At 59.8% G+C, this 57,671-nt stretch carries 42 protein-coding genes (1 of these 42 only partly in view); 14 read left to right on the plus strand and 28 right to left on the minus strand.

Translation table 11 applies throughout. The features are described 5' to 3' along the window. Together Enr8_RS20325 and Enr8_RS20330 are read left to right on the plus strand one after the other, a co-directional pair. Window positions 1–137: the 3' portion of a DUF1559 domain-containing protein gene (locus tag Enr8_RS20325; protein WP_146435172.1), read on the plus strand. 865 nt of this gene lie to the left of the window's left edge; 137 of the gene's 1,002 nt are visible here — the last part of the coding sequence; its start codon lies off the left edge, out of view; it ends in the stop codon at window positions 135–137. Window positions 138–157: 20 nt separating this feature from the next. Continuing rightward, on the plus strand, window positions 158–553 hold the full coding sequence (locus tag Enr8_RS20330) for a carboxypeptidase-like regulatory domain-containing protein (RefSeq protein ID WP_146435175.1): 396 nt from the start codon (window positions 158–160) through the stop codon (window positions 551–553). Between the two features lie 35 nt (window positions 554–588). On the opposite strand, the gene Enr8_RS20335 is transcribed toward Enr8_RS20330, so the two are convergent. Next, window positions 589–2,388 (minus strand): outer membrane protein assembly factor BamB family protein, encoded by a 1,800-nt coding sequence (locus Enr8_RS20335; RefSeq protein ID WP_146435179.1) that lies wholly within the window; start codon window positions 2,386–2,388, stop codon window positions 589–591. Window positions 2,389–2,593: 205 nt separating this feature from the next. Between Enr8_RS20335 and Enr8_RS20340 the strand changes: the two genes are divergently transcribed. The 3 genes from Enr8_RS20340 to Enr8_RS20350 all read left to right on the plus strand — a co-directional run bounded on the left by Enr8_RS20340 (window position 2,594) and on the right by Enr8_RS20350 (window position 5,982). Beyond that, the gene (locus Enr8_RS20340) at window positions 2,594–2,953 is read left to right on the plus strand and encodes a MarR family winged helix-turn-helix transcriptional regulator (protein WP_246120176.1); all 360 of its coding nucleotides are present in this window, start codon (window positions 2,594–2,596) and stop codon (window positions 2,951–2,953) included. A gap of 234 nt (window positions 2,954–3,187) precedes the next feature. Further along, complete coding sequence (locus Enr8_RS20345) at window positions 3,188–3,700, plus strand: MarR family winged helix-turn-helix transcriptional regulator (protein ID WP_186767762.1); 513 nt, start codon at window positions 3,188–3,190, stop codon at window positions 3,698–3,700. Window positions 3,701–3,780: 80 nt separating this feature from the next. After that, entirely contained in the window at window positions 3,781–5,982 is a 2,202-nt protein-coding gene (locus Enr8_RS20350) for an HAD-IIB family hydrolase (protein ID WP_146435189.1), read from the plus strand. A 159-nt stretch (window positions 5,983–6,141) separates the two neighbouring features. Here the strand turns inward: Enr8_RS20350 and Enr8_RS20355 are convergent, their stop codons facing one another. Both Enr8_RS20355 and Enr8_RS20360 read right to left on the minus strand, forming a co-directional pair. Beyond that, window positions 6,142–10,779, minus strand: a complete 4,638-nt coding sequence (locus tag Enr8_RS20355; RefSeq protein ID WP_146435192.1) for a S8 family serine peptidase — start codon at window positions 10,777–10,779, stop codon at window positions 6,142–6,144. Window positions 10,780–11,063: 284 nt separating this feature from the next. Further along, window positions 11,064–11,786 (minus strand): alpha/beta hydrolase family esterase, encoded by a 723-nt coding sequence (locus Enr8_RS20360; RefSeq protein ID WP_146435195.1) that lies wholly within the window; start codon window positions 11,784–11,786, stop codon window positions 11,064–11,066. A 217-nt stretch (window positions 11,787–12,003) separates the two neighbouring features. Here Enr8_RS20360 and Enr8_RS20365 point away from each other — a divergent pair, with 217 nt between their 5' ends. Next, window positions 12,004–12,735: a class I SAM-dependent methyltransferase gene (locus tag Enr8_RS20365; RefSeq protein ID WP_146435198.1), complete on the plus strand. Its 732-nt coding sequence runs from the start codon at window positions 12,004–12,006 to the stop codon at window positions 12,733–12,735. 211 nt (window positions 12,736–12,946) lie between these two features. Here Enr8_RS20365 and Enr8_RS20370 read toward each other — a convergent pair whose 3' ends face one another. Both Enr8_RS20370 and Enr8_RS20375 read right to left on the minus strand, forming a co-directional pair. Then, complete coding sequence (locus tag Enr8_RS20370) at window positions 12,947–14,392, minus strand: DUF1501 domain-containing protein (RefSeq protein WP_146435201.1); 1,446 nt, start codon at window positions 14,390–14,392, stop codon at window positions 12,947–12,949. Between the two features lie 13 nt (window positions 14,393–14,405). Next, entirely contained in the window at window positions 14,406–17,351 is a 2,946-nt protein-coding gene (locus Enr8_RS20375) for a DUF1553 domain-containing protein (protein WP_246120177.1), read from the minus strand. A 244-nt stretch (window positions 17,352–17,595) separates the two neighbouring features. On the opposite strand from Enr8_RS20375, the gene Enr8_RS20380 reads away from it, so the two are divergent. Together Enr8_RS20380 and Enr8_RS20385 are read left to right on the plus strand one after the other, a co-directional pair. Then, the gene (locus Enr8_RS20380; protein ID WP_146435208.1) at window positions 17,596–18,135 is read left to right on the plus strand and encodes a sigma-70 family RNA polymerase sigma factor; all 540 of its coding nucleotides are present in this window, start codon (window positions 17,596–17,598) and stop codon (window positions 18,133–18,135) included. A 25-nt stretch (window positions 18,136–18,160) separates the two neighbouring features. Next, window positions 18,161–19,741: a LamG domain-containing protein gene (locus Enr8_RS20385; RefSeq protein ID WP_146435210.1), complete on the plus strand. Its 1,581-nt coding sequence runs from the start codon at window positions 18,161–18,163 to the stop codon at window positions 19,739–19,741. A gap of 36 nt (window positions 19,742–19,777) precedes the next feature. Here Enr8_RS20385 and Enr8_RS20390 read toward each other — a convergent pair whose 3' ends face one another. The 11 genes from Enr8_RS20390 to Enr8_RS20440 form a co-directional block, all read right to left on the minus strand. After that, window positions 19,778–20,179 carry a translation initiation factor gene (locus Enr8_RS20390; protein WP_146435213.1) on the minus strand — a complete coding sequence of 134 codons (402 nt, stop codon included), beginning with the start codon at window positions 20,177–20,179 and terminating at the stop codon, window positions 19,778–19,780. Window positions 20,180–20,270: 91 nt separating this feature from the next. Further along, window positions 20,271–21,092 carry a sialate O-acetylesterase gene (locus Enr8_RS20395; protein WP_146435216.1) on the minus strand — a complete coding sequence of 274 codons (822 nt, stop codon included), beginning with the start codon at window positions 21,090–21,092 and terminating at the stop codon, window positions 20,271–20,273. A gap of 490 nt (window positions 21,093–21,582) precedes the next feature. After that, window positions 21,583–21,951 carry a DUF1559 domain-containing protein gene (locus tag Enr8_RS20400; RefSeq protein ID WP_246120178.1) on the minus strand — a complete coding sequence of 123 codons (369 nt, stop codon included), beginning with the start codon at window positions 21,949–21,951 and terminating at the stop codon, window positions 21,583–21,585. A 12-nt stretch (window positions 21,952–21,963) separates the two neighbouring features. Then, window positions 21,964–22,848: an alpha/beta hydrolase gene (locus Enr8_RS20405; protein WP_146435219.1), complete on the minus strand. Its 885-nt coding sequence runs from the start codon at window positions 22,846–22,848 to the stop codon at window positions 21,964–21,966. Between the two features lie 66 nt (window positions 22,849–22,914). Then, window positions 22,915–24,432, minus strand: coding sequence for a sensor histidine kinase (locus tag Enr8_RS20410; protein ID WP_186767764.1), 1,518 nt, complete (start codon window positions 24,430–24,432; stop codon window positions 22,915–22,917). Further along, a complete protein-coding gene (locus tag Enr8_RS20415; RefSeq protein ID WP_246120179.1) occupies window positions 24,413–25,072 on the minus strand; it encodes a response regulator transcription factor in 660 nt (219 codons plus the stop codon). The genes Enr8_RS20410 and Enr8_RS20415 overlap by 20 nt, the downstream gene beginning before the upstream one ends. A 92-nt stretch (window positions 25,073–25,164) precedes the next feature. Further along, window positions 25,165–25,908, minus strand: a complete 744-nt coding sequence (locus tag Enr8_RS20420) for a hypothetical protein (protein ID WP_146435228.1) — start codon at window positions 25,906–25,908, stop codon at window positions 25,165–25,167. A gap of 138 nt (window positions 25,909–26,046) precedes the next feature. Beyond that, window positions 26,047–27,171, minus strand: a complete 1,125-nt coding sequence (locus Enr8_RS20425) for a hypothetical protein (protein ID WP_146435232.1) — start codon at window positions 27,169–27,171, stop codon at window positions 26,047–26,049. A gap of 162 nt (window positions 27,172–27,333) precedes the next feature. Then, window positions 27,334–28,515 (minus strand): elongation factor Tu, encoded by a 1,182-nt coding sequence (gene tuf, locus Enr8_RS20430; RefSeq protein WP_146435235.1) that lies wholly within the window; start codon window positions 28,513–28,515, stop codon window positions 27,334–27,336. Between the two features lie 333 nt (window positions 28,516–28,848). Next, window positions 28,849–29,526 (minus strand): YqjF family protein, encoded by a 678-nt coding sequence (locus Enr8_RS20435; protein WP_246120180.1) that lies wholly within the window; start codon window positions 29,524–29,526, stop codon window positions 28,849–28,851. Window positions 29,527–29,626: 100 nt separating this feature from the next. Then, window positions 29,627–32,332, minus strand: a complete 2,706-nt coding sequence (locus tag Enr8_RS20440; RefSeq protein WP_146435243.1) for an HAD-IC family P-type ATPase — start codon at window positions 32,330–32,332, stop codon at window positions 29,627–29,629. A gap of 296 nt (window positions 32,333–32,628) precedes the next feature. Between Enr8_RS20440 and Enr8_RS20445 the strand changes: the two genes are divergently transcribed. Further along, entirely contained in the window at window positions 32,629–33,864 is a 1,236-nt protein-coding gene (locus tag Enr8_RS20445) for an efflux RND transporter periplasmic adaptor subunit (RefSeq protein ID WP_186767765.1), read from the plus strand. Window positions 33,865–33,888: 24 nt separating this feature from the next. Beyond that, window positions 33,889–37,188, plus strand: coding sequence for an efflux RND transporter permease subunit (locus Enr8_RS20450; protein ID WP_146435248.1), 3,300 nt, complete (start codon window positions 33,889–33,891; stop codon window positions 37,186–37,188). A 10-nt stretch (window positions 37,189–37,198) separates the two neighbouring features. Here Enr8_RS20450 and Enr8_RS20455 read toward each other — a convergent pair whose 3' ends face one another. The 10 genes from Enr8_RS20455 to Enr8_RS20500 form a co-directional block, all read right to left on the minus strand. Further along, window positions 37,199–38,356 (minus strand): ARPP-2 domain-containing protein, encoded by a 1,158-nt coding sequence (locus tag Enr8_RS20455; RefSeq protein WP_146435250.1) that lies wholly within the window; start codon window positions 38,354–38,356, stop codon window positions 37,199–37,201. Next, window positions 38,353–39,843, minus strand: coding sequence for a hypothetical protein (locus tag Enr8_RS20460; RefSeq protein WP_146435253.1), 1,491 nt, complete (start codon window positions 39,841–39,843; stop codon window positions 38,353–38,355). The genes Enr8_RS20455 and Enr8_RS20460 overlap by 4 nt, the downstream gene beginning before the upstream one ends. 222 nt (window positions 39,844–40,065) lie before the next feature. Next, complete coding sequence (locus Enr8_RS20465; protein ID WP_146435255.1) at window positions 40,066–41,451, minus strand: DUF1501 domain-containing protein; 1,386 nt, start codon at window positions 41,449–41,451, stop codon at window positions 40,066–40,068. Between the two features lie 31 nt (window positions 41,452–41,482). After that, window positions 41,483–44,176 (minus strand): PSD1 and planctomycete cytochrome C domain-containing protein, encoded by a 2,694-nt coding sequence (locus tag Enr8_RS20470; protein ID WP_246120181.1) that lies wholly within the window; start codon window positions 44,174–44,176, stop codon window positions 41,483–41,485. A gap of 309 nt (window positions 44,177–44,485) precedes the next feature. Further along, a complete protein-coding gene (locus Enr8_RS20475; protein ID WP_146435260.1) occupies window positions 44,486–45,886 on the minus strand; it encodes a FecR domain-containing protein in 1,401 nt (466 codons plus the stop codon). After that, the gene (locus Enr8_RS20480; RefSeq protein WP_146435263.1) at window positions 45,883–46,401 is read right to left on the minus strand and encodes a sigma-70 family RNA polymerase sigma factor; all 519 of its coding nucleotides are present in this window, start codon (window positions 46,399–46,401) and stop codon (window positions 45,883–45,885) included. Before Enr8_RS20480 ends, Enr8_RS20475 begins: the two co-directional genes overlap by 4 nt. 324 nt (window positions 46,402–46,725) lie before the next feature. Beyond that, window positions 46,726–47,754, minus strand: a complete 1,029-nt coding sequence (locus Enr8_RS20485; RefSeq protein ID WP_146435265.1) for an NAD(+)/NADH kinase — start codon at window positions 47,752–47,754, stop codon at window positions 46,726–46,728. Between the two features lie 12 nt (window positions 47,755–47,766). Then, window positions 47,767–48,765 (minus strand): SPFH domain-containing protein, encoded by a 999-nt coding sequence (locus Enr8_RS20490; protein WP_146435267.1) that lies wholly within the window; start codon window positions 48,763–48,765, stop codon window positions 47,767–47,769. 219 nt (window positions 48,766–48,984) lie between these two features. Further along, complete coding sequence (locus tag Enr8_RS20495; RefSeq protein WP_146435269.1) at window positions 48,985–50,157, minus strand: Gfo/Idh/MocA family protein; 1,173 nt, start codon at window positions 50,155–50,157, stop codon at window positions 48,985–48,987. A gap of 20 nt (window positions 50,158–50,177) precedes the next feature. Beyond that, a complete protein-coding gene (locus Enr8_RS20500) occupies window positions 50,178–51,149 on the minus strand; it encodes a dihydrodipicolinate synthase family protein (protein WP_246120182.1) in 972 nt (323 codons plus the stop codon). 1,557 nt (window positions 51,150–52,706) lie between these two features. Between Enr8_RS20500 and Enr8_RS20505 the strand changes: the two genes are divergently transcribed. From Enr8_RS20505 to Enr8_RS20515, 3 genes are read left to right on the plus strand one after another with little or no spacing between them, the layout of a single operon-like run. Beyond that, on the plus strand, window positions 52,707–53,438 hold the full coding sequence (locus Enr8_RS20505) for an SDR family NAD(P)-dependent oxidoreductase (protein WP_246120183.1): 732 nt from the start codon (window positions 52,707–52,709) through the stop codon (window positions 53,436–53,438). Between the two features lie 49 nt (window positions 53,439–53,487). Next, a complete protein-coding gene (locus Enr8_RS20510; protein ID WP_146435271.1) occupies window positions 53,488–54,939 on the plus strand; it encodes an SDR family oxidoreductase in 1,452 nt (483 codons plus the stop codon). 60 nt (window positions 54,940–54,999) lie between these two features. Continuing rightward, the gene (locus Enr8_RS20515; protein WP_146435274.1) at window positions 55,000–56,241 is read left to right on the plus strand and encodes an NAD(P)/FAD-dependent oxidoreductase; all 1,242 of its coding nucleotides are present in this window, start codon (window positions 55,000–55,002) and stop codon (window positions 56,239–56,241) included. Window positions 56,242–56,315: 74 nt separating this feature from the next. On the opposite strand, the gene Enr8_RS20520 is transcribed toward Enr8_RS20515, so the two are convergent. After that, window positions 56,316–56,564 carry a hypothetical protein gene (locus Enr8_RS20520; RefSeq protein WP_146435276.1) on the minus strand — a complete coding sequence of 83 codons (249 nt, stop codon included), beginning with the start codon at window positions 56,562–56,564 and terminating at the stop codon, window positions 56,316–56,318. 18 nt (window positions 56,565–56,582) lie between these two features. On the opposite strand from Enr8_RS20520, the gene Enr8_RS20525 reads away from it, so the two are divergent. Continuing rightward, entirely contained in the window at window positions 56,583–56,915 is a 333-nt protein-coding gene (locus Enr8_RS20525) for a hypothetical protein (protein WP_146435278.1), read from the plus strand. 61 nt (window positions 56,916–56,976) lie between these two features. Here Enr8_RS20525 and Enr8_RS20530 read toward each other — a convergent pair whose 3' ends face one another. Continuing rightward, on the minus strand, window positions 56,977–57,585 hold the full coding sequence (locus Enr8_RS20530; protein WP_146435280.1) for a hypothetical protein: 609 nt from the start codon (window positions 57,583–57,585) through the stop codon (window positions 56,977–56,979). Between the last annotated feature and the right edge of the window lie 86 nt (window positions 57,586–57,671).

The raw sequence follows: 57,671 nt of genomic DNA on the forward strand, positions 1-57,671 counted from the left end.
TCCGTTCGCAGCATCCCGGCGGGGCCCAAATGGCTCGTGCCGATGGATCGGTGGCGTTCTACGCCGAAACGACCGGTCTGCAAACGTTGATGTCGCTGTTTGACCGTGCCGATGGCGCCGTTATCTACAACGACTAGCTAACGAATTGGAGAGTCAGATGAACTATCAAATCTGGTTAGTCGGATTATCGTGCGCCCTCTTGTTAGGTTGTGGAGCGAAGGGGCCAAAGTTGGCGCCGCTGGAGGGACTTGTGACCAATAACGGAACGCCGATGGCGGGCATGAACGTCACGTTTTCTCCACAAAAGGATGGCGCCGCATCGTGGGGAATCACCGACGCCGACGGAAAATTTAGCCTGAACTACATTGATGGTCGCCAAGGAGTCCTGCCCGGCGAGCATCTGGTTTCCATTTCTGGGGGCGATCCCCTCGCTGGCGATGGAACCTCCTCGCGAGCCTCTCGACGAGCGAAACGCCCCCGCGAATTCCGACAAGTGTTCGAGGTCGCCGCCGACCAAACGTTCGTCGAGATTGATCTAGCGGCGAAGAAATAATTCGCGTTGTTGAAGTTCGGCAACGAGGCTGGCGACTAATCGTCGGCCTCGTTTTTTTCTTGCCAATCCCGCAGCTGGAAACAGACCATCTCTTCGCCATTGCGAACGTAGAGCTTGCCAGCGGCGATGACTGGATGGTTCCACGTCTTGTTCTCGAAGACGCGGAACTTGGTGATCTCGTCATGCCCTTCCGGCGTAGCGTGAATCAGGGCCAGCTCGCCATCTTCGCTGACGATTACCAGCACCTTGGCCTCTTCGACCAACAGCGCCTGGCCGTGACCATAGCGGCCTCCTTTCCAGACGCGATCGCCGGTGGCGACGTCGACGCAGGTAAAGATCCGATCGTCAAAGCCGTAGAAGTGCCCATCCAGCTGAACGAAGTCGTTGAAGTAGGGCTTTAAGTTGCGAGACGTCCATTCTTCAGTCGCCGACCAGTTTTCGTCCGCGTGCCCCACGTCGATCTTGCGGGTGCCCATTCCTAGGCCGGTGCCGACGAAGACCGAGTCATCGACAATCTGCGGCTGCACGACGCGATTGCCGGGCTCAATGTCCCATTCGTTTTCCCACAGCACTTCCCCCGCCGGCGAAATCCCCTGTACGCCCCAGTCGGTCACCATCACGATCTGGTCGTCGCTGGCCAGGGTCGCCAGATGGGGCGAGCAATAGCTGTGTTTTCCTTTGCCTGCGGTCCATTGCTGCTGCCCGGTCTCGGCATCGTAGGCGACGACCGCTTTGCCGGCGCCCGCCTGATCGCCGGCGAAGGCGATCACCAAATTGCCGACGATCAAAGGGGACCCGGCGAATCCCCATTCGGGCGTCTTCGCATTGAGGTCCTCGACCAGGTCCCGTTTCCAGATTTCGGCTCCGTCGACCGCGTTGATGCAAGAGACGAAACCGGAACCTCCTTGCGAGTAGAGCTTGCCGTTGTGAAAGGTAGGCGTTGCCCGCGGTCCCGGCCCGGCGAGCGGTTCTTCGAAGCGGGTCTCGATCGCGTATTGCCAAACGGGATCGCCGGTCGCCGCGTCGTAACAGGTGACGAGCTCTTCTTCGCCCCGCTGCTCCTGGGTTAGGATTTGTCCTCCCACGACGCAGAACGACGACCAGCCGGGGCCGACTTTTTTCCGCCAGACCTCTTGCGGCGGCTGTTTGTCCCAATCGGTGGCGAAGGAGACGCCGCGAACGACGCCATCACGGTTGGGACCACGAAACCCAGGCCAGAACGAAGTCGCCGCGGCAAGCGCCTCGGCGTCGGGCGCGCTATTTGCGGCAGGCGTCTCCTGCATTTCGGCCAGCAGCGTCTCTTCGTTGGTCGGGCTCCAGCGAGTGGCGAAGTCGGCGGTGATCGTTCCCCGCACTCCTTCCATCCGCGCTGCCAGAGCGAAGACGGTCGCCGTCACCATCACGGCGACCAGCGCCGCACGTTGGACGGGCCAACCAAGCGGCATCGCCAACAGGGCGACCAGCCCGCCGGCGACGATCGTCCAGGGAAAGATCACCACGCCCAAGACCATGGCGTTCATCGTGGGGTGGGCGCCGAAGATGCCGATCAAGACTAGGGCCGTCACCAGCGCGATCGCCACCAGGCGTTCCTTCCAAGGGATGCGCGAAAATGCGACCAACCACAGCGCTGTCAGCCCCATTGCGATGAGCGCTCCCCACATCAGCGACATAAAATGGAACAGGGTGCTGGGAGCGATTTGTCCCGGAATGGTAATCGTCGCCAACAGCAGCGCGGCGATCACGATCAGCGGCCACGTGCGCGGACGGGGGGACGGCGCCGCCGCTGCGGTAGCGGAATCGTCGATTTCCGGGGGATTTGTCGAGTTATCACTCATTTTAACGCTCCTGATATCGCCGCCATGGGGTGAATTCGCTATCGATAAGGTTGCGAAACGCAGCTATGCGGAAATTTATAGACCGGTACACAATTTGTCAATCAAGCGCCAATCAAGTTTTCGAGAAGCGATTTTGAAATCAGAAGAAGTAGCCGAGAAAATCGGGCGTTTTGGCAAAGCATTTTCTCAATGGCTGGAAATGGAAATGGCCGCCGCCGGCACGACTGCGTCCCGAGCACGACTGCTGTACGCGCTGAAGTGCGGCGGCACCAGCAAGATGAGCGACTTGAGTCATCGCCTGCAGGTAACGCCCCGCAATATCACGAAGCTGGTCGACGCCTTGCAAAGCGAAGGACTGGTCGAGCGAAACCCGCATCCCGAAGATCGCCGGGCGACCTTAATTTCGCTGACTGATCGCGGCATGTTGACGGTGAAAGAGACGATTCTGAAGAACGACGTTGTCCTCGAATTGTTTGAAGAACTGCCGGATGGCGATCGGGTCGAATTGGGGCGAATTCTGGAGCAATTGCTGGCCGGACTGACGCGACGAGGGTTCTCGGCATAGGGTGCGAATGGCGCAGCTGGCGCGATAAGTCTTTCGCACTCACAATAGTCGATAACCGTTAAATGTGTCTTAACGGGGGTGATATGGCCGTTTGTGTGAGAATTTTCGCCAAAGCTTGACACGAACTCTTTCGTGCACGAAAGTAATGCAAGCACCACTACGTTCGATCTGGGGGCTTGCATGGGAGTTGATGACCCATTGGAGGAACAGATCGCGTTCGCTTTACGGCGAATCATGCGATCGATCGACCTCGAGTCGCGACAATTGTTGCACGAGGTGGGGCTGACTTTCCCGCAACTCGCCGCCCTTCAGGCGATTGGCCGCCTTCAACCGACCACCGTCGGCAAGGTCGCCAGCTCTATTCATCTTGGTCACGCCACGCTCTCGGGCATTCTGGACCGCTTAGCCAAACGAGGTTTGATTGTTCGGCAGCGGAGCGATAGTGACCGTCGCCACATTCGCGTTCAACTGACCGAAACAGGTCAGGCGTTGTTGCAAAAAGCGCCTGCTCTGCTCCATCGTCCCTTCCAGCGCCAACTTGATCGGTTGGAGGTTTGGGAACGGATGCAAGTCGCCGCGACGCTTGAGCGCGTCGCGTCGATGATGGAGAACTCCGGTGGTTGGACTGCCAGCGTGGTCGACATGCAATCAGTCGACGAGGCGGTCGACGAGAGATACGCAAGCGAAAGTGAATCGACACGCCGCTTGCAAAGTAATGAAAGGACTTCGTCGAGGACGGCGAAATGATCCTTCACCCACCCAACGAATCGCGCGTTCGCATTATCGCCTTGATCCGCAAACGCGCGCCACACAGAGGGAGTTAGTAGATGTATATCCAGCTCATTAGTCTTCATGGGCTTATTCGCGGCGCCAACGTAGAAATGGGACGCGATGCGGACACCGGAGGCCAAGTAAGATACGTGCTGGAATTGGCGACCAACCTGGCAAAGATGCCGGGAATTGACGGGGTCGATCTCTTTACCCGCCGAATCAAAGACAAACGAGTTTCCAAGGATTACTCGGAACCGATCGAAGAACTGGGCCCCAATTGCCGCTTGGTTCGTCTGCCTTGCGGCCCCGGCCGTTATCATCGCAAAGAGAAACTTTGGCCCTACGTCGATGAGTTCGTCGACGCGATGATCACCTTCACGCGGAGAGAAGGGAAGACGCCGGCGCTGGTCCACGGACATTACGCCGACGCCGGTTACATCGCCAAGGAAGTCGCTTCGGTCTTCGACGTTCCCTTCGTCTTCACCGGTCACTCGCTGGGCAAGCCCAAGCTAGAGTACCTGACCTCGGAAGGTTGGACTCGCGAAGAGGTCGACAAAGAGTTGGCGATGGAGCATCGCATTCAAGTCGAGCAAGACTGTCTCTCGGTCGCCGATCTGGTGATCACCAGCACCCGGCATGAGCGCGACCAGCAGTACGCCGGCTACTTCAAAGAAGAGGACCTCAACTTCAAGGTGATCCCGCCGGGCACCGACCTGGAACGCTTCTTCCCCTATTACGACTACGAACTGAGCAGCAACTCGATTGATGAGCAGTTCAAGCAGGCCCGGATGCGGATGACGCGTGAGTTGGGGCGGTTCCACTTCGCCTCGGACCGGCCGTTGATTCTCGCTCTGTGCCGGCCGGATCGCCGCAAGAACATCAACGCGCTGATTCGCGCCTATGGCGAGAGCAAAGAGCTGCAAGCGATCGCCAACCTGGCGGTCTTCGCCGGCATTCGCGAAGACATCGAGTCGATGCCGGAGAACGAGCAAAAGGTTTTGAATGACATGTTGCTGGCGATGGATCGTTACGATCTGTACGGCAAGATGGCGATTCCGAAGAACCACAGCTCCGAGTTCGACGTGCCGGAACTGTATCGGCTTGCTGCGTCAAGCCGCGGCATCTTCGTCAACAGCGCCTTCATCGAACTGTTTGGTCTCACGTCGATCGAATCGTCTGCGACCGGTTTGCCGTTTGTCGCCACGAAGGAAGGCGGCCCGCAAGATATCGCCGAAAACTGCAAGAGCGGTTATGCCGTCGACGTGACCGACTCGAAGGCGCTGACCGGCGCGATGCTGAAGCTGCTGACCGATCACGATCAGTGGGACGAGTTCTCGGCCAACGGCGTTAACCTGGTCCGCGAACTTTACTCGTGGGAAACGCACTGCGAGCACTATGTCGAAGCGATTCAAGAGATCATTTCGGCGCCATCGCGAACCCCTTCGGCAGTCGGCAAGCCTGCGGTCGGCCCGCGCATGGTCAATGTTGAGCGGCTCTTGATCACCGATATCGACAACACGCTGTTGGGAGATGACGAAGCGCTGGCTCAGCTGAAGCAGGTGCTAAAGGACAATAAGTCGCGGATCGGTTTCGGCGTCGCCTCGGGACGGGCTTTGGAACTGGTCGATGAGGTCTTAGAGAAGCATGGCATCCACGATATCGATGTGATCATCAGCTCGGTTGGCGCCGAGATCTACTACGGCCCTGATCGGGTGCCGGTCAAAGGTTGGGGCGCCCACCTTCGCTCGCGCTGGAAGCCGGAACGCGTTCACGCTGCCCTCGACGGTCTGCCGTTCCTGCATTTGCAGCCTGAGTCGCATGCTCAGCGAGAGTTCAAGATCAGCTACTCGCTCGATGATTCGCTACCGCCGAAAGAGGCGCTGCCGCTGATTCGCGACGCCTTGTCGCAAACCGGCGTCGCCCACTCTTTGATCTTCTCGCACGGACGTTTTCTCGACATCCTGCCGCATCGCGCCTCGAAGGGAAAAGCGATTCGCTATCTCTCCTCGAAGTGGAATATTCCGCTGACGAATATCGCGACCGCGGGCGACTCGGGGAACGACCTCGACATGCTGACGGGCGAAACCGCCGGCATCGTGGTCGGCAACTACGATCCGGAACTGGAGAAGCTGAAAGAGAGCAAGTCGTCGCGCGTCTACTTCGCCGAAGCTCATTGTGCCGGCGGAATCCTAGAAGGCTTGGAGCATTACGGTTTCATTGGGTCGCCGCGGGCTCACTTGCGGGCGGTTGGCGCTTAGCAGTCCGTTGATTTTCTCGACGGACTGCGTGATCGCATGGATGCGATCCCAAAATAGCGACGTAAGTCGTTATTTTGCGAGCCGCGAAGAGCTACGCTCTGAGCCTGGCGAGGTTGGAAAATGCCACGATGGCATTTTTCAACAGGCAGTTAGTTCAACTTATAGATCCGGCAACTCAAAGTCATCCTCCTGATCCAAGGACGAGAGGAGATCATCCGCTTCGGCGGAGTAGCTCTCCTCGGTTAGGCTCAGATCCTGGGCGATTTGATCCCCCCAGGCGTCCATCGCTTCGACGATCGACGGCATCGAGAGTTGCTCGTTTTCCCCCAGCTGCGAAGCCGCGATATCGGCCAGGGCGTTATTTTTTTGCGTGAGGGCGCCCCCCAGCGAGCGTTTAGGACTCGCTGGTTTTGCGTCGCTGGCGCGTGAACTGGCCAGCTCGTCGATTTCGCCCCCAAACCGCAGGGCGACTTCGGCGGCGATGGCGGCGACTTGAGCCTGAATCGACATCGCTGGCGACGAAGGTTGCAACGTGGGTGAAAGGGGATTCGCATCCAGCGTCGTCGTGACCGAACCGGCCTGCAGCGACTGGGCGATTGCGGCGACGGAGCTAACGATTGAGTCGTTGCTGGGCGCCGCTTGACTGGCGATCGCGCGACTAGGGGTCGAAACGCGGAACGCCTGCGAGACGGTGGTTTGACCATTAGTCGCGGCGACGGTGACGATCACATTGCCTGTAAAGTCGGCGGGGCGATCGACGATGAGCTGGCCATTTTCGATCTTGGCCGAGACGCCTGCGGTCGACTCGACGGCGTTGACCAGCTTGCCGGGGTCGTTGTAGTAGGCCACGTCGAGCGTCGCGAATTTCTCACCGCCGCCAAGATCTCCGGTCCATTTGTAGACGACCGCCTGACTCCCTTCTTTCGTGATGTAGTACCACTGGTAGTTGGCGTCATGGATGAACTTTTCCTGCATGCCAAACGCGTTGTAGGCGTAGTTGGTCCGCGTCAGAAAGAGGTCGTGGACGAAGTTCGCCCGCTGGTCGACCGAGTAGGCGGCCGGGTCAGAGACGGCGGTCGCCGCAACCGACAACGTCGCCCCATCGCCGCCCGAGAGATACGGTTCTAAGTCGAGTACGTAACGCGTCTGGTCGCCGGAAAACTGGCCGTTTGGAATCGGCGCCAGCTCTAGCTTTTGCGACTCGAAGACGACGTCAATCGTGCGAACTTCCGTTCCCTTGGCTCCAATCGCGGTGACCGTCAGCGAAACCCGGCCGGCGAATCCCTCGCGCGGCGTAACCATCAACTTACCGGTATTGGGATCAATCGAAACGTCGACGTCGGCCGCAGGCGCCGTATCGGCGACCTGGTAGAACAGTCGGGGATCTTTGTAGTAGGCCACGTCGAACGTCGCGACGACCTCGCTTCTTACGAAGCTACCTTTCCAGGCGTGCAGCAATGCATGTTCCCCGTCGGTCGTCACAAAGAACCAGGCGCCGCTGGATGACTTCAGGTATTTTTCTCCTTGCCGCTGGGCGTTGTAGGAGAAGTTGGTCCGTTCGAGCCAATCGTCCTGGATAATGCCGAATTGGTTGTCGCCGGTCGAGGTCTTGCCGCTGGGAGTCGCGACCTCAAAGCGAGTCGCCCCCTTGGCGAAATCGTATTGCGAAAGATCAATCTCCAGCGACTCGCCCGCTTCGCCGCTGAACTCCGCCGGCAGCGGATCAAGCACAATCGGAGCGGCGACGTCGATCGAAAACGATTGCGTCGCCGTGGAAGCGCCGTCGGAGACCGAGACCGTGACCAGCACGTTGCCTACGGCAGCGGAGGTCGAATCAAAGCGGAGTACGCCGTCGACAAATTTCACGTCGGCCAGATTGCCGGCCGCGTCGATCGCCGTCACGACGTAGGTCAGTTCGTCTCCGTCGCTGTTACCGATCGCCAGCGGAATCTCTAGCGATTCTCCCTGCTCCAGCGATTGATCATTGATCGAACCTAACTCGACCGCCTCGTTGGTGACCGTGACGACAAAGTCTTCCCAGACCGTTTCATCGCCGCGCATCGCACTGACGCGAACCGTAAATTGTCCCGTAAAACCTTCCGGCGTGGTGACCGTCAGTCGCTCGGTTTCGGCGTTCCATGAGACTTCGGCCGCCGCGCTGCCCAGCACTTCGGCCGAGACGCTCGCTTCGCCGTTGGTCTCGACATCGACGTCAAACGAGGATTGCGTATGGTGAACGGTCACGTCGGCGAGCGGATCAATCTCCAGCGGGTCGATTTCGACCGTCTTCGCCACCGTGAAGTGGAGGCCAAACGAGTTGAGCGTACCGACGTCCGAGGCGAACGAATCGCTGACCCGCAGCTTCCACGTGCCGGCGGTCGACATCCCTTCCAACTGCGTAAGATCGCCGGTCGGACGGAAACGACCGGTGAATGGCGCCTTGGCGGTTCCGATCAAGTCGGTGGCGTCGTCATCCAGGATCGTTCCTTTGAACCCATCCCCTGATCCGCCAACCGCCGAGAAGAGCTTGATTTGCGTCCCGTTGGGGGCGATCAGCACCACGGTCAGGTCAGAGTCCCAGGTATGGTCGATGTCGAGCCAGATATCGGCATCGGCGATCTGCAGGTCATCGGAGATCGTCAGCGGAATGTCCATCGAGCCGTAGGTCGGCAATGTGATGGGACCGGTTCTTTCGTAGACGGCGACGTCGGAAAGGTCGATTGAGAAGTGGCCAGAGAGAGCCCCGCCGGCGTTACCATATAGATCCGCAATCGCACCGTCGGCAATCTGGTACGAGACCGTACCATTGTCATACGGCAACTGCAGCCAGAATCGGGCGGTCCGGTCGTTGATCAGGTCGACCTTGGTTACGCTGCCGCTGGAGAGCTGCAAATCGGCGGCGGACAATGTCGCCGGATCGATCGCTTCGCTGAACGTTACTTCGAGATACTTGGGAATGTCATGCAGCGTAGCGCCATCGTCGATGTTCGTACCAACGACCGACAGGTCCGCCGCATCGTAGAAGAACTGGCGGACGAACGCCGAGAGCGCCAGCCCGTCGCCGCTGCGCTGGACCGATCCGGTCAGCAGCTCCATGCGTTGCGCTCCTTGCGCGGTAATCGGAGACTGCGAGAAATGGAACGTGACGGTGTCGCCGTCCACAATCGTCATGCTGTCGGCGGCCTGGCCGTTGACCAGGAAGTCGGAAGGGGACAGGGTCGCCGGATCGAACGAACCGCTGAAGTCGAGCGTGAAGTCGGAAAGGGGAGAATCAACCGATGCGTTTTCTGCGATCGAGGCGTCGTTTACCGTGAAATTCAGTTCCTGCAGCGTCCCCAGCGCGTTCAGGCGTCCGCCGGTCGAAACCTTCCCCTGCAGCCCGGCGACGTTATCGGCGCCATCCAAAATCGCCGCTTTGATCTGATCCATCGTCGCCGAAGGATTGGCGGAGTAGGCCAGCGCGATAACGCCCGAGACGTGCGGCGCGGCCATGCTGGTGCCGCTGAGCGAAAGGTAGCGGCCGCGGGTAATCGTGCTGACGATGCTCACGCCGGGAGCGGCGATGTCGACGGTTTGGCCTCCGTAGTTGCTGAAGTTGGCGAGCTGGTCGTTGTGGTCGGTCGCAGCGACCGAAATGACGTTGTCCAGTCCGTAATTGGCGGGATACTGCGGCGTGACGTCGTTGTTGGCGCCGTTGTTGCCGGCAGCCGCGACGAACAAGATATCCTCGTCGCCGCTCGCTTTGATGGCGCTATACAGGGCCGAACTATACTCGCCCCCTCCCCAGCTGTTGTTGGTGGCGACCACATTGACGCCATACAGCTTTTTCATCATCGTCGCGTAGTTGAGCGCCCGAACGGCGTCGGCGGTGCTGCCCGAGCCTGATGCGCTCAGAAACTTCAGCGCCATGATCGAAGCGGACGACGCGACGCCGACCACTCCTTGTCCATTGTCCCCTTCAGCGGCGATCGTGCCGGCGACATGCGTACCATGCATGTTGTCGTCCATCGGATCGCCGTCATTGTTCAAAAAGTCATAGCCATAGACGTCGTCAACGAAGCCGTTGCCGTCATTGTCGATTCCGTCGCCGGCGATTTCGCCGGGGTTGACCCACATGCTGTGGATCAGGTCGGGGTGCGAATAATCGACGCCGGTATCGACTACCGCGACGACGACGTTCGGATTGCCGGTAGTTACTTCCCAGGCTTCCGGGGCGTCGATGTCCGCATCGACCGTACCGCCGGTTTGGCCCTGGTTATCGAGTCCCCACAGCGAATCGGCTTGCGTATCGCTGGTCGCCAGGTGCGTCGGCAGCAGCGCGTTCGGTTCAAACGTCTCGACGATCGATTGTCCAGCCAACCAATCGGTGACGGCGCTGAGCTCGGCGTCAAAGGTGCGAATCAACAGTTGTCCGCTCAGCCCAAGTCCGCCAATGACTTCAAATTGCAGCGAGTTGCCGTTCAGTAGCGAGGCGACTTCCGACAGCGAATTGATCGAAGCCGACAGCGACGCGTCTAACTGGATGATCCACTCGTCGTTGTAGACGTCGAGCGTCGTATTTTCCCACACCACCTGCGACGTCGACTCGGCGAAGGTGGCGTTGCCGGCGTCGATCTGCGAATGAGTGGAGGTCGAAAGTTGTTCAAACCAGACCGGTGACAGAAAGTTGGCCGTGTCGCTGGCGAACACTTCGCGCACTTCTAGCCGCTCGATCTGCCCGTAGGTCTTGGCGGACGGACTGCTTTTGCCGGGGCGAGGCCGAATTGGCGTCAGCGCGTATCTTCGAAAGAGAGACATACCAGTTTGGGGCGGGAAAAATTCGCGGGAAGTCGGAGGGATGCGCCTTTATCAAGGCGCAGTTGGCCATCGTCTGGCGACGAAGGTGACCGCGAAAAGATAGGTCGACCGTTACGATTGGTCGAACCGCGAAACGAATATCCGCGGCTAGTTCGGGTCCGATTTTGCGTTCGATAACGGTTGTGACGACCGACCTAACCAATGCGAGCGGTCGTTGCGTTTTTTCGTCTTTACGCAAGTTTTTCGCGACAGACGGCGCGAGCCGCTTGGAACGGGTCGCCTTGTCAAGGAGCCAGGAGAAAGTGGTCGAGCTTCCCGTTCTGCCGAGTCGACCATTGATGCCCGAGGCCGCTCTCGAGCACAAACTCTACCTGATGACCGGCCGACTTCAATTCGGCGACGTCAACGCGAACGGCGTCCGCCGCCGAATCGGCGTCTCCCACGATCATCAGGATTGGCGCTCGGGCGGTGAGCTTTAGACCCGCGGGGCTTGCGCCAGAGTGGGCGACGACGCCATCGATATCTTCGCACGCTTCGCAAGCGAGCAGCGCGAACGTCGCGCCGTTGGACATCCCGACCAGGCAGACGCGTTCCACCTTGAGTTGGCTCTTGAGCCTGTCGACCAGACGCTGGACAAACGGCAAGTCGCGGTTATTCGCGCGGCTCTCGGCAAGGACATCGATCGTGTTCCACATGCCTAACCGGGTTTCGGGATAGACGACGTACGCCTGTCCGGTGGCGGCCAAGCGATCCAGACCCGAGTAGTCGGCCATCGCCTCTGGCGTATCGCCAATGCCATGGAGCGCAACAACCAACAGCGCTGGAGCGCTTGCGGCCCTGGCCGGTGCAACCAGACGATACCGCCGCACCTCTTCGCCGACCGTGATGGTCTCATCGGTTACTTTTTTGCTGGGATATCGACTCCAGAGCCAGAACCCACCGCCCGTTACCAATGTTGCCACAAGGAGATAAATCAGGCGACGACGGTGGCGATTCAAAGGAGGCATGGCGATGGAGATTGCAAAGTGGATGAGATGAAGGCGGCTGCGTGGTTTTGGTGTTTTCCAGCGATTAGTTAAGGTGCGTATTGTCGTGATGTAAAGGAAGAAGTTTGGGGTAAAGGTTTGACTTCTAGGGAGTAGGCAAGTAGCATCGCCTGGGTAGTTCTTTTGGCGGCGGCTGACGGATTGGCTGACCTTCTGCTCGCTTCTGTGGAATCATCTTATGTCGAACGAAACGGCAGTCACGAGCCCTGCCCCGGAGGATGTGACGGGAGAGATCAGTCGCATCCCTCACATTGAACCTCTCTTTGAAGATGTCGAGTTCGTCTCGGAATATAGTCGGCTGACCAAACGGTATGCCGGCGCCGACTACGAACCGATTTTGAAGTTCGCCCTCGCTGAACTGAAGCAGGTCGAACAACCACGCGTCTTGGAGCTGGGGCCTGGTCCCGGTTGGATTGGAATCTCGCTCGCCAAACGTCGCAAGGACATTCGCGTGACTGGCATCGATATTTCCAACACCTATGTCGATATCGCCAACGAAAATGCGGCCCACGAGGGAGTCGATGATCGCGTCGATTTCCGAAAGGGAGACGCTTGTAGTCTAGACGACTTTGCCGATGGCACGCTCGACGCGGTGATTTCGAATCAGAGTTTTCACTATTGGGAGCCGCCGACGGCGGTGTTACGTGAGGTCGCCCGCGTCCTGAAACCGAACGGAGTTTTCTGCATTGGCGATGATCGTCGTGATCTGACGTTCCTGGCCAGCTTCATCGTTTTGCTGACCAAGTGGTTTCTGACCGCCAGCGTCCGTGAGAGTTGGATGCGTTCGCTGCAGGGAAGTTTCACCGCGGCCGAAGTGAAGGAGATCATCGAGCGATCGGAATTGAAGCATGACGCCCAGATCAAGCTCTACCCACGCATGTTCTTCGTGCAGGGACGATTGAAGAAATAGTCCGTCCCTGTAGTCGCACTCGACGCCTCCTGCCGACGAGGAGGCGTTTTTTGTGCGCTTAGCAGTCCGTTGATTTTCTCGACGGACTGCGTGATCGCATGGATGCGATCCCAAAATAGCGACGTAAGTCGTTATTTTGCGAGCCGCGAAGAGCTACGCTCTGAGCCTGGCGAGGTTGGAAAATGCCACGAGGGCATTTTTCAACAGGCAATTAGACGAGCAAATCGGACAGCACGCGACCATGCACGTCGGTCAGCCGGCGATCGATCCCGTCGTTGCGAACCGTTAGGCGGCGATGGTCGATCCCCAACAGATGCAAGATCGTCGCATGGATGTCATAAACCTGCGTCGGGTTGTTGCGATCGATCGGCTTGTAGCCCCACTGGTCCGACGGACCGTAGCTGACGCCTCCGCGGATTCCGCCGCCGCATAGCCAATTGGTGAAGACGTAGGGGTTGTGATCGCGTCCTTTGCTTCCTTGCGTGCTTGGCATCCGTCCGAACTCGGTCGTCCAGAGCACGATGGTATCGTCCAGCAGTCCGCGTTGCTTGAGGTCTTGGATCAAAGCGGCGGCGCCGACCGCCATTCCCTGGGCGAGCGGCCCATGGTCGCGTTTGATATCTTCGTGGCTGTCCCAGTTGCGGCGCGGAAAGCCGTTGTCGTTGCCCGACCAAATTTGCACGAAGCGAACTCCACGTTCCAGCAGGCGCCGCGCGACCAGGCATTTGCGGCCAAAGTATTCGGCCTCTTCCGCCGGATTGATTTCGGTGGGGTACTCGGCGCCAGGGCGATCGAGCCCGTACATCTTGAGGATATGCGCCGGTTCGTCGGAGATATCGAGCGCCGCAGGAGCGCTGCTCTGCATCTTGGCGGCCAGTTCGTAAGAACGAATCCGCGCTTCCAGCCGAGAGTCGCCGCTGCGCTTTGACCGATGCTGCTGGTTCAACTTCGCCAGCAACTTCAGCCCGGCTGCATCGCCGGCGGCGGTCACATAGTCGGCGTGGGCATGCAAGTCCTCGATCGGATTGTCGCGCTGGGGGAAGATCGCGGCGCCTTGCGAACTGGCCGGCAAGAAGGCGGAGCCCCAGTTCTTCGGCCCGTTGCTGGCGAAGCCGCGATGATCAGGCAACACGACGAAGGTGGGAAGGTTGTCGTTGATCGAACCAAGGCCGTAGCTGATCCAGGCGCCCATCCCCGGAAACCCAGGACGATCAAACCCGGTCGCTTGCAGGTAGGTCGCTTGCGAGTGGACGCCGGTCTTGCCGATCATGTTGTGGACGAAGGCGATGTCGTCCACACATGCCCCCAGCGGAGCGACAACCTCGCTGATGTGTTTGCCCGACTGGCCATAGGGAGCGAACGAGAATGGCGATTTCATCCAGGGGCCAAGCCCATTTTGAAACGCCTCGACATGTTCCCCAAAGTCCGACTTCTCGCCATGATGTTTGGCGAGCATCGGCTTGTGATCCCATAGGTCGATGTGACTGGCGGCGCCCGCCATGAAAAGCTGCACAACCCGTTTGGCCTTGGGCGGATGGTGCAAGACCGAAACGGCGCCCGGCGTTTGGGCCAGCGACTCTTCTTGCAGCATCATCGCCAGGGCGAGACTGCCAAGACTGGCGGAGCCTTGTGCGAGAAAGTTGCGGCGACTGATCATGGGGCGGTTCCGGTTAGTCGACAAAGACGAATTGACTTAGGTTAAATAGCAGCCGACAGAGATTGACCAGGCCATGTCGCTCGGCGTAAGCGACCATCTCGGCCCGCTGCGCTTCGTCCGGCGATTGACCGGTGGCGAGCAGCACGCCGCGATCGACTTGCTCGGGCAGGGTGGGGCGCTCTTGTTGCAGTCGCTCGGCAAATCGCTCGGCCATCAGCAGGTTGAACGGATTGTTCAGCAAGGAGAGAGCCTGGAGCGACGTGAGCGTTTCGTTGCGGCGCGGCGTGCTTTGCGACGAGTCGGCGCAATCAAGCGTCGTCATCCAAGGGTCGGGCTGCGAGCGCACGATAAACCGATAAATGCTGCGGCGATGCGTGGCGGGATCGGACGGATCGAACTTGTGGTACTCGTAGTGGGGCGAGTGGGTCGTTTTCTCGAGCGCGAACAGGTAGAAACCAGGGCCGCCCATTTTGGCGTCGAGAACGCCGCTAACCGCAAGAATCGAGTCGCGGATCTCCTCCGCTTCGAGCCGGCGACGATTCATCCGCCAGAGATATTGATTGCCCGCGTCGAGCTTGGCCTGGGCAGGGTCATGTTCCGATGATTGCCGATAGACGCTGCTGGTCACGATCAGACGATGTAGCTTTTTCCAGGATTGCCCGTTGTCGCGAAACTCACACGCCAGCCAATCGAGCAGTTGCGGGTGGGTTGGTAAAGCGCCCATTCGACCAAAGTCGTTGGGGGTGGCGACGATGCCGTCGCCAAAGTGATACTGCCAGATCCGATTGACGATCGACCGCCAAACCAGCGGATGCTCGTCGGCGGTTAACCAGAGGGCGACTGCCGCCCGTCGCTCTCCTTCGCTCAGATCGCTAGGTAGCCGCCAGGGGGAGTTGGCGTCCAGCGGCAACACGCCGGGGGACATTTCCTTGCGAGGATTTTGCACGTCTCCCCGATGCAGCAAGCGAATCGTGCGCGGCTTCCCGCCGGTCGCCTTGAAGTTTCCCTGCGCGGGAAAGTTGGTCGCGGCGGCGTAGACCATGCGACTTGGCGGAAGCTTGGCGATGTCGCGATCGATCGCCGCCAGCGATTGTTGCAGCTGGGTGCGCTGTCGCTCTCGCTCGGGAGGGATCAGCTTGGAACGTTCGGCGGTTAGCGCTGCGATCTTGGTCGCTCGACGCGGATCGGTATCGCGAGCCCACAGGCCATCGGTCAAATTGGTGCGAGCCCAACGGACCGGCGCTTCGATCGAGTCAAGCGCGCGAACCTTGGCGCCAAGTGCGACGTTCTCGCCGGCGGGGTTGAGCGCTTCCAGCTCGGCCAGGGCGAAGATATAGTCCTTGCTGCGTTCGCCGAGTTGCGTGGCGGTCACGCGGAGGAAGCGAAACGGCTGGTTCAGGTTCTCAAGTGATACCGGCGCCAAGCCGGGGTTCGGATAGTCGGCATCGGTAAAGTCGGCGATGATGAGCCACTCGCCTGCGTTCTGTGCAGCCTGGACCTGAAAGCGAACCGGAAATCCAAACCCCGCGCCGATGCCGGCAAAGTCGTCATGGCAGGGATGTAGGATCAACTCCTTTATCGTTGTTGGCTGGCCAAGATCGACTTCCACCCACTTCGCATTGGTCCGGCTCGCGACAATCGCGCTGTGATAGCCGAACGCAGGCGCCTTATCGACCGCCCCGTTTGACTTCAATTCGGCCAGCGCCTTGTCGATCTCCGGCAAGCGAGGACCGGCCGCCTTGTTAATTTGTTGATCGAGTTCGGCGAGTTCCGATCGAAGCTCCGTCTTCCGTTTCTCCAGCTCTCGCTTGCGGTCTGTGACTTCCGGAGCTTGATCGTAGGGGCGTTCCGCACGATCAATTGCGGCGAAGGCGGCCTGCAGGCTGTAGTAGTTTTCCTGCGTGACCGGATCGAACTTGTGATTGTGGCAGCGTGCACACTGGACCGTCACGCTGCAGAAACTGTTGATGACGTTGGCGACGACATCGTCACGGTCGAGGTTGCGGGCAACCTTGCCATCGATCTTCGACTCAGGCACCTCAACATGGCCGATAAAGTCCCAGGGGCCGGCCGCTAAGAAACCGAGCCCGAGAACACCGTCCGGCTCGCCAGGGAAGAGGACGTCGCCGGCGACTTGCTCTTGAACGAAACGGGCGTAAGGTTTGTCCTGATTCAGCGAACGGATCACGTAGTCGCGATAAGGCCACGCGTTAGGACGCAACTTGTCTTTGTCATAGCCGCACGTGTCGGCATATTTGACGACGTCCAGCCAGTGCCGCGCCCAGCGCTGCCCGTAGTGATCGGATGCCAGCAGGCGATCGACTAGTTTCTCGTAGGCGTCGGGATCGTCGTCTTGCTCGAAGGCGGTGATCTCTTCGGGCGTTGGCGGTAGGCCGATCAAGTCGTAGGTAACGCGGCGGATCAAGGCGCCGCGATCCGCTTCGGGAGATGCATGCAGGCCACGCGATTTCCAGGCCTGGGCGATGAAATGATCAATCGGCGTGCGGGCCCAGTCGCCGCCAGTATTGGGAATGTCAGGGCGAACCACCGGCTGATACGACCACCAATCGAAGTCGGCCACTTCCGGTTCCTGCAAAACGAACCGATCCGGCCAGCGGGCGCCATCCTCGATCCACTTGGCGATTGTCTTTCGCTCGGCCGCATTCAGCGGATCGGCGTCTTTGGGCATGTCGGCGGCGCCGTTTTGGGGCGTGATCAATTCGATCAGGTGACTGTCGGCGGCGTCCCCCGGCTCGATGTATCCGTCGGCAAAGGCAGACTCGGCGGTGCTGAGCGAAAAATCTCCCTTCGGGTCGTCACCGCTGTGACAGCCAAGGCACTTTTTTTCCAAGATCGGGGCGACTTGCTGGGAAAAGAAATCGGCGGCATGCGTGGCGTCTGCGGCTAGCAAGAGAAACCAACCCGCAATCGCGACGCTGCGGACGATCGTAGCAGGCAATCGGAAATACATGGTGGGCAGTACCAGGCGGGAAAGGAGGTGATGAGGGGCGTTCACTAAGAATTGACCCGATCGACGCCCAATTGGTACCTAAAAAATGTCGTCAGACGTTTTTTGGGGGGTACTAAATCGCGGCTGGCCGCGCCATACCCTTAATAGCCAGTCCTCGACTTGCCGTCGTGCCGAGAGGAGAGCGAGTAGAATGAAGGATCCGCGATTCTGCGAGACGAAATAGCAAACCGCTGTGCCAGACAAGTCCCCCGCCAATTCGGCCGAATACGAAGCGTTTCTTCGTCTATTCACCCGCGATCAATTGCGGGTGTTAGCCTACATTCGCGCGCTAATCCATGATCATGCGGTCGCCAATGACGTCTTCCAGGAGACGAGTCTGGAACTGTGGCGAAGCTTCGCGACGTTTCGGCGAGATGAGGAGTTCGCTCGCTGGGCGCTCGGAATTGCCAGACACCAGGTGCTGAAATATTGGCGGACGCGCGATCGAGATCGGCATGTTTTTAGTGAGACGCTGCTGGCCGAACTTTCGACCGTCGCGATTGACAGGGTGGGCGAAATGGAGCCGCGGCAACAGGCGCTCGACCAATGTGTTGGCCAGCTTAGCGATCGTCAGCGAGAGCTCATTCGATTGTTTTACGGAGAGAATCAGTCGGCCGCCGCAATCGCCCAGGCTTGGGATCGTTCGGTCCATGCCGTTTACAAGTCGCTGAAGGTGATGCGCCGCGCGCTGTTGCAATGCGTCGAGTCAAAGCTGAGCGGCGAGACGGGCTGATGAGTCGCCAGACAGAAAGAACCACGTGACCAACGACCAGCAAATCTTGGAACTGACCGATCGACAGTTAAACGGCTCGGCAACCGCTGAAGACGTTGCTCAGCTAGAGCAATTGCTGTCCAACGATCCGGCCGCACAGGTCGCCTATCTGCGGTATGCGCTGCTGCATGGTCAATTGTCCCTCTCTTCGCCTGCTCTGGCGGCGACCGCCGAGAAAACCAAGGAGCCAATCTCGAGTGCGCCGAAAACGACGCGACGCGATTGGCGGTTGGTCTACCTCTCGATCGCGACGGCCGCTTCGGTGTTGTTAGCGGTGGGAATCGTCACGACGAAACTGGTTCGCTCAAACGTCGATCTTCCTCCGCCGACGCTCACGGACGCCCGAAGCGGCTACGACAATCGTCAGCCGCCGCTCGGAATGGTCGGCAAGTTGGGCGCCGACGAACTCGGCCCGATGACCTTGTCGGTAGACCAGGGCGAGACCGAGTTCGCGTCCAACGGCGGCGCTAGCGTCCGGGTGACCGGACCAGCGATGTTGGGAGTTCCTTCGCGCAGCGGCGGCGTCTTGTACAACGGCGTTGTGCACGCCAAGCCCGATGGTCCGGAGTCGCGGTTTTCGGTCACTGCCGCCAACCTGCGGGTGGTCGATTCCGGCGCCGAGTACCAGGTGGCGATGCTCGACGATCGGCATATTCGCGTCGAGGCGCTAAGCGGGCAGGTCGACGTGCAGGCGCGGATTCGGCGACCGCTTTACTATTGGAACTTTGATCAAAGCGGGCAGAACGCCGAGCAAGCGGTTCCTACGCCGATGACCTGGGGCAAGCGGACGACCCGGGCGACAGGCATCGTTGGCGATGGCGCCGCGGCGTTCGAGAACTCACCAGAATCTTACTTGCAGAGCGACGAAGGAACCGGCGGCGAAGTCGGTGAAGGAGGCATGGCTTGCAGCAGCGGCATCACGCTGGAAGCGCTGTTTATCTCCAACTGGTCCGGGAAGCAGTTTGACTACGACGAGATCTTTCGGAAAGAAGATGGCGTCTATCGCATCCTGCTTTCGTTTCAGAACGATGGAGACGTTGGCGATTACGACACGCCGGAAGTGACGCCGGGGCCGTGTCTATCGTTTGGTCTGTATATCGAGAACCAGGGGTATAGCGAGCTTGATATGCCGCTTGATGGTCGGGAAGGTCGACCGACGGTCGAGGAGCTAACCGATGGAAATCCTCATCATGTGGTCGCCACCTACGACAGCTTCAGCGGCAAGAAGTCGCTTTACATCGACGGGCGACTGCGGTTTGGGCATCAATTTCCGGTTGGCGGCTTGGTGCTGTGCGGCGGATCGGCGCCGGCGGTCATCGGCAACATGTGGCGGATGCAAGAGCCATTCGCCGGTGTGATTGATGAAGTGGCGCTGTATGACTTTCCGCTGACGCCACAGGAGATTGAAACGCATTTCGCCAACGCTTCGGCGGGCGTCTCTTATTTTGGCGTCGCGGCTGGACCAATCGATCCGGCCCGCTGGCGCTCCGTCACGTTGGTGACGGCCGGAATGCCGCAGGTGTTTGACAAGCAGACCGGCGAACCGGTCGACGTGTTGATTCCGTAGACTAGCAGTCTGTTGTTTTTTCAACAGGCAGCTAGATTAACTTTTGACCTTATAGCCGATCGCCGTCAGCGTTTGCCGAACCCTTGCCGCGTGATCCCCTTGGATCTCCAGCAGGTTTTCCTTCGGTTTCACGGTACCGCCGCTGCCGCAGTCGGCTTGCAGACGTTTCAGCAGCGCGGGCAGATCGTTGGCGCCGTCGGTCAGCCCGGTGATGACGGTCGCTTTGCGGCCCCCTTTGCGTTTTTCGATCTTGATGACGGCCGTTTGCTTGTCAGGCGGCAAGCGGGCCGCTTCGCGGGCCTCTTCTACGGCTGCCGCTTCACGGCGAGCGGCGCTGGCCGCTTTTTCGGCCGGCGTGCAAACACACTCCGATTCCAATTGACCACAGTCGTCGCACTTCGGCGGAATATCGAATTGGGTTCCTGCGAACAGACGCATCTGCACCAACCTAAGCTACAACAAGGCATCGAGAAAACGGCCTTCTATTGTAGCAGATTCGATTCGATCGACCGGACGCCGGTCGCCCCGTCTATTTGGACGCCGACTTTGGCTGGGGCATCTCGAGATACGCCTTGGCGTAACGCTTCCCCAGTTCGCGGTACGATGCGGCGTCGAAGTGAACGTTGTCCCCTTTGTGGTTCAAGCCGTCTGACGAAACGAACAAGGCGTTGTCGTGGGTTTCGGCGTAGTGACGCTGGGCCTTGTCGACCGCATGCGTGCTCTCGGTCCAAGGGCGACCTTCAAATTGGCCGAGCTGCCCAAGGATGAACGGCGCGTCGGGGACATCCAGCTCTTTCCGCAGGCGGTCGACCAGCTCGGTCAGGTTCTTTTCGTACGCCTTCGAGCGCGTGGGATTGGCGTCCCCTTCCCCTTGGTGCCAGAGGATGCCGCACAGCGTGCCTGACTCGAGCGCCTTTTTCGCCCGGGGCAACATGTCGTCGTACGGATGGGTTTTGGTCGGGGGATCGTAGGCGCCGGGGACCCAATGCTCGATCGGAGTGCCGCCGACGGCGCACGGGATCAAACCGATCGTGACGTCGGGGTTCGCCTTGGCGATTTCCAGGCCAAAGGTCCGTCCCAAACCGACGCCGGCGATCGACTTGTCAAAGTGAATCGGATCGACCGCGGGGACCCACTCTCCCTGCTTATTGAGCGTCAGGACGCGTGGGTTCGCTTCTTTGTCTTGCGGCGCAACCTTACCGCGGCCCGCCATGTTCGATTGCCCGACTAGCAGAAAGAGCTGGAAATTCTCTTTGGCCGGCAACTCGACCGCATCCGGTTCGGCGGCGATGACCGCAAGCGACGCACACGGTAGCAACAACAGCGACAGCAGGGCAGAGCGAAACGACATGGCGGGTAGGTTCCTGGCGGATCGAAGGATGGCGGGGTGCGGCGGGATTGGGATGCCCGCGGGTGATGAACCCCATTGTAGCTCGATCGGCCAGCCGTTTCACCCGACGTCTCGGGATTAGCGAACCGGGCGTGAATCAGCGGTCGGGGAGTGAAGTCGCGATCGCCCCAATTGTCTGGCGGCAGCGTCATCGCATTCTCGATGTAAACGCGATAGACGCCTGGCTGCTTGTTGAAAAATGCCATCGTGGCATTTTTCAACCTCGCCAGGCTCAGAGCATAGCTCTTCGCGGCTCGCAAAATAACGACTTACGTCGCTATTTTGGGATCGTATCCCTGCGATCCAGCAGCCCGTTGAGAAAATCAACGGACTGCTGGGGGCACGCCGTCGTCTACGTCGAAGGCGCCAAGCTGAAAGGAGCCGTCTGGATGGATCAAGCCCCACGAACCGGAGTCGACGTCGCCGCCTTCCAGTACGACCCGACCGGTGGTCAAGGGAGCCCCATCAGGAAAATGGATCTTCCCTTGAACGGGATGCATCGATTGGCTACCACACCCGAGAAGCGGCGCCAAAAGGGCGACCGCTGATAGGCAGAAAAACGTTCGCAATAGGGGAGACTCACTACATCGCCTTCCAGGGCCCCTCCCAGCGACACGAGTACGCTGGGATTGACGCTGACCGTGATTCCTTGAACCGAGCCGTCGGCAAACAAAAAGTTGCAGGTGCCGGGCTGCCAACTTCCCAGCGCCGGAGAACTGTTGACGCTCAGATCGACTCCTTCTTTGGCCGACCGAGCGAGTCCATAGTTGACCGAGCCGGCGACCCAGTACTCGCCATCGCAGCCCGTTGAGAAAATCAACGGACTGCTAGGCTACTTCGTTAAATAGTCGATCAAGAATTCGGTCGAGTTCCGGTACTTCTTGTCTTTGACCCCCGGGTGGACCAGAACAACTTCGATGTCGTTTTCCTTCAGCTTTTCAGCCAGTTTCACGCCCATGATGCCCGAGTGCGTCGGGTCTTTCGGGGACGAGCCGACGACCGGTTCCTGACCGCCGTAGAACAAGCCGATTGCCGGATCGTCCTTCGAGACGTGGGCCATCGGCGAGTACTCTTCGATCCAAGGCAACAGCGACTCGCGGTCGGCGATCACCGCCTCCAGGTTTTTCAGGCCAAAGGCGTGGGCGCCGTACCTGTAGTTCGGCATCCACTCGCGGAGCGGCTTCGGATCGAGCGTCACCTGGGCGCCATTGACCGCCGCACAGGCGAGACGAGTCGACTCGCGAGCGATCGGATCATCGCTGCTGGGATCGGCCATGTCGTCATGAAACGCCAGCCACAGCGAACTGCACGCGCCGGCCGAACCGCCGGTGGCGCCGATCTTCTCTTTGTCGAGGTTCCACTCGCTGGCCTTCGAGCGGACGAACTGCAAAGCCCGAGCGGCGTCGCTCAGCGGAGCTTTGACCGGCGGCTTTACCCCTTGTTCTTCTCCGTTTTGGACGTAGCGGTAGTTGATCGCGACGACCGAGATTCCCTTGTCGGTAACCGGCTTGGCATTGAACTTTTTGTCACCGCGGCGCCAACCGCCGCCATGGATGTAAAACACGACCGGCGTCGGCTTGTCCGACTTGGCGGGATAGAAATCGAGAACGTTGCGGGGATGATCGCCATACGGGAGATCGTGCAAATCTTTTAGCTCTTCCGCCTGCAGTTGCGATGCGAGCAGCAGAAGAGAAAGGGCAAACAAGAAACGTTTCACGAGATGGGCTCCTCAGGTGGGAAGTGGAAATGTGGATCTCCATCTTCCTGCAATCGAAACCACTTTTCAAGAAGTAGCGTCGTCGTGATGACAATCCGACGCCGCTGGCAACATGACTCGGAACGTCGTACCGGCGCCGACGTGGCTCTCGGCCGTGATCGCGCCTCCATGCGCTTCGACGATCGTCCGGCAGATGCTTAACCCTAGTCCCGCACTGCCAGATTGACGCGAACGGGGCTGATCGACCCGGTAGAAGCGATCGAAAATCTGGGGCAGATCGGTCGCGGCGATTCCCGGCCCGTCGTCCGCGATGGTCAGCACCGCGGTTTCCTCTTCGCAGGTGATCGTGATCGTCGCCATCGTTTGAGGCGGGCAATGGACGGTCAGGTTCGTCAGCAGATTGGTGATGACCTGCCCTAGCTGATCGCGGTCACCGGAGAGAGGGACGGCGCCAAGGTTCGCAGCGACGCATATTTCGTGAGAAGTTAGCAGCAAGGACGTTTGCGCCAGGCAATCTTCGACCAGCGCTTTGAGATCGAACTTTTGGGGGCCGGCCGGGCTGGTTTTGTCGTCGGCCCGAGCGAGCGTTAGCATCGAATCGACCAACTGCCGCATCTGCCGGGTCGCCTTTTGGCAGGTTTCCAGCGCCTCGCGATACTCTTCGGGAGAACGCTCGCGCGCGAGCGCCAACTGCTGATGCATTTGCAGTACCGCCAAGGGGGTTCGTAACTCGTGCGACGCATCGGCCGTAAACTGACGTTGGCGGGCGAAGGCGGCTTCGAGCCGAGCGAATGTGTCGTTCAAAATGTTCGCCAAGTCGGCCAGTTCCAGGTCCATTCGCTCGGTTTTGATTCGATCGGCGAGATTTCGCTCTCCGATGTCCGCGGCGACGCGGCGAATGTCGAGCAGCGGCCGGATGCTATGGGACGAAACCAACCAGCCGCCGATCAAGCCGATCGCAAAAACGACGACGCCGGTGGTACAGATCAAAAGTAGGATGTTGCGAATGTCGCGAACGTCGGGGCCGATGTAACGGCCAACCAGCACGATTGCATCGTCGGCGCCTTGCCCGTACGCTTCGCGGAATAGCCCGCGATTGCGGTACGTGATGCGTCGGGCAATCGCTTGGGCGTCGATGGTCGGCGGCGCGAGCTCGCCAATCTCCGCCGTGGTCGACAAGGCGGCGGGGCTGCCGTTGAAACGCCAGATTGCGAAGTAGGGAGCTTCATACGGATGGGCGATTTTGCGCGGAGCGAAGGTCGACGGCACCCGCAGGTCGGCGTTCAGCTTGGCGATCGCGTCTCGCAGTCGCTGCGTGTTGGCCTCGCTGGTCGGGGCGCCATGCAGGAGACCGTCGCGCGTTTGCCGATCGGCGGCGCGCAACTGGCCCATCAATACCTCGACGGCGCTCGACAGTTCGTTGTCGATCTCGTGGAACCGACTGGAGCGATGGACAAAATACAGGACCGAACCAAAGGCGATGATCACCGCCGCCAAGACGGCCGCATACCACAGCTGAATTCGCCCCCGCAGCGATCGCACGCGAAAAGGGCCCAGCATCGGTTTAGGAGGCCGCTTCGACATCGACGATGTATCCTTGTCCGCGGCGGGTGGTGATGAAGTCGCCGCCGAGCTTGGCGCGAAGACGCGAGATGTAGACGTCAACGAGGTTCGAGAGAGAATCATGGTTCTCGTCGAACAGGTGCTCGTAGATCATCGTGCGGGTCACTAAGGCGCCTTGATGACGCAGCAGCAGTTCCGTCAGGCGATACTCGCGGGCAGAGAGAGTCAGTGGGGTTCCCTGATAGATCACGGTTTGGGCGGCGGTATCGACCAAGACGTCGCCCGCTTTCAGGATCGAACTCGCCTGACCGGAACTGCGGCGGATGATGGCCCGCAATCGCGCAAACAGCTCCGCCAACTCAAACGGTTTCACCAGGTAGTCGTCGGCGCCTTCGTCCAGACCCATAATGCGATCTTGCAGCGCATCGCGGGCCGTCAGCAGCAGGACCGGCGTTTTCTTTGCGGTGCGCAACTGACGGAGCAGGTCGAACCCGCTCATCCCCGGCAGCATCACGTCGAGTACGATCGCGTCGTAGTCACACGATTGCGCTTTGAACAATCCGTCAGCACCGTCGGCGGCCGCGTCGACGGCATACTGCTCTTCACGCAATGCCTGGGTGAGACCGCGGAGCAAATCGGGATCGTCTTCGACTACCAACACACGCAATGGATGATTCGCTGTTCAGGCGTGAAGAAAAGGCGTCCGTTCGCCGCTAGCGGAACGGACGCGGAGTCTTACAGATACCGTCAATTCTACTTGACCAACGTCAGTGACGTCACCTTTCCGTTCGTCTTCAGTTCTTTACCAAACTCGATGTCGACTTTGACTTTGACGTTGGGATAGCCGGCGATTACCACGCCCGGCGGCGACGAATAACCGGCGCCAGGGTTAGTGATCTTCAATCCTGTGACCTGGCCATTATTGACGATTGCGGTCGCGGCGGCCGGCACGTGCGTCCACAGTTGGCCACTTTCGGGGCGATAGCGATAGTAGTTGGAGACCTCGTCGAGTCGATCGTTGGTAACGCCATGCGGCGCCAGCGCCGTCATCAAGACTTGCTTGTTGCGGCGAGCCTCTTCGCCGGTGGGACCTCGCCCGCGAGCGGGACGGACGCCGCTGAAGGCGTCGCGGAAGACATCGGAAGTGACGCCCAGTCCGGCCGCCACCAGTACGACGGGGCGACCGCCATCGCGGGGATCGGTTTCGTACCCGCCTTGGAAGACGACGGTCCCCTTTGCTAGTTTCGTCAGATCGACCTGCGGTTGTTTTGGCGCATCACCGGCGCGGGGCGGTCGCCGACCTTGGCGGCCGCGTTCATCGCCAGGACGGGGAGGACCAGGGGGGCGGCCATCTTCTCGCATCAGCGGATCTCCGTTCTGGGGGCAGTTTTGTCCTGGGCCGCCAGCCCCTTTTTTACAGTCGCCCGGCGGAGGCGCCAGGGCGAGCGTCGCGGCGGCGGTCGACAGGACGGCGAAAATGGCGAAGAACTTCATCATTACGTGCTCCTCTCGGTTGGGATTGTGTATCAACAACGCATGTTGCGATAGGTCGAATTATCCAAACCGAACCTGAACAGAACGTGAATAGCCGCCAGTTTTTCGCCGGAGTCGCCAAAATAGAAGAACGGCGAGAACCTACGGCTGCTCAACCAACTTGCCGTTGACGATGGTATTGCCCTGATATTTGACGTCGGCGCCGATCGTGTTCAGGTTAACGTCGTCCAGCTTGCAGTCTTTCAAGAGCAGCACGCCGCCATTGACGCGAATTGGGGCAGGCCGCTTCGGAAGTTCGCCAATGATCGAAACGCGGTCGAGCACCAAGTCGAAGGATTGCTCTTTGGTGCGAGGCCCGGCCTGGAGCGCCGCGGCGGTCGTCGTGTTTTGAATCTGGCAATCGATCAGCTGATGCGCCTTGCCGATCAGCAGCACGTCGACGTTGACGTTGCCGTAGAATTCGCAATTGCGATAGATGGTCTCGGTCGAATTGACGTCGGCGATGCCGTTCTCATTGCCATAGAATTTGCCGCCGTCGATCTCGCACTGGGCCGATTCATGGGCGGAGAAGCCTTCGTCGAAACAGTCGTAGCCGTGGATGTTATCAAACTTCAGTTCACGGCAGTCGCCATGCACATTGAACCCGTCATTCAGAAAGTTGCGGGTGTTCAAGTTGCGGACGACCAGTCGCTCGCAAACGCCGCCAGCGGCGATGCCATTGACGCGGGTCGACCACTGCAGGTTCTTGGTCGACCCGCAAACGTAGAGCCAGCCCTGCTTGTCGTCGATGTTTTCAAAGCAAAACTCGCCTGGCTTTAGGTCCGTCGCTGCAGGAAAGTCGGGCGAATTGTCGCTCTGCGTCCGCCCCATCCGCTGCATCACGCCGTCAATAATCAGCAGATGACGGTCCAAGGGAGTTCGCTTCATTTTCCGGCGGTAGAGCTTTTCCCCAACCTTCTTCCAACCATCTTCCGGCAGCGGATCGGAGCCATCGAGCGTGACCCCGTGTCCTTCAATCGTGATCCCCTTGCGTCGGCCAAACGAGCCTGATTGGCGATAAAGGGCGCCTCGGGGATGGAGGTGAATGACGTCTCCTTCCTGGGCCGCCTTGATCGCCATTTGCAACGTCTGGAAGGGTTCGTCCAGATTGCCGGAGTTGGCGTCGCTGCCGGTTTGGGCGTTGACGTGCAGCTCTTTGGAGAGGAGCGTGCTGGGGAGCAGGAGAAGAGTAATCGCGACCGCGAATGCTTGAATTGCGTTGTTCATACGACGGGAAAGGGGGAGGAAGGAAATAGAGGCGGGAATTACTGAATCATACTTTGCAATGGTTTCCAAATCCATCTCATGGACGGTCACTGTGATTCGGGATAATGGAGAAAAAACGCCTGCGAGGCGACCAGCGCAACTCGCAGGCGTTGAGGTTTTTCGCTAGGTCGCTACCTTCGTAACGACGCCGGAACCGACGGTCTTGCCTCCTTCGCGGATGGCGAAGCGGTCCCCCAGGCTGACGGCGATCGGATGCTGCAAGTCGACTTGCAGCTGCACGCCGTCTCCGGGCATCGCCATCGTCGCGTCGCCGACGACTTGCGTCTTGCCGGTGACGTTGGCGGTGCGGAAGAAGAATTGCGGCGTGTAGCCGTTGAAGAACGGCGTGTGCCGGCCACCTTCCTTCTTCGTCAGTACGTAGACCTCGGCCTCGAATTGACGACGCAGCGTCACCGAGCTGCGGGCGGCGATCACCTGGCCTTTGTGCACGTCCGCCATTCGCGCCTTGCGGAGCAAACAGCCGACATTGTCGCCTGCCTGACCGCTTTCGAGCACTTCGGCGAACGACTCGACCTGGGTGACGATGTCGCTGACGGTCTGATCGCGCAGACCGACAATCTCGATCGCATCGCCCGAGCGCACTGTTCCTTGCTCGATCTTGCCGGTGACGACCGTTCCGCGACCCGCGATCGAAAACACGTTCTCGATCGGCATCAGGAACGGCTTGTCGATTTCGCGGACCGGGTCCGGAATCGACGTGTCGAGGGCCGTGAGCAAGTCATGGATGCACTGGCTGGCCTGCGGATCTGACGGGGACTCTTCCGCCAGTTTCGCCGAACCCCGAATCACCTGGATCTCGGCGCCGGGGAAGCCGTACTGCGTCAGTAGCTCACGAACTTCCAGCTCGACCAACGTCAACAGCTCGGCGTCTTCGACCAGGTCGCACTTATTCATAAAGACGACCAGGTGCGGAACGCCGATCTGCCGCGCCAGCAGCAAGTGCTCGCGGGTTTGCGACATCGGCCCGTCCACCGCCGAGACCAAGAGCACCGCGCCGTCCATTTGGGCCGCGCCGGTGATCATGTTCTTGATGTAGTCGACGTGGCCGGGACAGTCGATGTGGGCGTAGACGCGCGTCTCGGTTTCGTACCGAACGTGCGAAGCGAGAATCGTGACCGTCTTCCCCTTGTCGCGGACGATGCCGCCGCGGGCGATGTCCTGGTACGACTTCACTTTCGCCAGCCCTTTCGCCGCTTGCACGCGCAACAGCGCTGCGGTTAGGGTCGTCTTGCCGTGGTCGATGTGACCGATGGTTCCGACGTTAACGTTACGTTTGGCGACCATAGCTCAAAACCTCCTATGGTTAGGAACAACATGCCGGCTGACCAACGACGAAGGTGAGCAGCCTCCGCCGTCTTTTTGTGCCCGTGCATCGCCAGAGCAGCCGACATGGAAAAAAGTTCAACGCGTATTCACGAAAAAAGCCCGCCGAGTCAAAAGAACCAGGCGGGCTTGGGAGTCTTGTTGATGGTTACAACGACATACCGTCACCGCCTCATCCGTCGTCGGATGACTGCTGAGAGTCGGACTGGTCGTCGTAATAGCGATTCATGAGAATTCTCCTTCTGAGGGAGAAGGAGAGAAAAAGACGAATTGGGTTCGCGCCGATCGAGCGATTTAGTCGCAACGCGTCGCCATCCAAGCTCTTACGGAGATCGGCTGTGCACATAGCAAATGCGGGTCGCCGATTAGGTCGAGCCCCAGCGGCTGGCACATCGTATTGATCCGACGCGTCCAGGCGGCCGGCGACAATAGCCATGGTTCGTGGTCAATTTCGCCCCGATAGATGCCGCCTCGGCGGTCGCTGCAATAAAGACAATAGCGGGCGGTCAACCAATGCTCGAGCGTGCCTGGCTTCGCGCGTAGCGGCTCGCCGATTGCTTGGTAGCTGGCGTCAAAGTCGGCCGACGGTTCGCCCAGGTGCGTCCGGCGGCTGCGGTAATGGACCTGGCCGTCGTCGCGTGGGGAAAGCGACATGGTGGCGTCCATGTAGGGAAGATGAAACGTCGCCCGGGCGGCGCGGACGGCCAAGCGACTGGCGGCGTCGAGCGAAAAGAACCAGACGCCTGGTTTGTCGTCGAGCGTTACATAGGTTCGCACGTTCAGCTCCGGAAAGCGACTCAACCGTCCCCACGCAGGCGAGCATCGAGGCGCGACGTCCGACATATAGAACGGAACGACGCCGATCCATGCCTTCCCTTGGTAGGTGTCGAGCGTCAGTCCGTGGGGAATCAAAGAGGCCAATTGCTGTGCATCAACTGGCCAATGCGCGAACAATAGCTCCGACCAGGTCATTCGCATGATCCAAGGGCGTTTGGGTAAGTCCCAAGTACGGTCGGTTGGCCTCGTTGGCGAGTTCAAGTCGCTCATGTCCGGTACTGGAATGGTCGATGGTTCACGAGGGCTTACGATTCGTCCGCAGCTTGTCGAGTTCGGCCAGCGTAAACAACAGCAAGCCGGCCGCGACCGCCAACGCCCAGGGACGCCAACTGGTCGGGGCGGTCCCGAATATCTGATTCAAAAGGGGGAGATATGTTAACAGCAACTGCAGTCCGATCATCGCCGCGATGCCGATCAGGACCAGCGGGTTGGTAAAGAAGCCGATTTTGAATAACGAGACTCGCACCGATCGGCAGGTCAACAAATAGGCGGCCTGCCCGATCACGATGACGTTGACCGACGCCGTGCGAGCCGAGTCCAGGTCGACGCCAAGCGATTTTTTGAACGCAAATACCGCATAAGTGGCGAAGACCAACAGGCCGCCGGCCCAGAGTGTGCGGATGATCAACTCTAGCGAAAGGATCGCTTCGTTCGGATCGCGCGGAGTCCGAGACATGATGCCGGGCTCTTTCGGCTCGAATGCGAGCGTAGCGCCCAGCAGAATTGCCGTCGACATGTTGATCCACAAAATCTGTAACGGGGTAATAGGAAGCTGCAATCCAAGAAAGGCGGCGACCAAGATGATGCCTGCTTCACCCAAGTTGGTCGGCAGCGTCCAAGCGATGAACTTGGTGAGGTTGTCGTAAATTCCCCGTCCTTCTTCGACGGCGGCCTCGATCGACGCGAAATTGTCGTCGGTCAAAATCATGTCGGCCGCTTCCTTGGTCACTTCAGTCCCGGTGATTCCCATGGCGACGCCGATGTTCGCCTGGCGAAGCGCCGGCGCGTCGTTGACCCCGTCGCCAGTCATCGCCACGATATTGCCGCAAGCTTGTAATGCCTCGACAAGTCGCAGTTTTTGGGCCGGAGAGACCCGGGCGAACACGGCGATCTCTTCAACCGACTCGATCAGCTCGCGGTCGGTCAAGTTTTCCAGTTGGACGCCGGTGATGCCGAATAACTCTTCGCCCCCTTCATCAAATCGCCCCTGCAGACCAAGCTGGGCGGCGATTGCAGTCGCGGTGCCGACATGGTCGCCGGTGATCATTTTTACGCGGATACCGGCGCCTTGGCACGCTGCGACCGCTTGGATCGCCTCGGGACGGGGCGGGTCGATCATGCCCTGCAATCCCAACAATTCGAGCCCGTCGCTAAGATCGGCATGTTCTAGCGAGGTCTGTTCCGGAGAGACGATCTTTTTGGCGAACGCGAGCACTCGCAACCCTTGCGACGCCATCGCTTCGACCTGGGCATGGACGTTGGCTGCGACAAGAGAACCGCCGCCTGACCATTGCCGACACATCGGCAGAAGTCGCTCGACCGAACCTTTGACGTACACCACCGATTCGGCGCGGGGCGACTGGTGCAGAGTCGCCATGTACTGGTATTGCGACTCGAAAGGAATCGTATCGACGCGGGGGAACTCCGCTTCGACGGCATCACGTATTAGACCGAGCTTGGCGGCCGATACCAGCAGCGCCGCCTCGGTCGGATCCCCCTCCACCTTCCAGCCGCCATCGTCGCCGGCCGATAGTCGGGTGTCGTTGCAAAGGGCGCCGGCTCGCAGCAGTTCCGATAGACGGGAATCTTGGGATGGGGCCTCATCTGGGCGATCCGCGCACGAGATCGTACCGGCCGGCTCGTATCCCGCGCCATCGACATGGAACTGAGTGTCCCCCGTGGTGACCTGTCGAACGGTCATCTGGTTTTGCGTCAGCGTGCCGGTCTTGTCGGAGCAGATGACCGATGTGCTGCCGAGCGTTTCGACCGCCGGCAACTTGCGTACAATCGCTCGGCGGCTGGCGAGTCGCGAAACTCCCAACGCCAGCGTCGCCGTGACGACCGCCGGCAACCCTTCCGGAATCGCGCCGACCGCCAATGCGACCGCAGCTAATAAGACTTCGACCGCTGGTGCGCCGCGCAGCAAGATCGCCGCCGCGACCATACCGGCAAGCAGCAGAATGACCTTCAGCAGCATATGGCTCAGTTCATTGATCCGGCGCACCAACGGCGTTTCCAGGACATCGGCCGACGCGATCAGTTTGTTGATGTGCCCGATCTCGGTGTGATCGCCGGTCGCGACGACGATACCGATACCGGTTCCGTACGTCACCAAGGTCGACGAATAGGCGATGTTGAGACGCTCGGCCAGCGGGGTCGGCTCAGGCAATTCGGCGACCGACTTCTCCACCGGTACCGATTCGCCGGTAAGAGCTGACTCGTCGATTTGCAGGTCGCGGATTTTGAGTAAACGAATGTCGCTCGGAACGCGATCGCCCGACTGCAGTTTGACGCAGTCGCCGGGGACGAGTTCGACGGCTGGAATGGTGGCGGTTTGGCCGCCGCGGATCACCGTCGCTTCGCTGCTGAGCGCCTTGCTCAACGCATTAATCGCTTGCAGCGCCTTCGCCTCTTGCACGAAACCGATGATCGAGTTGACCAGCACCACCGCAAAAATTACCGCCGCATCGGCCCATTCGTGCAACACGATCGTCAGCGCCGTCGCCGCCAAAAGGATATAGACGAGCGGCTGTTGAAACTGGCGGATGAAGATTTGCAGTTTTGTTTCGGCCTTCGCCTGGGTCAGCGAGTTCGAACCAAATCGGTTTCGCCGCCGCGGAATCTCCAGTAGAGGGAGACCCTCTTCAACGCTGGTTTCCAGTCGAGAGGTAATTTCTTTGGAATCGAAATGATGCCAAAATTCGGTCTCTGGACGGCTCATGACGGTCTGCGATCTAGGTGACGCTTGCAAACGGCGGCGGAGACTCCTGGGCGCCGAACGTACGATCTAACGTTCTTTGTAACCAAATCAATGCTGCGTTGCGAACGCAACTGGGGTGCTGCATGATTTGACACTCCCAGCGAGGCCAGCTATGATTCGGGCCGACAATGGATGGGGAAAATCTTCGGTGCAGCGTCTCTCGAGCCAGCTTTTGATCCCCATTCAAACTGCCTCGCTCGCTTCGACTTAAAACCATGCTTCTAGAGGGGCCCGTTCTTAATAACGGGAGCGGAATCTTGTCTCGTTTTTGCCACTCACGCTTGCAAGTCTCGATGGCGATGCTGGTAGGTTTCGGCCTGGTCGCTGGTTGTCGTCCCGCCAATCAATATCACGCGCCGCCTCCGCCAGAGGTTAGCGTCGCGCTTCCGCTGGTGCGCGACGTCACGGTTTATCAGGAGGAAACCGGAACGACCGAAGCGGTCGAGCGGGCCGAGGTGCATGCTCGGGTCAGCGGCACGCTGGAGGAAATCGCCTTTCAGCCGAACGACGACGTAAAGCAGGGGGATGTCTTATTCAAGATCGAGCCGGAGGAGTTCCTCGCCAAGCGAGATCTCGCCCAGGCGGAACTGCGATTGGCGGAAGTAGCCAAAGAGCGGGCGGTGAACGACCTGGAGCGGCAGAAGGAAGTCTATAAGAAAGGCGCCGTCTCCGAGATGGAGATGGTTCGCCTGAAGGCGGAGGTCGACGGATCGGGCGCGCAGATTGATGCGGCGAAGGCGCAGCTTGATCAAGCGCAACTCGATGTTGACTATACGACGGTCAAGGCGCCGATCGATGGGCGCATCGGTAAGTCGCTGGTGAAAGTCGGCAATCTGGTTTCGGCCCAGCCGGCCACGCAGTTGACGACGATCGTTTCCAATGACGCGGTCTACGCCAACTTCACGATCAGCGAGCGGGCCTATCTTTCTTTCGTCGATGATCATGATCCGAAGGAGGGGAACGGCCGCGACATTCCGTTCTTCCTCGCCCGAGCGACGGACGCAGGTTTTCCGTATCAAGGCAAGCTGAACTTTACCGACCTGACGGTGGAGGAGGGGACCGGCACCTTTGCGGTTCGCGCGATCTTTCCGAATACCGACGGGCGGCTGGCGCCGGGATTGTTCGTACGGATTCGCTTTCCAGTCAAGTCAAGGCCCGACTCGCTGCTTGTGCCGCAGCGGGCGACCGCCGTCGACCAGGCCGGCAGCTACGTTTTGGTCGTCAATGCCGAGGACAAGGTCGAGCGCCGCGATATCGTTGTAGGATCCAAGTTTGGACCGATGGTCGTGATCACGCCGGCGCCAAACGCCGAGACGCCGATTTCGGCTGAGGATCGGGTCGTTGTCGATGGCGTACAACGCAGTCGCCCCGGCGCGACTGTCAAGCCAGTGATGACCGAGCTGAGCGTCGACGAGTCGCTGCTGAACCCGGAAAAAGGGGAGGACAAGCAGCCGCCCGCCGACGATGCGGCCAACGCCGAGAACATGCAATAGCTTCCTCTCCGACAGGCGCAACTGATGTCACGCTTTTTTATCTATCGGCCCATCTTCGCGACGGTTATCTCGATCGTGATCATCATCGCCGGCGTTGTCGCCCAGTCGACGCTGCCAGTCGCCAAGTTTCCGCAGATCACGCCGCCGACGGTGCAGGTAACGGCGAACTTCCCCGGCGCCAATCCCGGCGTCGTCTCAGAGACGGTCGCGTCGCCGATCGAGCAAGAGGTCAACGGCGTCGAAAACATGATCTACATGTCGTCGACCTGCACCGACAATGGCGCCTACACGCTGAATGTGACGTTCGAGACCGGCACCGATATGGATATGGCGACCGTTCTGGTGCAAAACCGGGTCGCGATCGCCCAGCCGCGGCTGCCAGAAGAAGTGGGTCGCCAGGGAGTGACGACCAAGAAGCAATCGACGCAGATCGTGCAGTTCATCACGTTGACGTCGACTGATCCGCGGCATGATAGTCTGTTTCTCAGCAACTACGCGACGATCAACTTGCGTGATCAACTCGGTCGCGTCCCCGGCGTCGGCGCGCTGTCGATCTTCGGCGCCGATGACTACAGCATGCGGATTTGGCTTGAGCCAGCGAAGCTGAAGGCCCGCAATTTGACGCCGCAAGATGTGATCGCCGCGGTTCAAGAGCAAAACGTTCAGGTGGCGGCTGGTCGTATCGGAGAACCGCCGACGCCGGACGACACAGCGTTTCAGTACGTGGTAAATACCAAAGGGCGTCTGACGCATCCGGAAGAGTTTGAAGAATTGATCCTGAAGACGAGCGGCGACGGCGCGTTGACCCGGTTGCGAGACGTGGCGACCGTCGAGTTGGGAGCCCGAACCTATGACTATACCGCCACCACCAATGGCGAGCCTTGCGCCGCGATTGCGATCTATCAACTGCCAACCGCCAACGCGCTCAATCTGGCGAGTTCGATTCGCCGCGAGATGGATCGTATGAGCGAGCGGTTTCCGGCCGGCGTCAGCTATGAGATTCCGTTCGATACGACGCGGTTTGTCGAGGCCTCGATCGCCGAAGTGTATGAAACCTTGTTCGTCGCGATCGCTTTGGTTGTGCTCGTGATCTTCATCTTCCTGCAAGATTGGCGGGCGACGATCGTCCCCTCGGCCGCGATTCCGGTTGCGTTGATCGGAACATTTGCGGTGATGGCGGCGCTCGGTTTTTCGGTCAACATGCTAACGCTATTCGGCATTGTGCTGGCGATTGGGATTGTGGTCGACGACGCGATCGTCGTGGTCGAGAACGCCTATCGCCATCTCGACGCGGGGCTGGGACCAAAGGAAGCGGCTGTCAAAGCGATGGAGGAAATTACCGGCCCGGTGATCGCCACGACGCTGGTATTGCTCGCGGTGTTCGTCCCAACGGCGTTCATGGGTGGCATCGTCGGTCAGCTTTACCAGCAGTTTGCACTCACCATCTCGGCGGCGGTGATCATTAGTACGATCAACGCGCTGACGCTCAGTCCCGCGTTGTGCGGCTTGTTCTTGCGTCCGGCGAAAGAGTCGTTTGACAATAACGCGTTTCTCCCTGGTCCCCTAGTTGGCGTGGTGGCGGGGGGAATCGCCTGGTGGCTGACGCGGTCGACGCTTGGTTGGCAGGCGGCCGCGGTGATTTCGGTCGTCGCGATCGTCGTCGGCTGGGCGCTGGCGTCAATCGTCAATCGCGCCCTGAAGGTCGGCTTCATCGGTTTCAATCGCGGTTTTGACGCCGCGACCAGCGGCTATTCGACGGTCATCCGATGGGGCGTGCACAACGTCACGCTGACCATGATCCTCTTCGTCGTGTTGTTGGTCGTCACGGGCTGGGGATTTGGACAAGTCCCCACAGGCTTTCTACCGACCGAAGACCAAGGGTATGCGTTCGCCAACATTCAATTGCCCGACGCAGCTTCGCTGGGCCGGACGCGCCAAGTGATGGAGCAGGTCGACGAGATCTTGGCGGAGACCGACGGCGTCGCCGACTGGGTTTCGATCAGCGGCTATTCAATCCTCAGTGGAACGGTTGGCGCCAACAATGGGTTCGTTTCGATTGTGTTCGAACCATGGGAAGATCGGACGAGCAGCAACCTCAGCCAAGACGCGATCATGAGCCACATTCGGCAAGAGCTGGCCAAAGTTCAGCAAGCCGAGTGCATCGCCTTCGTACCACCGCCGATCGATGGTCTGGGCAACGCCAGCGGGTTTCAGATGCAATTGCAGGATGTCGGCGGACTAGGGCTGTTGAACATGCAGTCGCTGGTGGAAGAAATTGTCGCCGACGGAAACTCCCAATCGGGGCTGACCGGGATGAACTCGACGTTTCGCGCTTCGGTGCCGCAGCTGTACGCCGACATCGATCGCACCAAGGCGAAGAAGCTGGGCGTATCGCTCGATTCGTTGTTCGGTACGCTGCAGGCTTACATGGGTTCCGCCTATATCAATGACTTCAACCAGTTTGGGCGAACCTGGCAAGTGCGGGCCCAGGCCGAGCCGGACGCTCGGGTAACGCCAGAGGACTTGCTGCGAATCGACGTCCGCAATGCCGATGGCGAGATGGTCCCGGCCGATACCTTGGTCGAGCTGTCGACCATTGTCGGCCCCCAGGTGATCCAGCGGTATAACCTTTATCCCAGCGCCCAAATCAACGGCACGCCCGCGCCAGGGTTCAGTTCTGGCGAAGCGCTGGAACTGCTCGAGCAAATGGCGGCCGAAAAGCTTCCGTCCTCGGTTTCCTTTGAGTGGACTGGGATGTCGTACCAGGAGAAGTTGCTCAGCGAGGCGGAGTCTCCCCTGCAGTCGCCGGCCTTTATCTTGGGCCTTTCGGTGGTGCTCGTCTTCTTGGTGTTGGCGGCCCAGTACGAAAGTTGGACCAGTCCGATGGCGGTGATCGCGGTTGTGCCCCTGGCGGCCTTAGGCGTCGTCATATTGCTTTCGCTCCGCGGCGCCGACATCAACGTTTACACGCAGATCGGGCTGGTGCTGCTGGTCGCCTTGGCCAGTAAGAACGCGATTCTGATCGTTGAGTTCGCCGCCGAACAGCGTCGCGACGGCATGTCGATCGCCGACGCCGCAGCAAAAGCGGCCTCGCTCCGTTTTCGTGCGATTCTGATGACGGCTTTCTCGTCGGTGCTCGGATTTCTCCCCCTCTTGATCGCCCAAGGCGCCGGCGCCGCTAGTCGCCAAGCGGTCGGCAACGCAGTGGTCGGCGGTATGATCGCCGCCACCCTCTTCGCCCTACTGTTCGTACCATCGTTCTTTGTGGTGTTCCGGTCGCTGGGGGAACTTGGTCAGAAACCGGCTAAGGAAGCTGGCGAGTAGGCCCGCGAAACTACCGCCGTCGTTCCGACGCATGCACGCCATCGAGGACATGTTGGTGCAGCAGGTAGCCAAAGCCCGCGTTTTCGAGTCGCAGGATCAATTGGTTGGTCGAGCAATCAAGCGACTCGGCGCAGCGGTCCAAGCTCCACTCGGCCGCGGCAAGTTGTTTCAATAGATAGGCGCGGCGAGTCTGGGCGGCCGATAGACGGTACGTTTTCAGGTATTGCAGCGTCCCGTCGTCGGTGCAGATTGTCTCGCCGATAAAGTTCTCCTCCTTGGGATCAAGATTCGATACGAATCGATTGAGCGTAAACGGCTTGAAGCGGTAGACGGTTTGGTGCTCCAGCGGCCGCTCCAAGAGTTCCGGCGCCATAATCTCGTTCAGGCTCTCCCACCGCTTTCGCAGCTGATCCACTTCGAATCGCAGATCGCTGAGCGTCGAAATCTGGTCGACCGCAATCGGATCGGGAAGAATCGTCGTCTCGGTTGCGAAAAAGCCGTTGCGCCAGATCAACTCGCCATAAAAGTCGGTCAGCAAAGTGGAGTGCAGCTGGATGTAGTCACCGGGATGAGGGACGACAAACGCTGAGGCGAGAGTATCGGCGACAAACAGCAGCACGCCGACTTGCTGATCGTGAATTTCAAATAGACGCAGCGCGTCTTCCAGCCCTGCGATCTGATTGCCGGGGATCGCAACTTCACTGCGCGGGCTAAGGCCGCTGCGCATCACTCGCCGTGAATACTCACTCCAGGCGATGTCCGGCCCGCCAAAATGTTTGGCCAGCAGACCTTCCATCGCAACATGCAGCGGCAAGAAACGGAGTTGGCGTTTTCCTTCTCGCCGCGCCATCTTACGAAGCCCGCGAGCCGTGATGAAATTCCCAAACGACGTTCCGTCCTTCGTTTCCTTAGCGGCGCTCAACTGAGAACCAAAAACCGCGCCGCCATCCTCGGTCCAGTTGGCGACCAGGCCGTGGGGAACAAAACTGACATAGGACGTCCGCCGATCGACTTCAACAATCGCGACATCTTCGGTATAGACGCGGCGGGTTAGCCGGAGATCTTCGCGAATCGTCTTACGCAACAGGGGAACGATACGGACGCCGCCAAGCACCTGCGGAGGCGCCATTTCGAGGCCGTTCCAGGGAAGGGTGCTGGTTGTCGTCATGGTTGGGTCTCTTGATCCGTCGCGTCTTGGAGAAATTCTCGGGCGATGTCGCCCAAATACGATTCGAGTTCCACGCGCGTCGCTTCTCCGGCGGCGAACTTGGCGAACCGTAGCGAGGCGTTCAGATCTTCCGCATCTCGTAGACCGATCGTCAGGATGGCGGCGCCCAGCCGTCGAGGCGAAAAATGATCGGCGTCGAAGACCGGGTTCGCGTGCAGGAACGAAATCGGATGCGCTGGCGCCAGCCGTTGACGGTAGGCGTGAACGATCTGGTTTACTGCGTCGACAGGGGCGTTCTCGTATCCGTCTGATACGAGAGTGAGTTGCTCCGGGCGCCACTCGATCGCATCCAGCAGCGGAGTCGCCAAATCGGACTGCCCGCTGGCGTTGACCAGAAAGACTTTGTCGTCCGCCTGATAGCAGGTCTTACCGATTTCCCGCGCCGGCGTCCAAAACGAACAGTACCGATCGGAGGCCGCCGCTAACAGGTAATGCGTGGCGACTGCAACCGCCAGCGGTCGACGGCGGCGCTCGCGCGAACCCCAGGCAGAGCGACTGCGATCCAGTACTGCGGCGACTTTGCCTAACTCTAGCGGCGACTTGCGCTGCGTGCGAGCGGCGGCCGATTTCAAGGCCGCGTGCAACTCGTCCGCTCGGCTGGTTCGTTCTTCCATGGGCAACGACAAGACGTAGATCGCCAACCGGGTGAGCGGAGAACGCGCCAAGTCGAACTGAACCGCCTGTTTCGTTTCGCGGCGAGTCAGGTTTTGTACCCGCAGTTTCTCCGCTTGCGTCATCTGCGGTTCGATGTTGCGGAGGAACACGTCACGGGGGATGCCATGTCGCGCCGCCAAGCCTTCGGCGACGGAATAGGGAAGTTCGTAGACCGCTTGCTTGGAGTAGTGCGCGCGACGATACGCGTCAAATAGAGGCTCCTGGAACCGTTTTTGGGCTTTCAGCGAAAAGAGAAAACTGGCGGTCTCGCCATCGACCTCGGCATGCGCGTGGCGAACCGCGCGGCGGAACTTGTTGCGATACTTGACCGCCTCGAACGTCTGATTCTTACGCGCAGCGCAGTAATTGCGAATCACGGCTCGCGTGCGGCGATTGTTCACCCCTTCGGTCGCCAGGCGTTGGAACAGCTTGTAAACGCGGTGAGTCGGCAGTTGACGAAGCGTCGCTGCGATCAAACCGCCCTCCTCGGCGCGTTGCACAGAGTCGGACGGTGCGCCGGCCCGCAGCAGATTTCGCACAATCAACATTTGGTTGAAATGGTTGACTCCAGCCGCGAGCGCCCGGGCGTAGACCAGGCGATAGTTCACCAGCACGTATTGGTGCAGAAAGTCGATCGAAACCGATTGGGAGTATTGGTCCGAGTAGTACTCGGTCTGCCCGGTCGCGGCAAAACAAGCGTTGACGAACATCACCAGGTCTTCGCGTTCGCACTGCTCGCGCAATAGCGCAGCTTGGGTTTCCGAAGTTGGCATAGATCGCTGGATCAACAAGAGGGAAAAGAAGAGCTCGACCGGGGAAGAGTACTTGGCAACGCTGCTTTTCAGCTGCAAATGCTAACGCGGAAGTTGCCCTGAAGTCCCACGGACGAGCTTTCGGCTATTGTAGTCTCTTGTGAAGAGAGGGGCGAGCAGCGCGGAAGGTTCGCTTGCTGCTTGCTAGCGACGTTCGCTATCCCGTTTCGGCGATCGTTCTCGCTACGCCAGAATCTCCTTGATCACATTCCCATAAACGTCGGTCAGCCGAAAGTCGCGGCCGGCGTAGCGGTAGGTCAGTTTTTCGTGATCCAGACCTAGCAGATGCAGGATCGTGGCGTGCCAGTCGTGGATGTGGCATTTGTTTTCGACCGCCGCGTAGCCATGCTCGTCGGTGGCGCCATAGCTGAAGCCTCCTTTGACGCCGCCGCCGGCCATCCAGGTCGTGTACCCTTTGTTGTTGTGGTCCCGTCCGTCGGATCCTTGCGCCGCTGGCGTTCGCCCGAATTCGCCTCCCCAGATAACGAGCGTTTCGTCGAGCAGGTTCCGCTGTTTCAGATCAGCCAGCAACCCGGCGATCGGTTGGTCGCAGGCGACCGCTTGCGACTTGTGAGCTTCGGTCAGATTCGTATGTTGATCCCAACCGTTATGCGTGATTTCAATAAAGCGGACGCCCGCTTCGACAAACCGACGAGCGAGGAGGCACTGTTTGCCAAAGTTTTCGGTCGGACCGCCATCGGCGCCATACAGGGCGAGCGTCGCGGCGGATTCTCGAGAAACGTCCATTACCTGCGGCATCGCGTCCTGCATCCGAAACGCCAGTTCGTACGACTGGATCATCCCTTCCACCGCCGGTTGCACCTTTTCTCTCTCCAGTTTTTTTCGATTAAGAAACTGGATCAGGTCGAGCTGTCGCCGCTGTTGACTTTCGGTCAGGCGCGAATTGCGGATGTCGTCGATGCTCTCTTGCGGCGAAGCGGCCATGAAACGGCCAAAGCCGCCGCCGCGACCCACCTTGGTTCCTCCGTAGACCGCCGGCAGGAAGGCGCTTCCCATGTTTTGGGCGGCGCCGGCCGGAGCGCTCAGCGAGACGAAACCGGGCAGGCTGTCATTCTCGGCGCCAAGACCATACAGCGTCCAGGCGCCCAGCGAGGGACGGATGAACTGCACGGTGCCGGTGTGCATCTGGGTCATAGCGCCGGGGTGGACCGGCTGATCGCAATGCATCGAGCGAATCAGCGTCATTTCGTCGGCATGCTTGGCCACTTCGGGAAACAGATCGGAAATCCAGAGACCGCTCTCGCCGCGCTGTTTGAACGCCCACGGCGACTTCATCAGCGAGCCGCCGTAGCGTCCTCGTTTGCCATGATCTTTGGCGAGTTGAGGTTTGTAGTCGAAGGTGTCGACGTGCGAAGGTCCGCCGCTCATGCAGAGGAAGATGACATGCTTCGCCTTGGCCGGAAAATGGGCCGCTTTCGCCGCCAGCGGATTCTCGGCCGCTGTGGCCGACTCCTGGGCCAAAACTTGCTGCGACTGAGCCAATCCGGCAAAGGCGAGATAACCGAAACCGGCGGAGCAGCTCTTTAGTATTTGTCGACGAGTTAGCATCGCAACATCTCACGTAGAAACAAAGAAGGGTTTAGTCGAGGAGTCGGAACTCGGCTGACGCCAGCAGGGCCTGACAAAAGGAGGTCATCGCCAACGAACTATCCTCGCCTGTGCCGCGACGATAGGAGTTGGAACTCGGGAATTGGCGCAGGAATCGTCCGCTCGCATTCCGCTCATCGACCGTGGGCGACCTTCCATAGCAAAGGCGAAATGCGAAGTCGATTTGATCGCCGAGCGAATCGTGCCGCTTGGCGACTCGCTTGGCGAGCGTCTCGGCCTGCTGCAGAACGAAGGGATTGTTCATCATGTATAGCGCTTGGTTGGGCGTGTTGGACGACTCCCGGATGCCGGTGATCGCATTGGGGTCGGCAAAGTCGAACGCTTCCAGCGACCGCGGCAGTTCGTCGCGCACGATCGGCAAATAGACGCTGCGGAACCGGGCATCCTCCATTTCGAGCTGGCGCGAGACGCTGCGCAGCGCGGTGGACATCGACTCTCGCTGCCGGAACTTCCCTCCCATCATCCCGCCGCGGAACCGATTAAGGCCGCGACCGCCGCCGGGCGCCGCGCCCTGCGATCGTTGAGCCCGCATCGCCGAAGCGACCATTTCGCGAATATCTTCCCGCGAACCTGCCAGCACGCCATCGCGAATCCGCGTGTAGCCCGCCGTGTGAACCAAGCTGGCGTGCGGTCGCTCTTCATCAAGATCGCCGCTAACCGCCAACATCGCATCGCGGAGAGCCTCGGCGTCGAGACGTCGCGGATTGGCTCGCCAGAGGAGTCGATTGTTGGGATCGGCCTCATGCGCCGCTGGCGAGAAGGTCGAATTCATCCGATAAACGCGTGAAGTGACGATCGCCTTGACCAGCGTCTTGACCGACCAATTCGACTCGACAAACTGGTCTGCCAGGTGATCCAGCAGCGCCGGATGCGTCGGGGCGTCGCCGGTGACGCCAAAGTTCTCCGGCGAGCGGACGATTCCTTCTCCCAGCAGGTGGAGCCAGATGCGGTTCGCCATCACCCGCGCGGTGAGCGGATTGTCGGCGCTGCCGATCCACTCCGCCAATTCGCGCCGTCCACTGGCGCCGGCCGGGATCGAGAACTTGGTCGTCGCGAAAACTCCCGGCAATCCACGGGGAACGATCTCTCCTGGCTGATCGATTTCGCCGCGGATCAAGATCGGCAGATCCTTCGCCCGCCAGCGCTGCTCGACTCCCATGCAGAAACTGATCGGCACGCCGGCATCGCCAACGCTTCCCAGTTTGGCCGAGAGCTCCGCCATGCGGTTGGAGTTCCGGATGAACGTCCGTTGGATATTGGCCTGGTCGCCGCCCGAGCGTCGCTGGCGGCGAAGCTCGGTGAGTTCTTGTCGTAGCTCGGTGATCTCCTCTTCCATGCTTTCGATTTCGGCGGACGTGTATTTCGCTTTGTTGTCTCGCGAATCATGAACTGGCAGCGGCAGCAAACTGCTGGTTCGCTGGACCTGAATCTGGCGGACCGGACCATAGTCGGAAGGAGGCGCCCCGAAATAGGTCGTCATGTTGCTGAACATGCCCGCCATAGCGTAGTAGTCGGCTTGGCGGATTGCGTCGAATTTGTGATCGTGGCAACGCGCGCAGGTAACTGACGTGCCGAGAAACGCCCGGGTGGTGGCGTCGAGCTGTTCGTCAATCAGGTCGGCGGCAAATTGGACGCGGTTTTGCTCGTTGACGTTTTTGGGGCCGATCGCCAGAAAGGTGGTCGCGATCAGGTTATCGGTTTTCGCCTGGTCCGACTTTGCCGGCAGCAGGTCGCCAGCGATTTGCTCGATCGCGAATTGATTGAACGGCTTGTCGGCGTTGAAAGCGTCAATCACATAGTCGCGATACCGCCAGGCGTGCGGGTAGCTCATGTTGACTTCGCGACCGGTCGATTCGGCGTAACGGACGACGTCGAGCCAATGGCGGCCCCACCGCTCGCCGAATTGCGGCGATGCGAGTAGCCGATCCACGACCATCGCAATGGCGCTCTCGGGATCTTGTTTCCAGGCCGATTCGAAGTACTCGATCTGTTCGGGCGTCGGCGGTAGGCCGATCAGGTCGAACGTGAGCCGGCGGAGCACCTGATGCGAATCGGCGTCGGCGGCCGGCGGCAACTCGTGCGACTCCAGTTCGCACAGCACGAAACGGTCGATGTCGGAGATCGCCCAGTCGTTGTTCTGGGGCGTCGGAATCGGCGGTTGACGCAGCGGTTGATAGGCCCAGAAGTTTTGCTGGGCGGCGGCGATATCCTCGTCGGTGACGGTCGATTGAATCGGTTCGACGCGCCGCTCGCGTGGGTCGGGGGCGCCCATCTCGATCCAGGCCTGGAAGTCGGCGATCACATGGGGCGGCAGTTTGCGGTTTGGCGGCATGCGGAAGTCTTCGTGCCGCATCGCACTTAAGATCAGGCTTTCGTCCGGCTCGCCATCGACAATCGCTGGTCCGCTATCGCCGCCGACATGGATCAGTGCTCGGGTATCGAGTCGCAATCCTCCCCGCACGTTGCCGGCCTTGTCGCTATGGCAGCCGTAGCATTCCTTCACCAAGACGGGGCGGATCTTCGTTTCAAAGAAGTTGAGCTGTTCCGGCGTGAACAGGCTGCCGTCGTCCGCGGCCGTTTCCTCGGCCGACGCGACCGCGACCAATAGCAACAGCAGCAGGCCGCCGCCAAGCGTGGCGACAATTGGCATGAGACGCGATCGCACGCCTCCTTCCCGATGGTATCTAGTTGCCAGGCGTCTCATCTTTATTCGCTCCAAGGCCGTGACAAGTTCAGTCGCTTTACAAGATACTTATCCGCGACGAGAAAATCATGACGCAATTTTCCGACAGCCCGGCCAAGAAAATTGGCGGATCGATCCCTACCAGTCCGTTGATTTTCTCAACGGGCTGCGTGATCGCACGGATGCGATCCCAAAATAGCGACGTAAGTCGTTATTTTGCGAGCCGCGAAGAGCTATGCTCTGAGTCTGGCGAGGTTGAAAAATGCCACGATGGCATTTTTCAACAGGCAGCTACGGAGCGTCGGTATTAGCTGAGCCAGGGAGAGAAGCGTCGACGATGACCCGCACCTGATCGCTAAGCGGCCCCCAGACCGATAGGTCGAGCAGCACGGTGCGGCGATCGGGGCTAAGCCTGATGCCATCGCCTTGCGGCGCTTTGTGCAGCTCTAGGCCGCGCTTGAACTGCGGCACGCGTCCGCCACGGATCGAAAAGCGGAAGTCGCTTTCTTTGAGCTCTTCTTCGCGGACGATTACGCCCAGCACCGGCTTGGTAAACGTGATGCTGCCGCGAACCCGCTTATCCGAATCTGGTGCGTCGACCGGCGTATTCTTGTCGGCCGGATTGAACTGCAGGACATAGCTGCGAACCCGCTTTCCGGCAGGGACTTCGCCGCCGGTCAGCGACTTGTCCGAGCGGTATCGTCCAGGGGCGTCGATGTTCACTGGGCAAGGATAGTCGAGCGTCAGCGGATACCCTTCCGGCAAGACGAAGATCTTGGCGTCGCTCTCGACGTGACCCAGCCGCCGCGGCCACGGCGGCGCGAAGCGAAAGGCGCCGGTCGACTTGGCGATGCCGGAAGCGGCGGGCCAGAGACGCTCGAACCGCTTGGGGCTGAAGGCGACGTTGCGTGCCGAACCTTGCGCATCAAGCTCTAGCGACTCCCCTTCGACCAGCCGCCGCTTTTCGTCACGCTTGTCGATCACTTCGACTTCGCCGTTAAAGACGGTCACCAGCGACGAGCCGTCCTCGTTCAGCGCCACGCCGAAGGCGGTACCGAGATCGATGATCTTCGACTGCGGCGTGTTGACGACGAAACCTTCGGCGCCTTTCGGCACGGTCGCCGTCATCAGGCCCGTTAATAATTGCGTCGTATCGATCGCGTCGATCTGATAGCGAACCGGGCCCTCAAGCGTCACCTCGACGCCGCTGTCAAACTCCAACTGCATCATCCCGGCGACAAATTGAATCTGCTCGGCCGCCAGGCGATCGCCGATCTGAAACTCTTCGGCGGCTTTCCCATCAAGGTCGGTGACGCCGGTAATGGTCAGAAAGGCCGGAGCGGCCGCCACTTCGACTGGGGAAGGCGCCGGGGAATTGGCTTGTTCGGATGTTGAGTACCAATACGGTGCGGCAACGAGCGTCAACAAACAGGCCGCTAGCGCGATGCAGATCGCCACGACCGACGCCGGGCGGGCCAGCGACCGAGAAACTCGCTCTTCCGATGCGATCGTCGCCGAGATTTCGTTCAGTTTGATTTCGGCCTCGAGTCGCTGGTCGAGGTAAACCAACTCGGCAAACCGCTGCGCATTCTCGGCGTCGGCGTTGATCCAAGCTTCCAATTCGGTCAACTGCTCGGCAGTTAGCGTCTCGTCGAGATAGCCAGTGAGCAAGTTGTCGACGTCGCGACTCATCGACCTGCTCCTTCGGCGGCCGCTTTCGCCTCGACGCAATCGCGCAATTGTTCCCGGATGCGCTGCAGCGCCTTCGCCACCGAGTTGGCTGTCATTTGGATCCGGGCCGCGATCGCCGCCGGCTTCAGGTCTTGCTGATAGCGCAGGTCGCACAGTTGCCTTGCCCGGCCTTGCAACTGAGCGATGCAGTCGGGCAAGAAGTCAAGCTTTGCCGGCGGGGCCTCGGTTTGAAAGGTGGCCTGCAGGTTGGCGATCGTCTCGTCGCTGAAGACCAGCCGATCGCGCTTGCGGCGCCGCAAATAGAGCCCAATCTGGTTGCGAGCGATCCCCAAGGCCCACGCATTAAACGGCTTGCTGGTATCGTACGTCTCAAACGACCGCAGCACCGCCAGCGCCGTCTCTTGCATCACGTCGTCACGATCGACCTGATCGCGAACGACCGACGTCACAAACGCGGCGACCATCGGCTGCGCGGAAGTCCAAAGCCGGGTGGCCTGTAAGGTGTTTTCGTCCAAGGTGCTCTCCGGAATAGTCTCTAGAGGTAACTTATCCGGAGCCGCTCGATCGTGACGCGAAAACCAAAAAAAATTCTTACGATCGAAACGGCTTAGCAGTCCGTTGATTTTCTCGAGGGACTGCGTGATCGCAGGGATCCGCGCAGAGCTATGCTCTGAGCCTGGCGAGGTTGAAAATGCCACGAGGGCATTTTTCAACAGGCAGCTAAGTAGCGTGATATCGATTGTATAAAAGAAAACCGGCGCCACGTCCACCGAATTGAAGCGTCGACCGGCCAGTTTTGTCCTGCACCAATCCATGGTTCGGAGGGGAACGATGGCTACTTAGCCAACGACCAATCGCGCCTGCTGCTCCGAAACCGAAAAGGTGGCGATATTGCCGCTGTTGAATTCGAGGAAGTCGTCCTCGACGCCATCGGAAAAAATCACTCCCTGGGTTGGCATCAGAGAGCCAAGTACGAGTTCATCTCCGTCGTTAAGGATTCCCATAATGTTGTCGGCGGAAGAGTGACGGCTGACGAACGGCTCGCGCACCGCCCACATCAGCTTCCGCTCGTCGCGGGCCAGCGATAATCTCGGAAGCTCGCTGTCGGTCGTAAAGCGGCTGATTCCGGCCGCCATGTTGAAGACCGACGACATCCAACCGGTGGCGCCGGCGCCGGTCGAAATCAGCACGCCGCTGGACGACTGCGACTCGCGCCTGCCGTCCGCTTCCAGGGTGTACCGCGCCGAGGCGTGCGTGCGGCAGCCGACAAAGAAGTCGTTAAAGGCCACCATCCGCTGCCCGGTGATCGTGTTGACCTCGGCCAGGGTGATCGGTTCAAAGCGGGCCTGCTGTTTCATCACCCGCTGCATCGCTGCCCGCGCTTCACGCACTTGAAACGGCAGCAGTACGCCGTCGTAGCGCAGCGGATCAGGGTTCACGCCGATCACCGGCAGGTCGCCGGCATACTTCGCCACGTTCGCCACCAACCCATCCTGGCCGATCACGACCACCGCCAGGCAGCGGCCGAAGTCAAAGTTGGCCAGAAAACTGCGATCGACTTCCCGCACGGGGATGCCGAGATCGAGTTCGCGATACAACTGTTGGAGCGACTCGTTGTATTGGGCGTCTTCTTCCTCGTACACCTCGCGATCAGTCAGTTCGATCGCCGAGTCCGCGAACTCGCACAGGTCTGTTTCGCTAACGGCGATCCCTCGTCTCGCGCGCACCTGACGGCGACGTTCCACTTCGTGTTTGACGGCCGCGCCCAGCAAAAAGTCGGCCTGGTTGGAAGTTCCCCATCGTTGTTTCAAGCCCTCCAGCCGCGTTTCGCGGGTGACGACCGCGATCATGTTCGAGACCGTACGCATCGGCAAACTCCTTTAACGCGACTTTCGTTTTTTCCCCGGGCCTTGTCCACCGTCCGATTGATTGTCGAGCAACGTCGACAGCAGGTCAGGCGAAATGTTCAAGTTGCCGATGTTCTCCGCATTGTCGGCCAGGTCGCGGAAGGCCATTGCGATCAGCTGATTGGCGTTCAAACCGCCGGGCGCCGCGGCCAACAGCGTTCGCCAGTCGATATCTTTCAGCGGCTCAAGCATCGCTTTTAAGGCGTCGGCCTTCGCTTCCGACTCTTTCCGCTCGTTCTCGATCTTCCGATCGACCAGCGTCGCCCGCTCTTGCTCGATGGCGATGTCGGCCTGCAGTTTGGTTTCGCGCACCTGACGCTGTTTTTGCTGAACGGCGATCTCGGTGTTCAGTTCGTTCTCTTTGATCTGGCGTTCCAGCTCGACCGCCGTATTGCGGCGAGCATAGATCGCTTCATCCGCTTCCAGCAGCAACTGTTCGCGAGCTTCGGCCTGCAGCGCCTTCGCCATTTCGGGCATCGCCTTGATCGAGAGAACCGAAAGGTTCATCACTTCAACCCCCAGCAGCGCCACCGCCGGCGACTCGGCCAGCTGGGCGAAGACCTGGGCGACCAACTCGTCGCTGCTGGTTAGCAGTTCGCGCAGCGTCTTCTTCAGCGTGAAGGCCCGGGCCAACGTTTGCGTGGTGTGAATCAAGCGATCGTTCAGCTTGGTCGGATCGTCGGAACGATACCTGCCGTTGCTGTCGACGCTGAAGTCGAGCAGCGACGCGAGCTTGGCCGGGCTCGTCACCCGAAAGGTCAGCTCTCCCTGAATCGTGGCGTCTTGAAAGTCGGCCGTCACTTCGTTGAAGACGAACGGCACGTCGGTACTGGCCAGCGGCAACTGCACCAGCGTCGCGGTTGGCGAGAAATAGAAGAACGACTGCCCGGCGCCCTCGCAAACCACTTTGCCGCGCCGAAACAACATGACATGCGTCGAGGGAGGCGCCTTTACATAGCTGATTCCTAACATCGCCCAGTTCCTCCAAAGATGAGATTTCACCGCTCGAAAAGAGCTGTTGTTACCTAAGTGTATTATTTACACTGATGCGGGTCAACGATTTTGATCAGTCTCGTTCACTATCGTGCTCTTCGCAGATTTCGCCCGGCAATGGGCCGAAAATAGAGATCCGTAAGACACGTCGAAGTGGTCGGAAGTTCGCTGGCGTTTACCGCTGGGACGCGTCCCAGCCTACGTTAGCAACTCGCTCGGGCTCACCCAGCGGCGTTCTTGGGCCGAGAGCAGCCCGGCCTGCGCCAGCGCGACGCCAGCAGCGCCGGCGCGAATCGACCAGGGGAAGTCCCCTTCGCCGGCGACGTGCTTCAGAAATAGCTCCCACTGCGTTTTGAACGCATTCTCTTCGACCGGCGGCGCCGGCAGCTTCCGCCAAGCTTCGCAAAAGTTGATCGGCTGCGGCACGTCGGGATTCCAAACCGGCGTTGGCGTCGACGCCAGGTCTTGCACCCAGCAATCGCGCAGCCCGGCGACGGCCGATCCCTGCGTTCCATCCATCTGAATGGTCAGCAGATCATCGCGGCGAACTCGGGTCGACCACGAGCTATTGAACTGACACGTGACGCCGCTTTCCATCTCGAAGATCGCATAGGCGGCGTCATCGGCGGTGCACTGGTAGGCGTTGCCCGCTTCGTCGATCCGCTGTGGCACGTCGACCTTGGCATGCGTCAACACCGCCGCGATCGGCCCCAGCAAATCATTCAGCAAATATTGCCAGTGGCAGAACATGTCGATGATCATGCCGCCGCCGTCTTCCGCCCGATAGTTCCAACTGGGCCGCTGCGCCGGTCGCTGGGGATCGTGCCCGCTGAAGACCCAATAGCCAAAGTCTCCCCGCACGCCCAAGATCTCGCCAAAGAAGCCTTCGTCACGCAGCTTCCGCAGTTGGCAGATGCCTGGCAGCCACAGCTTGTCTTGCACCACGCCGTTCTTGACGCCTGCCGTCTCGCACAGCTCGGCCAGCTGAATCGCCTCGGCCAGTTCGACGGCGACCGGTTTTTCGCAGTAGATCGCTTTGCCATGTTCGACCGCCGCGCGGATGACGCGGGGGCGAACCTGCGTGCTGGCCGCGTCAAACACAATGTCAACGCGATTGTCGGCGATTACTGCCTCCAAATCGGTCGAGAACTCCACTGCCCGGCCAATCTGCTGCGGCGCGACTTCCAGCGCCAACTGCCGCAGCTTCTCCTCTTCGCGAGCGACCAAAATCGGCTCGACTTGCAGCGTATCGCCACTGGCCAGCGGTACGCCGCCTTGCTGGATGATCGCCAGCAGCGAACGGATCAGGTGTTGGTTTCCGCCCATTCGCCCGGTGGCGCCATGCAGGGCGACGGTCAACGTTCTGTCCATGACGCTCCTTCTGCGCGAACCTAGCCGGTCAGCTTTTCTAACCGGACCAAGATGTCATGCAAGATCGGCTCGTCCGAGTCGGGACGCTTCGGGCTGTTGGGATGGGTCAGCGACGACTTGATCCAGCCCCGATCAAACAGGAACTGCGCCGCGCTATGCTTGTAGGCCGGCACCGGATCGCGGAACGCGAAAAAGCCGAGGTACTGCAGCAAGTCGTTCAGCTCATAAAACCGGGGATCACCCGCTTCCCAATAGGCGTCGCGCATTGCGAATTCTTCCGGCGCGAAGGTGCTGAGCCCCAGCAGATAATCGCTGCCATACATCACCATGTCGATCGCCAGGTCGTTGCCGGTAAAGACGCGGAAGTCAGGCCGGGTACGATTCCGCAGGATCAGGCGTTCCCACTCCAGCTCACGACTGAGTGACGAATGCTTGGCGCCGGTACACTCGGCGATGCCCATCAGCTCGGCATACAGCTCCAGCGAATAGATCTTGCCGAATGGGGCGAACATCGTGCCTAGCTCAAAGCCGATAAACTCGCCGGCGCACTCGCCGATCTGACGATAGGCGTCGGCGATCGCAGCGTCGCTTTGCCTGGTCAGGCCATACGACTGAAAAATGACCGGCGTCCCGGCGTATTCGTTGATCAGATCGATCTGCTGGCGGTAAGCGTCCAGGTTGAACGCACTGCCCGGCGCATCGCCCACAAAAGCGCCGGCGACAAATTTGCCGTCGCCAATCAACTCGCGCGTCAGCTGCAGCGCCTGGCGACGGATCGCGTCATCAATCAGGTTGCCATAGCCGGTGTCCATGTTGACGGCCGGAGCCAAGCCAGCCGCATGCGTCCGCTGCACATGCGCCGCAAAGCCATCCCAATCAATCGCGCCGTCGCTGGAGAATGGCAGTAAAATCGCCGACATGCCGGTGATCTTCCGGCGAGGCTGAAACAACTCGGCCAGCGTGTCGGCCGACATCTTTTCTGTTTGAATCACGTTCACGCTTGCACTGTGGGGTTGAGCACTGTGGGGTCGAGAGTATCTCAATCGCCGCCGGAAGTCGGAGCCTAGCGACGCTACCAAATCCTGTTGTACTCGCCAGGGGCCTGTTTGCCTTGGCGGATTGGGCTGTTTTTGAGCTGGCGAATCGGGCGTGTTGATCGACTTGAAACTCGAACATCGGCCCCCCGGAGTCCTAGCTGCCTGTTGAAAAATGCCATCGTGGCATTTTCCAACCTCGCCAGGCTCAGAGCGTAGCTCTTCGCGGCTCGCAAAATAACGACTTACGTCGCTATTTTGGGATCGCATCCCTGCGATCACGCAGTCCGTCGAGAAAATCAACGGACTGTTAGGTTGGTTTGGCCATGGAGGCGAGTACCGATGAAGTGATTGATGTTCGGACCGCGTGAACGGGCCGATGTCCATTCTCTTCAGATTACCAAGAGTCATCCCAGGGATGACGCCCTTTGGCGCGGACAGCCAGGACCGGACCGCGACGTTTTTTCTTCAGCCACAAAAGGGGCGCCGCCAAAGTAGCCCAGTGCGAAGTCGCCCCCAGGAGATGCAGCGCTGGGTTCACCTTTTTCCATGGGCCGCTGGCGTATGGGGGCCGCATTCCCTCGGCTTGCGCACTCGGGCTACGATGGGATCGGACTGGACTGGTCGATTCACTTTTCTTGCTCGACGTACTGGACTGGACCACGAAAAAAAATTTTTCCAAGGTAGGGTGCGTCTGGACGCACCACGAGCCTGCCAACTCGGTCGATTCCAAAACCGCGTGGTAACGCAATCGTCCAGGCCGTTGCGTTGCCACGTGATGTTGACGCCGACCGCAACGGCAGGTTCTCGGTGCGTCCAGACGCACCCTACGAGTAAGTTTTTTCCGCGAGGACTGGACCGGACCGTTTCGTTTTTTCATCGTAGTGGACTCAAGCCGCCACTTTTTTTCTGCTCGTCCGCTGGCTCACACGGCAAAGATTGACGCAACCTGTTGCTCGCCCAACGCTTGCGTTCCGCCCGGTGATCGCCCGCGAAAAACCTTGCTGACAACGCGTGACCCGCAGCGCGCGTACGTTCCAACAAACAGCGCCGCAAAAGGGACGCGTTTTGATCAGGCAACGGAGACCCAGCCAGTGAACACCCTGCAAATCGCAGGCGACCGGTTCCGTTGCTGGGCTCACGTTCGCTCCGCTCCTGGTTGAAGGAGGAACGTTGCCCGGCGGCAAGATCACTCCCCGTCTCCACGGGGTCGGCGAAATGCAAATTCATACAGATCACTCGTGGGTTGGACCCACGGCATGCCTGGACATATTTATACCAAAAATCGGGGTGGTTTGGCAAGCAAAATGAGGGGGCGCGGCGAAGGTTCAAGGTCTGGACGGAGGGAGGTTTCGCGACAAGGTGCTCGGTTGAAGAGAACTCTGCACGTGCTGGTTAACTGTCGGTTGGAATGACGGTCTCTTCCCTTGGATTCTTGTCCGCCGCCATCCCAGCGTCCTGCCGCCAAAATGCAAACAGGGCGCCTTCCACATGCCATCAACCAAGGGGGGAATGATGCCTTTTACCGCGATTTTGGGAGCGACCGGTACGATCGGCAGTTGCCTGGCCCAACGGTTGGCGTCCGCAGGGGATCAGGTTCTGCTGGTCGGCCGCTCTGCAGAGAAGTTAGAGCAACTTGGCGCCACGCTCCAGCAACCTTGGCTGGTCACCGATCAGCAGCAGGCTATAACGCTTGAGGACGACTTACGAAAGGCTGCCGAGCAGCATGGTCCGCTGGACGCGCTTGTTTGTTGCGTCGGTTCGGTTTTGCTGAAGGCCGCGCATTTGACGAGCGATGAAGAGTTCCAGGAAGTGATTGCAACCAACCTAGTGACTGCCTTCGCCACGGTTCGCGCCGGCGCCAGACTGTTGCGACAGCGTGGCGGTTCGATGGTGCTGTTCGCGTCGGCGGCCGCTGAGATCGGGATTCCGAATCACGAAGCGATTGCCGCCGCGAAGGGAGGAGTCATTGGTCTGGCGCGATCCGCCGCGGCGACGTACGCCCCGCAGAATATCCGCGTGAACGTCATCAGTCCCGGGCTGATCCGGACCGAATTGACGCGAAGAATTTGGGACAGTCCCGCAGCGGCCAGCGCTTCGCAGAAGATGCATGCGCTGGGGCGATTCGGGGAGCCGGAACAAGTGGCGTCGCTGGCCGCTTGGCTGCTGCAGTCAGAGAACGACTGGATGACGGGACAAGTCCTGGGCCTGGATGGCGGCCTCGGCCATTTGCTGCCGCGCGGCTAAAGGGTGTCCCCGCGTACCGGATTGAAATCGAATCAAATGGGAACCGCCAATGGCTGGAGCGATCTTGTTGACCGGGGCGACCGGCTACGTTGGCGGACGATTGCTGCCGCTGCTGCAGCAATCGGGGCGGCATGTGCGTTGCCTGACCCGGCGGCCGGAAGCCTTGAGCGATTGGGCCGGGCCGACGACCTCGATCGTGAAGGGAGATGTGCTCGATCAGGCGTCTCTGGGCGAAGCGTTTGCCGGCGTCGACACGGCTTACTACCTCGTCCATTCGCTGGGCGAGCAAACCGATTTTGAAAAACAGGATCGGATCGCCGCCGAGAACTTCGCGAAGTCCGCTGCCGCCGCCGGCGTGCAGCGGATTGTTTATCTCGGCGGGCTAGGAAATCCGGATCACAAACTTTCGAAGCACCTGCGGAGTCGGCAGGAAACGGGAGATGTGTTGCGGATGCACCATCCGCATGTCATCGAGTTCCGCGCGTCGATCGTGATCGGCTCCGGCAGCTTGTCGTTTGAAATGATTCGGGCCCTGGTCGAACGTCTGCCGACTATGGTTTGTCCGAAGTGGGTGAGCGTCAAAGCTCAGCCGATCGCGATCGAAGACTTGCTCGCTTACCTGGTCGCGGCGCTCGATCTGCCGATCCAGCATTCTCAGGTCTATGAGATTGGGGGCCCTGATCAGTTGTCGTATGGAGAGTTGATGCGGGAGTACGCCAAGCAGCGCGGGCTACGGCGCTGGTTGGTTCCGATTCCCTTTCTGACTCCTTACCTGTCGAGCCTTTGGCTGGGGCTGGTCACGCCGCTCTACGCCAGAGTGGGCCGCAAGCTGGTCGAAAGTCTGCGCAACCCGACGCTGCTATCGAACAATCTGGCCAGTCGGACGTTTGACGTGGTCCCTCGAACCGTTCCCGAAGCGATCCAGCGGGCGCTCGTCCACGAAGACCACGAGTTTGCCGAAACTCGGTGGTCCGATGCGCTTTCGGCGGGGGGAGAATTGCCGCAATGGGGAGGCGCCAGGTTTGGTTCGCGATTGGTTGACTCGCGCACGCTAGAAGTGCCGATCCCTGCCGAGCAAGCCTTCGCTCCGATCCGTCGCATCGGCGGCAAGCAGGGCTGGTACTATGCGAATTGGCTCTGGTCATTGCGTGGATTTCTGGATCTGCTGGTGGGAGGCATCGGAGTCCGCCGCGGTCGTCGCAATCCCGAGCAACTGCGGACCGGCGACGTGTTGGACTTCTGGCGAGTCGAGGCCTACGAGCCAGCGCATCTGGTGCGACTGTCGGCGGAGATGAAGTTGCCGGGCCGAGCCTGGTTGGAGTTTGAGGTTACTCCTTCTCCCGCAGGCAGCCAAATTCGCCAGACGGCGATCTTTGATCCGGTCGGCCTGACGGGACTGGCCTATTGGTATAGCGTCTACCCGCTGCACCAGTTCGTGTTTGCGGGCATGCTTCGCAACATCGCGCGGGCAGCGACGCAACGTGACGAAACGAACGATTGAACCTAGCGCGATACCACCTCCCACCGGATTTATTGCGCCGCTTTCCAAGGATGCACTACCATGTCTGCCAATGTGACGATCGTCGGTGCTGGGATCTCTGGCCTCTGCTGTGCGCTGCGGCTGCAACAGGCGGGCGTCAACTGCACGATCTACGAAGCGTCGGATGGCGTGGGCGGTCGGATGCGGACCGATGAGGTCGATGGCTTTTTGCTCGACCGGGGATTTCAGGTCTTGCTGACCAGTTATCCGGAAGCGCAGCAGGTGCTCGACTTTGCGGCGCTACAACTGCAAGGTTTTCAGCCGGGCGCCTTGGTGCGGTCGGGTGGTCGCTTTCACGAATTGACCGATCCGTGGCGACGTCCCTGGGGAGCGATACGATCGTTGTTCTCGCCGATTGGAACCACGGCCGATAAACTTCGCGTCGGGCGATTTCGCAGTCAAGTCATGCAGGGAACGGTGGTCGACCAGTTTGCCCGCCCCGAGACGTCGACACTTGATGCTCTGAAAACGGCCGGCTTTTCGGAGCCGATGATCGACCGATTTTTTCGGCCGTTCTTGGGCGGGATCTTTCTCGATGCCGACCTGGCGACTTCGAGTCGGATGTTGTATTTCGTCTTCCGGATGTTTTCGTCAGGAACTGCCTCTTTGCCGGCCGCCGGAATGCAGGCGATCCCGCAGCAAATCGCCGACCAACTGCACCCGGGCGCCGTGCAATTGAACTCCCCAGTCGCGACGGTTGAGCCAACCAAAATTCGACTTGTCTCTGGTCAGGAGATCGAAACGCAAGCGGTGGTGGTCGCGAGCGAGGGACCCAGCGCCGCCAAACTGCTAGACCTGCCCGCGCCGGAGTTGAGTCAGGGAGTGACCTGTCTTTATTTCACCGCTGCAAAGCCCCCCATTGATCGCCCGATTTTGATGCTCAATGGAGAGGGGCGCGGCCCGATCAACAATCTCTGCGTCCCGACCGCCGTCGCGCCAAGCTACGGAGATGCCGGCCAGAGCTTGGTCTCGGTCACGGTGTTGGGGAACCCAACCGACGCGCAGCAACTGGAGGCCGAAGTGCTGGGCCAACTGCGCGACTGGTTTGGGACGCAGGTCGACAGTTGGCGGCATTTGAAGACGTATTCCATTCCCTATGCACTTCCATCGCAACCCTCGGGCGCCCTCGAGAAACCGCAGCGAGCCGTGCGTTGCCGGCCGGGACTGTATGTCTGCGGAGATCATCGCGACAACGCATCGATCCAGGGCGCCATGACATCCGGCCGGCGAGCCGCCGAAGCCGTGCTGCAGGATCTGGCGTGAGCGATATGGATGCGGCGACTTGGGGTGTAGTTCTGAGTCGTCCCTTGTTATCAGGCGCCGGCAGAATTTCGTGCTCAAACCGCCTCGTCGATGATTATTGCATGATATTGAATCGCCCCCAACGACCAGAAGAAGATTTGTAACAGCTGCTGACGGGCGATGCCGGAACTGCGGAAATAGCTGGCCAGGTCGAGGTCGAAGGTCAGGTGATCGGCAAACCGGCTGAGTTGTTGGTTGTATTTGCGCGGGACGATCTCCGCCATGCACTTGTGAAAGTCGAGCAGGGCGTTGCAGCAGACGAGCAACATGGCGTTGGGCGCCACCTCTTCGCCTTGGAGCGTGTGAATCGCCTGGCCAAAGTCGAATACATAAGTGACTTCGCTGGGAGCCGGGCCGATGGTCGCCGCTCCACCGTTGGAAGTGCGCAGCGCCTGATCGCCAAGGTCAGGATCGGCAAACAGCAGCGGAAGACCATCCAGGAGAATCGGCCGATCATCATCGACCGAGATGGTGTACAGCTGAGGAAGGTTGACCTGCTGGGCAAACGTAAAGCCGACGAGATAGAGTTGGGAACGCTGGTCATGGGATGTCTGTGCGAAGCTTCATTTGTTGTTTCTTATGCGGTGAAACCTGGCTCTTTGCGGTCGTTTGTTAATGCTGGGAGTGGTCCGTAGGGCTCGCTGTTAGATTTGTGAACGGTTGGAGTCTACCGACTCATTTTCTCGACGTTCTCGACTACCGCCCAGCCCGAACCGCTTGATCATCCGGCAAGGCTTGCCCTCGTTTCACGCCAGCGAAGAAAGCGGAACAAACCGCATAAACAACCAGCCCATAAATCGCCAGGACGCAGTTCAGCAGGCAACCTTGTACCAGCGTCGTTATGAGCGTCGCAGCGAACCGCATCGGTTCAATATCGTGATGGGTGATCGTCCGAAAGAGAAAGCTGGTGGCCGAGACCGCGACCAGGCCGCACCACAGATCGAAGAAGAAGCCGACCGGATAGAGGATCGAAATCGCCATTCGCGTACCGTAGGTGATCCGCATCGTCCACTTGATGGCTCGCTGCTGGCGGAGCCAATGATTGCGCGTCGCCACATCCAAAAACGTATAGCCGATGGCGAACAACAAGATGCCGGTCACCATCCCGCCAACCACGGCCGAAGTCTGATCCCGGGCAATCACCCAGCTGGGAATGGCGCTGATGCCGCAGACGAGAAACCAGCGAATCGCCGCTTTCGCAATCGCGACGCCCAGCGCGTCTGAAGCTGGCGGCCGCTCAGCATCGGCCGCCGGCGAAATCGCCGCTGGCGACTGAAACGGATTGTCAGGCTCAGGCTGCGACATGGCGGCTCGTTCGTCAATTAAGTCTTCGCCGAGCGAAGCTCCACGATCTCGAAACGCAGTTCGGCGAAGAACTCTGCGCCAACGCC

It is taken from the genome of Blastopirellula retiformator (genome assembly GCF_007859755.1).
Classification (GTDB): domain Bacteria; phylum Planctomycetota; class Planctomycetia; order Pirellulales; family Pirellulaceae; genus Blastopirellula; species Blastopirellula retiformator.

What these genes read in the sequence shown, in the direction of transcription:
- Enr8_RS20330 (WP_146435175.1), top strand. Translation starts at nt 158, where the DNA reads ATGAACTATCAAATCTGGTTAGTCGGATTATCGTGCGCCCTCTTGTTA.
- Enr8_RS20335 (WP_146435179.1), bottom strand. Translation starts at nt 2,388, where the DNA reads ATGAGTGATAACTCGACAAATCCCCCGGAAATCGACGATTCCGCTACC.
- Enr8_RS20340 (WP_246120176.1), top strand. Translation starts at nt 2,594, where the DNA reads ATGGCCGCCGCCGGCACGACTGCGTCCCGAGCACGACTGCTGTACGCG.
- Enr8_RS20345 (WP_186767762.1), top strand. Translation starts at nt 3,188, where the DNA reads ATGCGATCGATCGACCTCGAGTCGCGACAATTGTTGCACGAGGTGGGG.
- Enr8_RS20350 (WP_146435189.1), top strand. Translation starts at nt 3,781, where the DNA reads ATGTATATCCAGCTCATTAGTCTTCATGGGCTTATTCGCGGCGCCAAC.
- Enr8_RS20355 (WP_146435192.1), bottom strand. Translation starts at nt 10,779, where the DNA reads ATGTCTCTCTTTCGAAGATACGCGCTGACGCCAATTCGGCCTCGCCCC.
- Enr8_RS20360 (WP_146435195.1), bottom strand. Translation starts at nt 11,786, where the DNA reads ATGCCTCCTTTGAATCGCCACCGTCGTCGCCTGATTTATCTCCTTGTG.
- Enr8_RS20365 (WP_146435198.1), top strand. Translation starts at nt 12,004, where the DNA reads ATGTCGAACGAAACGGCAGTCACGAGCCCTGCCCCGGAGGATGTGACG.
- Enr8_RS20370 (WP_146435201.1), bottom strand. Translation starts at nt 14,392, where the DNA reads ATGATCAGTCGCCGCAACTTTCTCGCACAAGGCTCCGCCAGTCTTGGC.
- Enr8_RS20390 (WP_146435213.1), bottom strand. Translation starts at nt 20,179, where the DNA reads ATGCGTCTGTTCGCAGGAACCCAATTCGATATTCCGCCGAAGTGCGAC.
- Enr8_RS20395 (WP_146435216.1), bottom strand. Translation starts at nt 21,092, where the DNA reads ATGTCGTTTCGCTCTGCCCTGCTGTCGCTGTTGTTGCTACCGTGTGCG.
- Enr8_RS20410 (WP_186767764.1), bottom strand. Translation starts at nt 24,432, where the DNA reads ATGTCGAAGCGGCCTCCTAAACCGATGCTGGGCCCTTTTCGCGTGCGA.
- Enr8_RS20420 (WP_146435228.1), bottom strand. Translation starts at nt 25,908, where the DNA reads ATGATGAAGTTCTTCGCCATTTTCGCCGTCCTGTCGACCGCCGCCGCG.
- Enr8_RS20425 (WP_146435232.1), bottom strand. Translation starts at nt 27,171, where the DNA reads ATGAACAACGCAATTCAAGCATTCGCGGTCGCGATTACTCTTCTCCTG.
- tuf (WP_146435235.1), bottom strand. Translation starts at nt 28,515, where the DNA reads ATGGTCGCCAAACGTAACGTTAACGTCGGAACCATCGGTCACATCGAC.
- Enr8_RS20435 (WP_246120180.1), bottom strand. Translation starts at nt 29,526, where the DNA reads ATGACCTGGTCGGAGCTATTGTTCGCGCATTGGCCAGTTGATGCACAG.
- Enr8_RS20440 (WP_146435243.1), bottom strand. Translation starts at nt 32,332, where the DNA reads ATGAGCCGTCCAGAGACCGAATTTTGGCATCATTTCGATTCCAAAGAA.
- Enr8_RS20450 (WP_146435248.1), top strand. Translation starts at nt 33,889, where the DNA reads ATGTCACGCTTTTTTATCTATCGGCCCATCTTCGCGACGGTTATCTCG.
- Enr8_RS20455 (WP_146435250.1), bottom strand. Translation starts at nt 38,356, where the DNA reads ATGACGACAACCAGCACCCTTCCCTGGAACGGCCTCGAAATGGCGCCT.
- Enr8_RS20460 (WP_146435253.1), bottom strand. Translation starts at nt 39,843, where the DNA reads ATGCCAACTTCGGAAACCCAAGCTGCGCTATTGCGCGAGCAGTGCGAA.
- Enr8_RS20465 (WP_146435255.1), bottom strand. Translation starts at nt 41,451, where the DNA reads ATGCTAACTCGTCGACAAATACTAAAGAGCTGCTCCGCCGGTTTCGGT.
- Enr8_RS20475 (WP_146435260.1), bottom strand. Translation starts at nt 45,886, where the DNA reads ATGAGTCGCGACGTCGACAACTTGCTCACTGGCTATCTCGACGAGACG.
- Enr8_RS20485 (WP_146435265.1), bottom strand. Translation starts at nt 47,754, where the DNA reads ATGCGTACGGTCTCGAACATGATCGCGGTCGTCACCCGCGAAACGCGG.
- Enr8_RS20490 (WP_146435267.1), bottom strand. Translation starts at nt 48,765, where the DNA reads ATGTTAGGAATCAGCTATGTAAAGGCGCCTCCCTCGACGCATGTCATG.
- Enr8_RS20495 (WP_146435269.1), bottom strand. Translation starts at nt 50,157, where the DNA reads ATGGACAGAACGTTGACCGTCGCCCTGCATGGCGCCACCGGGCGAATG.
- Enr8_RS20505 (WP_246120183.1), top strand. Translation starts at nt 52,707, where the DNA reads ATGCCTTTTACCGCGATTTTGGGAGCGACCGGTACGATCGGCAGTTGC.
- Enr8_RS20510 (WP_146435271.1), top strand. Translation starts at nt 53,488, where the DNA reads ATGGCTGGAGCGATCTTGTTGACCGGGGCGACCGGCTACGTTGGCGGA.
- Enr8_RS20515 (WP_146435274.1), top strand. Translation starts at nt 55,000, where the DNA reads ATGTCTGCCAATGTGACGATCGTCGGTGCTGGGATCTCTGGCCTCTGC.
- Enr8_RS20530 (WP_146435280.1), bottom strand. Translation starts at nt 57,585, where the DNA reads ATGTCGCAGCCTGAGCCTGACAATCCGTTTCAGTCGCCAGCGGCGATT.